The organism is Frankia sp. Mgl5 (genome assembly GCF_023242985.1).
GTDB lineage: Bacteria > Actinomycetota > Actinomycetes > Frankiales > Frankiaceae > Parafrankia > Parafrankia soli.
Map to the genome: position 1 here is coordinate 1 of NZ_JALKFY010000643.1, position 44,649 is coordinate 44,649.

Sequence of the window (44,649 nt, forward strand, 5' to 3'; positions counted from 1 at the left end):
CGCCGATACAGCGCGTTACTCTCCGCCGGACTCGAATGACCCGCGTAGGTCCGCACGATCCACGGCCGGTCACGCTCCGACCTGGCCACATCCGTCATCGCCGCCTCCTAGCGCTCCGTGCGACGCCCAGGAACCGGCAGCCGGACGGACGCCCACCCCCGCGCGCAGGGCCACAGGCACGGGCCGCGCGCACGGACCTCGGGGCACATCCGACGCCGAGCCAGGACGGGGATCAGGGGATCAGGGGATCAGGGGCCGCCGATCCTCGCGAGATCCGGCGACGGCAGCAGCGTAGCCGCCGATGCCGGTCCGGCGCCCCGGTGCGCAGGGCCCGGGCCGGCCGAAAGCTCCTACGGAGAGTTACCCGGAACAGGGCTACCCAGACGCTGGACGTCCAGGCGATGTAAGGGCCCGGCGGCGGGCGCGGGTGGTGGCGGGCCTCAGGCGGAGGAGCAGGCGCTCGGGCCCCAGATGTTCTTCAGCTCGGCGGGGATCAGGTCGCAGGCCGCGGTGCCGCGGCCGACCAGGGTCCACGGGGCGCTGCCGACGCGCTTCCACACGTGTGGGTCCGGGGCGTCGGCCTCGGTGACCCCACGGATCTCGGTCATACCGACGGCCCAGAACTCGTCGCGTTCCTTGTCGACGCCCTCGACAGCGCCGTAGAACATCCCGTTGGGGATCGTGACGTCCGACGCGACCGGGGTGGCGGCACCGGTCTCCTTGCGCACCTCGTAGGCGGCGAGCCACATCAGCGGCTGGCGCAGGGTCGTGGGCTCGTTGCCCTTGAGCGCCAGCGTCCGCGCCCTGCCGGCGACCCGGCTGGTCTCCCAGGGGACCGAGGGCAGCGGGGGGCTGAGGATCGCGTTGTCCGGCTGCTCGACGGCGACCGCGCCCGGCGTGGCGGAGTCGTCGGAGGCCCAGACGAGCCCGATGACCACCCCGAGCACGACCGCGACCACGAAGGAGGCGGCCACGAGGAGCGGCCGCTGCTGCTGGGTCCAGGCCGCGGCCCCCGGCCGGGCCGCCCGACCACCGGCTGGGTCCACCCCCGCGGGCACCTCCACGTCCAGCATGTCTGTGTCTTACCTCCACCATGCCACGACCCGGCCCGATTATCGGGAAAGCATGCCCTATGCCGGCTCGACGCCCGCCAACGGGGACTTGCCGATCACTCAGCGTCCACGGACGATCGTCACCGGTGACGAATCTCACGGGACGAAGCCGCACCCCCGTGGCGCTCTCTCAGGCTGCGGGCACGCTCAGGCCACGGACCCGGTGGGGACTTCAGGCCGCGGGGATGCTCAGGCTGCGGGCGTGGCGGGCGTGGCCGACCGTGCCGTGCCCGCCGGCACCGGGAGGCACGGCAGCGAGCCGGTCGGGCGCGATCTGGACCCGCAGCAGGCGTCCGAGGCGGTCGACCGCGAGCAGGCGTCCGAGGGCCGCGGAGGCGTCCACCAGGACGAGCGTGCGGCCGAGGGCGCGGGCCCGGCGGGCGCCCCCGAGCAGCACCCCGACACCCGCGTGGTCGCCCAGCTCCAGCCCGCCGACATCGACGTGCAGTGGGCCGCGACCGGCGTCGATCGCGTTGTGCAGCAGCATCCGGAGCTCCCCGACGGATCGGACGTCCACCGTCCCCGCCAGTCGGAGGGTCTGGTTCCCGCCCTCGCCGGGACAGTCCGCCTCCACCGCCCGCACCGTCGACGACTCGCCCATCGCGGCCTCCGATTCCCCATGCACCGGCAGGCCGAGACTGTCGCGTCGGGCCCGCCGTTGGGCACCTGCACCTGCGCTCGGCTTGCCGCACACAGCCGGACGAGTCCCACGGACGGCCGATCGCAGTGGGGGGCTACTCGGAACCCGCCCATGGCGATGATCTCACCAATCTCTCCCATATGTTCCATTTGACTGGTGTGACGATCCAGCTCAGGCCCAAAGACCCATCCGAACGTCGGTGTCGGTGCGACGATGGGCCTGGCGGGAAACGAACCTGGGACCAGGGCACCGAAGGCCCACGGGCGCCCCGCGACAGACCAGGCGGACCCAAGGGGCGATCATGGAGACCACCGCTCTCGGCTTCCTCTATGGACCCACCCTGGTCCTGATCGCCGTCGGTGTGCTGGTCGCCGTCTGCCGGCTGACCTCGACGCCGGACACGCACACCGATCACGACGCCGACCACGACCCGGGCGCGGATGGCGGCGCCGATGGCGGTACCGGTCATCCGGGCGGCGACCGGCGCGCGGATGACTTCGGCCTGCTGGTCGCCGTCGCCACCGTGCCGAGCGAGCGGGCCGAGCGGCTGCGGGCGACCCTCACCGGCAGCGGCGTGCGCGCCACCCTGGCGCCCGCGCGGCCGGTGCCCGCCCCGGTGAGCCCCCGCGGCGACCTGCTGTACCTGGCCGGGGAGCTCCAGCACGTGCTCGTCTTCGCCGCCGACCTGCCCAGGGCCGTGCGCGCGCTCGCCCAGAGCCGCCGCGAGCCCACCGACGGCGCCTGACCCGCCTGCCGACACCCGTACCGGCCCTGGCCCAGGTCCGCCGGTCGGTTCGGCCGCGGTCAGCTCGGCCGCGGTCAGCTCAGGCCGCGGCCGCCGAGGACGGCTCGCGGCGGATCTCGGCGCCGAGCGCGGTGAGGTTCTCCACGAAGTGCGCGTACCCACGGTCGATGTGGTGGACGTCACGGACCACGGTCGTGCCCTCCGCCACCAGGCCGGCCAGCACCAGCGCCGCGCCGGCGCGGACGTCCGAGGCGAGCACGGAGGCGCCGGTCAGCCGCGGGGTGGGCCGGACGACCACGTGATGGCCGTCGGTGCGCAGGTCGGCGCCGAGCGCGTGCAGCTCCCGGCAGAACACGAACCTGCTGTCGAAGACGTTCTCGGTGATCAGCGAGATTCCCTCGCTGACCGCCTCCAGCGCGATCACCTGCGGCAGGAGGTCGGTCGGGAAGCCCGGGTAGGGCAGCGTCACGACGTCGATCGAGCGCGGCCGCCCGTCCGCGCTCACCCGGAAACCGTCCTCGACGAGCTCGACGGCCGCCCCCGCGCCCGCGAGCTTCTCCAGGACGATCCCGAGGTGCTCGGCCCGGCCGTGCCGGATGGTCACGTCACCACCGGTCATCAGCGCGCCGATCGCCCACGTACCCGCGACGATCCGGTCCGGGACGGTGCGGTGCAGCACCGGCCGCAGCCCCTCCACCCCCTCGATGACGAGCGTGGACGTGCCCGCGCCGTCGATCCGGGCGCCCATGGCGGTGAGCAGCGCGCACAGGTCGGCGATCTCCGGCTCCTGGGCCGCGTTGTCGATCACGGTCGTGCCCTTGGCGAGCACCCCGGCCATCAGCAGGTTCTCGGTGGCCCCGACGCTCGGGAAGTCCAGCCAGATCGAGGCTCCCTGCAGCCGCCCGGAGCAGCGGGCCACCAGTACCCCCGCCTCGACGTCCACCACGGCACCGAGCTTCGTCAGGCCGTTCATGTGGATGTCGAGCGCGCGCGAGCCGATCGCGTCGCCACCGGGCAGCGCCACCCGGGCCTCCCCGCGGCGGGCGACGAGCGGCCCCAGGATGGCCACCGACGCCCGGATCCGGCGGACGAGCTCGGCGTCCGCGGTGGCATCGACCACCTCGGGTATGTCGATGACGATCCGACCCCCGGCCCGGTCACGCTCCGCCTCGGCCCCGAGGCCACGCAGGACGTCGGCCATCACCGAGACGTCAAGGATGTCGGGTACCGCGTCCAACGTGGTGCGGCCGGGCGCGAGCAGGCTCGCCGCCATCAGCTTCAGCACCGAGTTCTTCGCGCCCGGAACGGCGACCTCGCCGACCAGCCTGGTCCCGCCTGTCACGACGAAGCACTCCACGGGCTCCGATGCTAGGTGCTCCGTGGAAGATCTTCAGCGCGGCCTCGGCAAACGGCGCGCCCCGGCCACAACCGGACACCAACGAAGACCTCCGGGGACCAGCGGAGACCACCGACATCCATCCGACGATCTGACCGGATTGCTATGCATCCGGCGCCGAGGCGGAGTCCACGGCAACACCGGGCGAACCGGCGACGCCCAGGGGCAGGTTGAGGTAGATGCCGGTAAGGCGAACCGGCTCCGAGCGCCCCGGTCTCCTCCCGCACCTCGCGGCGAAGCCCGTCCTCGAAGGTCTCACCACGCTCGAGGACTCCGCCCGGAATCTGCCACGCGCCGGTGTCCCGCCGCTGAATGCAGAGCACGCGACCGTCATCTCTGCGTGTCACGGCGGCTACGCTTACGGAATGCATGCGCGGAACCTACCAATTGGGTTACGTCGACTTGGGTTACCTAGACCTAGATCTGGACTTCGGTTTCGGTGCTCGTAGCGCGCCTTGAGTCCCTGCCGCCGGAAACCCACGCCTCGTACGGGACCGAGGCCCGAGCGTTGCTCGGGGATCCGATCGCCACGGATGAGGCGCTCGCCGCGATTCTGGGCGACCCGTCCCAATCTGAACAGGTGCGATTCAACGCGTTCTATTGCGTGCAGGCGCGCGCCTGGCGTCGCAGGGATCACCTGACTCACCGGGCGAACGTGGACCAGTACCAGTCCGCGTTCGGCGATCACCCGATGTTCTACTTCATGCAGGCCGAGTACTACTCCTCGCTCGACGGCGAGCCGGCGAACAGACAGGCGGCTCTCACTTTCGCGCTCGAAGCGGCGCGCCGGCTGTCGTCGATCCCAGGGGTCCTCCATCTGGCGGCCTCGATCATCGCGGATCAGTACGAGGCGGACACCGACCCGGATCCCCAGCTCCTGCTGGAGGGAGAACGGCTGATCCGGCAGGCGATCGCCCTCAGCCACGGCGCCTACCCGCGTTATCACGGCACTCATGCCCGCATAGCCACTCTCCGGGGCGCATACGCCACGGCTCGCGCGAGCATCGCGCGAGCCATCGACGAGGAGGACAGCTCGGGAGCCGAGTACGCGCTGCGAATCGGTGACTACCAGTTGATCCGCGCCCGCATCCAGTACGCGCAACAGGCCGATCTGCTCCGGATCGGACAGAACGAGGCGACCACGGAGCTGCGCGGTATCCGGACCCAGATCCTCGAGATCATGGGCCTGCTCGCAGCGGTGATCGCGTTCATCACGACCGCCGCCAACATCGCGGCCGGGCAACCTCCGGGACCGGCGTCGGGCCTCCTCACCTGCGCCGGAGGCGTGACGCTCCTGGTGTTCTGGGGCTTCCACATCCTGGTCATCGGTGGCGGAGACTCCCGACGGCGCCTACTTCCCCTCCTCCTGGGGGCGATACTCCTCGGCGTCGGCCTGGCACTCGCCGGACACTGACCGACGAAGCAGGGGCGAGATGGGAAGGTGACCGGCGGAGATGCAGGTGATGGTGGCCTCGAGCTGGTCGGCAAAGGCCCACAACGAGGACGCTTGCGGCTTTCGAGCGGACGGCGCCTGGGTGGTCGACGGAGCGACTGCCCTCGAAGCCGGACCGCCGATCGAGGGCCTTCCCGCCGCCGCCTGGCTGAGCTCGGTGACCGATGCCTACCTGCGCAGCGTCGACTGGGACGGCACCGAGCTCGCGGACGTCCTCGCGCGGCTGGTTGGGCACGTGACGGCCCGGGCACGGCTCGCCGGGCTGCCGCACGCGGGCACGTGCCGCTCCACCGGGTTCCCCACCGCCGCGATCTCTGTGGTGCGTCAACGCGATGACCTGCTTGACCTGTGCCTTCTCGGTGACATTCCCGTCGTGCTGGCCCCGGGCGGCGGCCGACCGACCCCGGACGTGTTCGTGGATCCGCAGTTCGCCACGACCGAACGGAAGCTCCTCGAGACCATCCGAGCGGACATCGCCCGCGGCGACGATCCGGCGACAGCCTACGGACGGGCACGCGGGACCCTACTGGAGCGCCGGCGGCGGCGGAACACGCCGCGCGGGTCGTGGATCCTCGGGGACGTCCCGGAGGCCACCCGTCACGCGCACTGCCGCACCCTCCGCCTGACCGGCGGCGCGGATCTGCTGCTGGTCTCGGACGGCTTCGCCCGGCTCATCGAGCCGTTCGCCCTGGTGGACGGGTACGGGGCTCTCGTTGACGCGGTGCGCGGCGGAGTGGCGGAGGATCTGCTGCGCCGGCTCCGGGAAGCCGAGCGGGCGGACCCCGAGTGCCGCCGCCATCCGAGGTTCGGGGTCAGTGACGACGCGAGCGTCGTGCATGCCGTGATCTGAAGGTCTTCACGGGCGTCTGGCGGGCGGCGCCCATACAGTGACGCCATGGCGGTGCACCTGACCCGGATCTACACCCGTACCGGCGACGACGGCACGACGGCACTGGGTGACATGTCGCGGGTGGCGAAGACGTCGCCACGGCTGGCCGCCTACGCCGACGTCGACGAGGCGAACGCGGCGATCGGGGTGGCGCTGGCGCTGGGCGAGCTGGGCCCGGACATCCGCGAGACGCTCGGGCAGGTGCAGAACGACCTGTTCGACGTGGGTGCCGACCTGTGCACCCCGGTGGTCGCCGAGCCGAAGTACCCGCCGTTGCGGATCACTGACAGCTACGTCGACCGCCTTGAGCAGGCCTGCGACCACTACAACGAGAACCTGGCGAAGCTCAGCTCGTTCATCCTGCCCGGTGGCACGCGCGGGGCGGCCCTGCTGCACGTGGCGCGCACGGTGGCGCGCCGGGCCGAGCGGGCCTGCTGGGCGCTGGTCGAGGCGGAGCCGGAGGCGACGAGCCCGTTGCCGGCCCGTTACCTGAACCGCCTGTCCGACCTGCTGTTCATCCTGTCCCGGGCCGCGAACCCGGACGGGGACGTCCTGTGGAAGCCGGGCGCCGGCGGCTGAGCGGAGCCCGGCGACGGCCTGGGGCCAGACGGAGCCTGGGCCGACGGAGCCTGCCTGGGGCCGACGGCCTCTCGGACCGCCGTCTCGGCTTCGGCGCCGACAGGTGTCAGCGCCGAAGCCGGGGTGTTCCGGCGAACCGCGTCAGGCGATCGTCGCGCTTTCGGCGAGGATGCTGACGCCCTCCTTGGTGACGGAGACGAAGCCCCCGTCGACGGCGGCCGAGATCTCCTGGCCGCCGACCTTCACCCGCACGGTCTGGTCGCGCACGAGCACGGCCAGCATGGGGATGTGTCCCGGCAGGACACCGATGTCGCCGTCGACGGTCCGGGCGACGACCATGTCGGCGTCGCCGGACCACACCTCCTGCTCGGGCGAGACGATCGCCACCCGCATCGGCATTACAGGTTCTCCGCGTTCTTCTCGGCGTCCTCGATCCCGCCGCACATGAAGAACGCCTGCTCGGGCAGGTGGTCGAAGTCACCCACGGTGAGCCGGCGGAACGAGTCGATCGTCTCGTCGAGCGGGACGAACTTGCCGGGGATGCCGGTGAACTGCTCGGCGACGAAGAACGGCTGGGACAGGAACCGCTGGATGCGGCGGGCCCGGTTGACGAGGATCTTGTCCTCTTCGGAGAGCTCGTCGATGCCGAGGATGGCGATGATGTCCTGCAGGTCCTTGTAGCGCTGCAGGATCCGCTGCACCTCGCGGGCGGTGTCGTAGTGCTCCTGCCCGATGTAGCGCGCGTCCAGGATCCGGGAGTTCGAGTCCAGCGGGCTCACGGCCGGGTAGATGCCCAGGTCGGAGATCGCCCGGTCGAGCACCGTGTTGGCGTCGAGGTGGGTGAACGTCGTCGCCGGGGCCGGGTCGGTCAGGTCGTCCGCGGGCACGTAGATCGCCTGCAGCGAGGTGATCGAGTGGCCGCGGGTCGAGGTGATCCGCTCCTGCAGGGCGCCCATCTCGTCGGCCAGCGTGGGCTGGTAACCGACGGCGCTGGGCATCCGGCCGAGCAGCGTCGACACCTCGGAACCGGCCTGGGTGAACCGGAAGATGTTGTCGATGAACAGGAGCACGTCCTGCTTCTGGACGTCCCGGAAGTACTCGGCCATGGTGAGCGCGCCGAGGGCGACCCGGAGCCGGGTGCCGGGGGGCTCGTCCATCTGGCCGAACACGAGCGCGGTGTCCTCGATGACGCCGGCCTCGGTCATCTCCAGGAACAGGTCGTTGCCCTCGCGGGTGCGCTCGCCGACGCCGGCGAACACCGACACGCCACCGAACTCCTTGGCGACCCGGCGGATCATCTCCTGGATGATGACGGTCTTGCCGACGCCGGCGCCGCCCATCAGGCCGATCTTGCCGCCTCGCACGTACGGGGCGAGCAGGTCGATGACCTTGATGCCGGTGGTGAACATCTCCGTCTTCGACTCGAGCTGGTCGAAGGCCGGCGCCGAGCGGTGGATCGGCCAGTAGGTCTCGGCGTCGACCTTGTCGACGTCGAGCGGGTTGCCGAGGACGTTGAAGACGTGGCCCTTGGTGGCGTTCCCGACCGGAACGGAGATCGGCGCGCCGGTGTCGCGGACCGGGGCACCCCGCACGAGGCCGTCGGTCTGCTGCATGGAGATGGCGCGCACGGTGTTGTCGCCGATGTGCTGGGCGACCTCGAGGGTGAGGATCGCGGTCTCGCCGTCGATCGTGCGGTCGACGTGCAGCGCGGTGTAGATCTCGGGAAGCTCGTCGGGGGCGAACTCGACGTCGACGACCGGTCCGATGACTCGGGCGACTCGGCCGATCCCCGGAGTCCGGCCCTCCGCCGTGGTCGGCGAGCTGGTGGTGACGGTCATGGCGTCCTCGGTTTCACTGTCGTTGCCCGCCGCCGCGGGCTTCGGCTTGACGTTCGTCGGTGTCGACGCCGGCAACGGTGTCGATGCCGGCTGTGAGCCCAGTGTCCACACCGGTCCGCCCGCCGCCTAGTGCGTCGGCCCGCCGCGGTGCACGCCGGGGCAGGGGTGGCCGGAAGATCACAGGTCTCCTACGCGCCGGACGCCAGGGCGTTCGCGCCACCCACGATCTCGGAGATCTCCTGGGTGATGGCGTCCTGGCGGGCCCGGTTGGCCGCGCGGGTGTAGGTCTTGATCAGGTCCTCGGCATTGTCCGTCGCCGACTTCATCGCGCGCTGGCGGGCCGCCGACTCGGAGGCCGCCGACTCCAGCAGCGCCGCGTAGAGCCGGCTCTCGACGTACCGCGGGAGCAGCGCGTCGAGGACGGCCTCGGCCGACGGCTCGAACTCGTAGTTCGGCAGCGGCCCGCCGGCCGGCGGCTCGTCGTGCTCGCGCAGGACCATCGGGAGCAGGCGGTGCGCCACCGCGTTCTGGGTCATGGCGCTGACGTACTCGGTGAAGACGAGATGGATCTCGTCGACACCGCCCTCCTCGGTGGGCGTGGTGAAGGCGGTGATGAGGGCGTCCGCCACCGCCTTCGCGTCGCTGTAGCTCGGCTGCTCGGAGAAGCCGGTGTAGTCGCCGGCCAGCGGCCGACCGCGGAAGCGGTAGTACGTCCCCGCCTTGCGGCCGACCGCGTAGAGCAGCGGCTCCTTGCCCTCCTCGCGCAGCAGCTCGACCAGCTCCCCGGCGCGCTTGAGCGCGTTGGAGCTGTAGCCGCCGGCGAGGCCGCGGTCGCTGGTGATCACGACCACGGCCGCACGGGTCGGCTCCGGGCGCTCGGTGGTGAGCGGATGAGCGATCGTCGTCTGCGACGCCACGGCACTGATCACTCGCGTGATCTCCTCCGCGTACGGCCGGGACGCGGCGACCCGCGCCCTGGCCTTGGCGATCCGCGAGGCGGCGATGAGCTCCATCGCCTTGGTGATCTTCTTGGTGGACTGGACCGTCTTGATCCGCCGCCGATATTCGCGAAGCTGGCCCGCCATGGGTTCAGTGACCCGCGGTCTCGTCGGACGGCTTGCGGTGGTGGACGGCGATCTCCTCGCGCTCCACCGCGGACGGGTCGAGCGCCTCGGGGGTCGCCTCGTTCACCAGCTGCTTGCCGCTCGACAGCGTGAACTGCTCCTTGAACTCGGCGATGGCCGACTCCAGGGAGGAGACGAGGTCGTCACCGAGCTTCCCGGTGTTCACGATGGTGTCGTAGATGGCGCCGTGGGTCCGCCCGACGAAGTCGAGGAACTCGGCCTCGAAGCGGCGGATGTCCTCCACCGGCACGTCGTCCAGCTTGCCGGTGGTGCCGGCCCAGATCGACACGACCTGGCGCTCGACGGAGAACGGCTTGTTCTGGGGCTGCTTGAGCAGCTCCACCAGCCGGGCACCGCGGGCGAGCTGGTCGCGGGAGGCCTTGTCCAGGTCGGAACCGAAGGCCGAGAAGGCCTCCAGCTCGCGGTACTGGGCCAGGTCGAGGCGCAGGCGGCCGGCGACGGACTTCATCGCCTTGACCTGCGCGCTGCCGCCCACTCGGGAGACCGAGGTACCGACGTTGATCGCCGGGCGGACGCCCTGGTTGAACAGGTCCGACTCCAGGAAGATCTGGCCGTCGGTGATCGAGATGACGTTCGTCGGGATGTAGGCCGAGATGTCGTTGGCCTTGGTCTCGATGATCGGCAGCCCGGTCAGCGACCCGCCCCCGAGCTCGTCCGAGAGCTTCGCGCAGCGCTCCAGCAGACGGGAGTGCAAGTAGAAGACGTCGCCCGGGTAGGCCTCACGGCCCGGCGGGCGGCGCAGCAGCAGCGAGATCGCGCGGTACGCCTCCGCCTGCTTGGACAGGTCGTCGAAGACCACCAGCGAGTGCTGGCCGTTGTACATCCAGTACTGCCCGATCGCCGAGCCGGTGTACGGGGCGATGTACTTGAAGCCCGCCGGCTGGTCGGCCGGAGCCGCGACGATCGTGGTGTAGGCCAGCGCGCCGGCCTCCTCGAGGGTGTTCACCACCTCGCGGATGGTCGTCTTCTTCTGGCCGATGGCCACGTAGACGCACTTGACCTGCTTGCTCGGGTCACCGCTCGCCCAGTTGTCACGCTGGTTGATGATCGCGTCGATCGCGACGGTGGTCTTCCCGGTCTGCCGGTCACCGATGATCAGCTGACGCTGACCACGGCCGATGGCGGTCATCGCGTCGATGGCCTTGATGCCGGTCTGCAGCGGCTCCTTGACGGGCTGGCGCTGCACCACCGACGGGGCCTGCAGCTCGAGCGCCCGGGTGCCGGCCGCGGCGATGTCGCCGAGGCCGTCGATCGGGCGACCGAGCGGGTCGACGACCCGGCCGAGGAAGCCGTCGCCCACCGGGACGGCGAGGATCTCGCCGGTCCGGCGGACCTCCTGGCCCTCCTCGATGTGCTCGGCGTCGCCGAGGATGACGCAGCCGATCTCGCCGACCTCGAGGTTGAGGGCCAGTCCCAGCACGCCGCCGGAGAACTCCAGCAGCTCGTTGGTCATGGTGTGCGGAAGGCCCTCGACCCGCGCGATCCCGTCACCGGTCACGACGACACGGCCGACCTCCTCCCGGTCACCGGAGGTGGCCTGGAAGGAGTCGACGTACTCCCGGAGGGCGTCGCGGATCTCCTCCGGCCGGATGGACAGCTCAGTCATCGCGTTGGTCCTTCATGGCTGGCGTGGATCTGGTCATCGGTCGTCACTGCCGGTCCGGCGGTCGGTCCCGGCTTCAGCTCGCCCATCGCGCTCCGCGGCCTAACGGGTCAGCCCGCGGCGGGCTGCCGCGAGGCGGCGCAGGACGGTGCCGTCCACGACCTCGTCACCGACCCGCACGGCGACACCACCGAGGACAGCGGGGTCGAGATCGATCTGGAGCTGGATCTGCCGGCCGAAGAAGCGGCTGATCGCCGCCTTCAGCCGCGCGATCTGGTCGGCGTCGAGCACGGTCGCGGTACGGACGACGGCGACCACCCGCCCACGGCGGGCGGCCGCGATCCGGCTGAGCTGCTCCAGGCGCCGCTCGATGTCGCCCTGTTCGCGGTCGGCCACCGCCTGCTCGGCCAGCCGGAGGGTCACCGGGTGGGCGCGGCCGGACAGCAGCCGCGTCACCAGTCCCACCTTCACGGACGTCGGCGCCGCCGGGTCAGTGAGAGCGAGCGAGAGCTGCGGGTTCTGGCCGAGGATCCGGCCGAACCGGAACAGCTCGTCCTCGACCTCGTCGAGGGCGTCGGCCGCCTCCGCCTCCGCCAGCGTCGCCTCGACGGCGAGCTCCTCGAGCGCGTACCTGAGGTCGACGGGACGCGACCAGCGACCGGCGACGGCCGCCGAGACGACGGTGAGCGCCCCCTGGCTGATCTGCCCGCCGAGCAGACGGGCCGCGAGGCCCGTCCGCGACTGGGGCGGCGCGCCCGGGTCGGTGAGGGCGCGCCGAACCGTCGGCTCGCCCCCGACGAGCGTGGCGACCGCGCTGAGATCGCCGGCGATCCGACGGACCTCGGGCGCGACCGAACCGGCGGTTGCGCCGATCGGCACCGCCGTCACCTGGTCGAGGACCGACCTGGCGGCGGCGAGCGACTGCCGGCTGGCTCCCTCCACCGTCAGACTCCCGGCCCGGCCGGGACGGCGTCAGGCTGCGGAGCCTCGTCGAGACCCGCGATGAAGTCGTCGACGAGCTGCCGCTGGCGGGTGTCGTTCTCCAGCTCGCGGCCGACGATCCGGGTCGCGAGCTCGAGCGCGATCTCACCGATCTCACGGCGCACGGAGGCCACGACCTGGGCACGTTCCGCGACCAGCGCCGCGTCCGCCCGCTCGCGGATCTCGGCGACCTCCTGCTGCACCTGCGTGCGCAGCTCCTCGACGATCTGCCGTCCCTGTGCCTGTGCGTCCTCGCGGATGCGAGCCGCCTCCGAGCGTGCTTCGGCGAGCTGGGAACGGTACTGCTCGAGCAGGGCCTGTGCCTCGCGCTCCGCCCGTTCGGCGCGGTTGAGACCACCTTCGATACGTTCGGCCCGCTCGGCATAGGTCTTACGGATCTGTGGGTAGATCTTCCAGAAGAAGAATCCGACGAGAAGACCGAAGGCCAGCAGGCCGACGATCAGCTCGGCGAGCGGTGGCACAAGGACGCTGTCCTCGTGTTCCGCGCCTTCTTCGGCGGCGGCTAGAACTAGATTCTGCAGCACAGGGCGCCCCGGATCAGGTGAAGACGAACGGCACGACGAAGCCGATGAGGGCGAGCGCCTCGACGACGGCGAAGCCGATCAGCATGTAACGGAAGGCCACCTGCTCGGCCTCGGGCTGGCGGGCGATGGCCTGGATACCCAGACCGAAGATGATGCCGACGCCGATGCCAGGGCCGAGGGTCGCGATGCCGTAGGCCACCGTGCCGATGTTGCCGCTGATCGCGTCATCAGCGGCGAGCAACGTGGCCGCGGAAAGAGACATCGTAGGGATCCGTCCTTCTGTGGTCGGTGCACCGGGGCTCTCCCACGGTGCGCGTGGGTCGATTCAGGTTCAGGCCCGCGCCACCGCGCCAGCGGCGGTGACCGGCGCACTTGTTTCGTGGCCGTGGATCGGGGAGTGGTCCGCCGCGTGGTCTCCGCCGCCGTGCGAGGAGATCGCGCCGCCGATGTAGGCGGCCGTGAGGACCGTGAAGATGTAGGCCTGCAGCACGTCGATCATCAGCTCGAACAGCGTGAGAGCGATCGCCATCAGGCCGGAGACCAGCCCGAACACGAACTGGGGCTTCGGCAGCAGGTAGTCGGCGCCCAACGCGAAGACCAGCAGCAGCATGTGGCCGGCGAACATGTTGGCGAACAGCCGGATGGCGAGGGTGGCGGGGCGGGCGATCATCGTCGAGACGAACTCGATCGGAGCCAGGATGACCTTCACGAACAGCGGCGCGGTCGGCGCCGGCACCAGCATGTCCTTGAAGTAGGTACCGGCCCCGTGTTCGCGGATACCGACGATGTTGAAGATGAACCAGCTCACCGCGGCCAGGATCATCGGCAGCGCGATCCGCGACGTCGTCGGGAACTGCGCGACCGGAATGACCGCCATGACGTTGGAGAGCAGGATGAAGCAGAAGAGAATTGTCAGGTACGGGGAGAACGTCCTGCCTCGCTCGCCGATGACGTTCTGAGCGATCTGGAGATCGACGAAGTCGTAGATCGACTCGCAGAAGTTCTGGAGCCCGCGCGGCACCAGCGTCGCCTTGCGGAACCCCAGCCAGAGGAAGCCGCCAACGAACAGCGCGACGAACAGAGTCAGCGCGGACCACTTGTTGAAGTAGAAGTCGATCGGGCCCAGGTCGAACTCGAACCAGCTCTTCGGCTTGAAGACATCGGGAGTCGGCCCGTGGAAGCCGTCATCGGCCGCCAAGAGCACCGATCCGCTCGGCACTTCCGATACCTCCAAGATCATTTATGCTGACAAAGTTCGCGATCCCCCCGGGGTCGGATCGACCTCACCCTATACGGGATGGGCCGCCGCTCCGGGCAATCGAAGACGCGCGGATGACCGTTGGACGCAACCCGCTCACAGCCCCGGCGGCAAGGGACACGCTGTCCCGGACCCGGCGCGGTCGACGCGGGGACGTCCTGTGTCGAAGGCATCTTCACGACGCTCTTCGACAGGGCAGATGCTATCTGCCCGGGCGCTGGAGAGCACTGGTTGCAGGACTAAGATCTCCGACAGACAGTCGAACGTTCATCTTCCGTTGGGTTTTTGGACATGTTGTCACACTACGTCATCGACACACTGCCCTGAGCACCGTCAGCGGCGGGCTCCGAACCGGTAGATGACCAGATAGAGCGACGCGATGATGCCGACGATGAGCCCGATCGGGAAGAACAGGGCGTCGAAGCCGGCGAGCCGATCGATCCCCAGACCGACCAACCCCCAGAAGCCGCCGCCGGCGATGAGCGTGCCGATGACGCCCCAGGCTTCGCCCGGCGGTGGATTCGGTGACGCGGCCGAGCCCGAGCTTAGTCTTTCTTCCCTTTCACCATTGTCCTTTTTGCCCGAATCTTCACGATCGGGCCCGTTGGTGCCGTTCGCCATCACGTTGTTCCTAATCCTGGATCACCGCTGATCCGCTGATCCCCGGCCGCCCCGAGGCTCGTCCTCACCGGTCCGGCGGCCTGTCCTCGCCGGTCCCCCGGCTGGTCCGCACCGGCCGCCGGCCGATCCGCACCCGGCCCCCGGCTGGGCGCACGGCCACCGGTCATCGCGGTGGCGGCCGCCACGGTCTACGGCTGTTCGCCGGACGCCCGCGGCGGGCGCGCGGCCGCGGATGACGGATTCCCCCGGACGGGGCCACCGGGGCGAGCGACCCGCGACGGATCGAGCGGAGCGACGCGGGACGGATCGAAGGTCGCCGGATCGTAGAACGGCACGCGCAGCCTGGTGGCGGCCCAGACCTCGGCGCCCACCCAGCACAGTGTCGCAGCCATGATCGACCAGGCGAAGCTGGGCAGGTCGATCGCCGTCGCGTCGCGCAGCGCCACCAGGACGACCCCCAGAGTGGCGACCTTCGCCGCGTAGATCCCGAGCGCGGCCGGCAGCAGCATCGTGGTGGCGCCGCGCCGGGCGACCGCGACCAGGGCGAGCTTGCCGAGCGCGAAGAACGCCGCCACCAGGCCGACCGCGAGGGCTCCGCCGGCGGTTCCGGCCGCGCCCCGAATGGCGCCGGTCAGCACAAGGACCACAGCCAGCAGCACCGCCATCGTGCACAACCCGGCGCGCAGCGCCGGGCGAGCCGCGGCGATCATGCGCGCCGGGCCGCGCGCTGGCCCGTCAGAAGAAGGGCGAGCAGCGCGAGCAGCCCCACGCCGACTGTGGCGACGAGGATCGGCAGCGGCGAGTCGGAGAAGGAGGCCGCCACTCCCCCGAAGCCGACGAGCGCGGCCCAGAAGTACATCAGCAGAACCGCCCTGACGTGGGAGTTGCCAATCGAAAGAATTCGATGATGCAGGTGCATCTTGTCCGCCGCGAACGGCGAGCGACCCGCCTTCGTCCGCCGGATGACCGCGAGCCCGAAGTCGAGCACCGGGACGGCCAGCACCGCCAGCGGGATGGCCAGCGGAATCAGCGACGGAAGCTGTTGGGAGGGTCCAGCGTAACCCCCGTACGCGACCTGACCGGTCACCGAGATCATCGAGGCGGCCGAGAGCAGCCCGATGAGCATCGAGCCAGAATCCCCCATGAACAGCCGGGCCGGGTTGAAATTGTGCGGAAGGAAGCCGACACACACCCCGGCGGTGACCGCGGCGAGCAGCGCGGCCGGTGAGGCCCGGTAGAAGCCGTTGGTCACCGCGATCTGGTAGGCGAAATAGAACGTGGCACCGGCCGCGATCGCGGCGACCCCGGCGGCCAGCCCGTCCAGGCCGTCGATGAAGTTCATCGCGTTGACCAGGATGAGCGTGGCGAAGATGGACAGCGGGACGGCGGTCTCCGGCCCGAAGCTGAGTGTGGTCTCGCTGTTCCGGTCGATCGCGAAGGACCACTGCACGCCGAGCAGGACCATGACACCGGCGGCCGCGACCTGACCGGCGAGCTTGGTCAGCGAGTCCAGCTCCCAGCGGTCGTCGGCCGCCCCCAGCAGGCAGATCAGCGTGCCGGCGACCAGGACGGCACGAGTCTCCGACCAGTCCCGGGAGACTACGGAGAGGAACGGCAGCTGATCGGCCACCTCGAGGCCCGCGTAGAGCCCGGCCAGCATCGCCAGGCCACCGAGCCGCGGGGTGGGCGTCGCGTGCACGTCCCGGGCCCGGGGCCGGGCGACCGCCCCGACGCGGAAGGCGATCCAGCGGGCGATCGGCGTCGTGAGGAAGGTGACCGCCGCCGCCACCGCGAAGACGAGCAGATACTCGCGCATCCCTACCTGTTCCGCCGTTTCATCCTGCGCTGCCCCGGGCTCTCATCGTGCGCCAGCCGGCGCGGTCGCCCGCGGCCACCCGCAGCCGCGAGCGGGCCGTGGCCCGCGGCCACCCGGCTATCTCGGATAGGCCGGATGACGGTTGACCAGCACGGACACCGCGGCGGAGACGTCGGCCGCCGCGGACGGGTCACGCACCGCACGGGCGATCAGACCGGCGATCTCCTTCATTTCGCCCTCCCGCATGCCCTGCGTCGTCACCGCGGGAGTGCCCACCCGGATGCCGGAGGAGATCGCGGGCGGCTGCGGGTCGTACGGGATGGCGTTCTTGTTGAGCGTGATGCCCGCCGCGTCGCAGCGTGCCTCGGCGTCGCGGCCGGTCACGCCGAGCTCCCGCAGGTCAAGCAGGGTCAGGTGGGTGTCGGTGCCGCCCGCCACCGGCCGGACGCCCTCGGCCGCCAGCCCCTCTGCGAGGGTCTGCGCGTTCGCGATCACCTGGTGGGCGTAGGTGGCGTACTCGGGGGTCGCGGCCTCCTTGAGCGCCACCGCCTTCGCCGCGACGGCGTGCATCAGCGGCCCGCCCTGGCTGAACGGGAACACCGCCTTGTCGATGCGGGCGGCCAGCTCCCCCCGGCAGAGGATCATGCCGCCGCGCGGGCCGCGCAGCACCTTGTGCGTGGTGAAGCTGACGACGTCGGCGTGCGGCACCGGGCTCGGCAGCGCGCCGCCGGCGACCAGCCCGATGAAGTGCGCCGCGTCCACCATCAGCCAGGCGCCGACCTCGTCGGCGATCGAGCGGAACGCGGCGAAGTCGATGCGGCGGGGGTAGGCCGTCGCCCCGCAAATGATCATCTTGGGCCGGTGCTGCAGGGCCAGCTCACGGACCTGGTCGTAGTCGATGAGCTCGGTGTCCTCCCGGACCCCGTAGGCCACGACGTCGAACCACCGCCCGGAGAAGTTGACCCGGCTGCCGTGCGTCAGGTGCCCGCCGTGCGGCAGCGACATCGCCAGGACGGTGTCCCCCGGTGTGAGCAGGGCGGCGTAGACGGCGAAGTTCGCCTGCGTGCCCGAGTGCGGCTGCAGGTTCGCGTGCTCGGCGCCGAACAGCTCCCGGGCCCGCGCGATGCCGATCTCCTCGGCGCGGTCGACCACCTGGCACCCGCCGTAGTAGCGGCGCCCCGGGTAGCCCTCGGCGTACTTGTTCGACAGCGTGGAGCCGAGCGCCGCGAGCACCGCCGGCGAGGTGAAGTTCTCGCTCGCGATGAGCTGGAGGCCGCCGCGCAGCCGCTCCAACTCGTCGACCACGACCGCGGCGATGTCCGGATCGGTGGCCCGCAGCTGGTCGAAGTCCGGGCCCCAGAACGGAGTACTCACGATGACCCACCTCCCGCCGGCTCGATGCCCAGGATATGACCGCCCGCCCCGGGCCCGCGCGTCGCCCGCCGGCTCAGCCGCCGGCTCGCGCGGGGCCCAGCCGGCGGCCAGCCCGGGACGGCGGCCGGCCCGCGCAGGTCAGCGGGCGGCCGGTTCCCGCACGAGGGGCAGCACCGAGCGCAGCGCCGCGAAGTCGACCGCCCCCTCACGGATCACAGTGGGAACCGGCCCCGTGCAGTCCACGATGGTCGACGCGGTGCCCACCGGGGTGGTCCCGCCGTCCAGGTAGACCGCGGCGGCACCGCCGAGCTGCGCCACCGCGTCGACCGCGCTCGTCGCCGGCGGACGTCCGCTGATGTTGGCGCTGGAGACGGCCATCGGCCCCGTGCGCCCGAGCAGCTCGATGGCCACCGGGTGCAGCGGCATGCGGACGGCGACCGTCCCCCGGGCGTCGCCGAGATCCCAGCGCAGGGACGGTGCGTGGTTGACGACCAGCGTCAGCCCACCGGGCCAGAACGCCCGGACGAGATCCCGGATGTGCCCCGTGACCTGCTCGGCCAGGCCGTCGAGGGTCCGCCACGAGCCGACCAGCACGGGCACCGGCATGTTCCGCCCGCGCCCCTTCGCCGCGAGCAGCGCGGTGACGGCGTCCCGGTTGAACGCGTCGGCGCCGATCCCGTAGAGGGTGTCGGTCGGCAGCACGACGAGCTTGCCGCGGCCCACCGCGTCGGTGGCGGCGTCCAGCCCGGCCTTGCGCTGCCCCTCGTCGGAGCAGTCGAAAACCTGCATCACACGTCCTCTCCGGCGCCGCGCGGCGGGCGCGGCCCCGGCGGGTTCCAGCGGGCGGTGACGAACCGGTCCCGCCCGGCGAGATCGGGATGATCCACGATTTCGGACCACGAACCAGCCCACCAGCCCTCGCCGGCGAGCAGCGCGGGCACCGTCTGGCCATGTCCGTCCGCGTGTTCCATGACCAGTAAACCGCCTGGCCGCAAGAGTCCCCCGGCAGCGGCCACGACCGCGCGCGGCCCGTCCAGGCCGTCGGGCCCGCCCCACAGGGCCGCCGGCGGATCGTGCCGGCCGACCTCGGGCTCGACCCTCGGCCGTTCATGATCGGGCAGATACGGCGGGTTGCTGATGACGACGTCGACCCGTCCCGCGAGGTCAGTCAGGACCGTGCCGACCGGCGCGACCGGCCTGCCCGCATCTGTTGGCGACCGCGGGATGCCGATGTCGGCCTGGTGCACCCGCACCGGCAGGCCCGTGCGCTCGACGTTGCGGCGCAGCCAGCCGAGCGCCGCCGGCTCCAGCTCCACCGCGTGCACCTCGGCGTTCGGCACCTCGTCGGCCACCGACAGGGCAATCGCCCCCGAACCCGCACAAAGATCAACACAGATTGGACGTCCAGCCACGACCGCGTCGGGCGATCGCAGGGCCGCGATCGCCCACTCGGCCACCCACTCGGTCTCCGGGCGGGGGATGAACACCCCGGGCCCGACGGCGATGTCCAGGTGGCGGAAGCCGGCGAGGCCGGTCAGGTGCTGCAGCGGGATCCGGCTCGCCCGCCGTTCCACCAGCACGCGCAGCTCGCCGGCCGCGGCCGGTTCGACCCGGGTGACCAGCGCGAGCCGGCCGCGCGACACCCCGAGCACGTGCGCCGCCAGCTGTTCGGCGTCGCCGCGGGGGCTGGCGACGCCGGCCGCGGCCAGCCGGGCCGTCGCGGCGGCGAGCTCGGCGGCGAGCGTGGCGTCCGCGTGGTCGGCCCGCGTCGTGGACGCGGCCGGGCCTGTCACGGCGTGGCCGCCATCCGGGATTCCAGGTCCGCCTCGGTCAGGGCCTCGATCACGGCGTCGAGGTCGCCGTCCAGCACGGCCTCGAGGTTGTGGGCCTTGTAGCCGATGCGGTGGTCACTGATCCGGTTCTCGGGGAAGTTGTAGGTGCGGACCTTCTCCGAGCGGTCGACCGTGCGCACCTGGCTCGCCCGCGCCGCCGCCGCCGCCGTCTCGGCCTTCTCCCGCGCCGCGGCGAGCAGCCGGGCCCGCAGGATGCGCATCGCCGACTCCTTGTTCTGGAGCTGGCTCTTCTCGTTCTGGCAGGAGACGACCACCCCGGTGGGCAGGTGCGTGATGCGCACCGCCGAGTCGGTGGTGTTGACGCTCTGGCCGCCCGGCCCGGACGAGCGGAACACGTCGATCCGCAGGTCGTTCGGGTCGACTTCGATGTCGACGTCGGCCGCCTCGGGCAGCACCAGCACGCCGGCCGCGGAGGTGTGGATGCGCCCCGCCGACTCGGTCACCGGCACCCGCTGTACCCGGTGCACACCGCCCTCGAACCGCAGCCGGCCGAAGACCCCCTGGCCGGGGGCCGCCGTCCCGCGGGACTTGACGGCCACGCTGACGTCCCGGTAGCCGCCGAGGTCGCTGGGGTTCGCGTCCAGGATCTGGGTGCGCCACCCGCGCCGCTCGGCATAGCGCAGGTACATGCGCAGCAGGTCGCCCGCGAACAGCGCGGACTCCTCACCGCCCGCGCCCGCCTTGACCTCGAGGATGGCGTCCCGGCTGTCGTCGGGGTCGACGGGCACCAGGTAGGCCCGCAGGCGGGCGGCGAGATCGGCCTGGCTCGCCTCGAGGGCCACGACCTCGTCGCGGAACGACGGGTCCTGCTCGGCGAACTCGCGGGCGGTCTCCAGGTCACCCTCGACGCGCTCCAGCCGCTGCGCGAGGTCGACGGGGGTGGCGAGCTCGGCGTACCGGCGCGTCAGCTCCCGGGCCCGCGCCGGATCGTTGTGGATGTCCGGATCCGCGAGCCGCTTCTCGATGTCGGCGTGCTCGGCGATCATGCCCGCGAGCGGGGAGGTCATCAGGGGTTCCTTCAGGTCGTCGGGACGCGAACGGCGCCCGCCCGGGGATCCGGGACGGGCGCCGAGGACGACCTACTTCGCGCCGCCGACCTTCTGGCCCGGCTGCCGGCGACCGAAGCGCCGCTCGAACTTCTCGACCCGGCCACCGACGTCGAGGATCTTCTGCTTGCCGGTGTAGAACGGGTGGCACTGCGAGCAGACCTCGGCGCTGATGGCGCCGTTCTCCTTGGTCGACCGCGTGGTGAACGTGCTGCCGCACGTACAGGTCACCGTGGTCTCGTGGTACTGCGGGTGAATATCAGCCTTCATGATCCCTCTTCCGATGTGGCCGCCGGGTCGCCGCCGCGGGAGCGGACGGCGTGAACCGGAGCCGGTTGTCGCCAGTGTGCCAGACCCGGTGACCCGGGCCGGACCAGCCAGCCGCCGACGACAACGCCGCCGCCGGGCCCTGGTGTTCCCGGGCCCGGCCGGGGGCTGCCGCCGGACGGCGGGTCAGTCCTGGGGCGGTGCCGTCTTCGCGATCTGCATCAGGAACTCGTAGTTCGTCCTGGTCTGCTTCAGCCGGTCGAGCAGAAGGTCGAGCGCCTGCTGCGGCTCCCGGGTGTGCAGCACCCGGCGGAGCTTGTGCATGATCGCAAGCTCGTCGGGGGCCAGCAGGATGTCCTCCTTGCGGGTACCGGAGGCGTCGACGTCCACCGCCGGGAAGACCCGCTTGTCGGCGATCTTCCGGTCCAGCTTGAGCTCGGCGTTGCCGGTGCCCTTGAACTCCTCGAAGATCACCGTGTCCATCGTCGAACCGGTCTCGACCAGCGCGGTCGCGATGATCGTCAGGGAGCCGCCGTTCTCGATGTTGCGCGCCGCGCCGAGGAACCGCTTCGGCGGGTAGAGCGCCGTCGAGTCGACACCACCGGACAGGATGCGCCCCGACGCCGGTGCCGCGAGGTTGTAGGCGCGACCCAGCCGGGTGATCGAGTCCAGCAGCACGACCACGTCGTGGCCGAGCTCGACGAGCCGCTTGGCCCGCTCGATGGACAGCTCGGCGACGTTGGTGTGGTCGGCCGGCGGGCGGTCGAAGGTCGAGGCGACGACCTCGCCCTTCACCGACCGCTGCATGTCGGTGACCTCCTCGGGCCGCTCGTCGACGAGGACGACCATGAGGTGGCATTCCGGGTTGTTCGTGGTGATCGCGTTGGCGATCGACTGGAGCACCATCGTCTTGCCGGCCTTCGGCGGGCTCACTATGAGCGCGCGCTGGCCCTTGCCGATCGGCATCACCAGGTCGATGACCCGCGTGGTCATCATGTGCGGCTCGGTCTCCAGCCGCAGGCGGTCCTGCGGGTAGAGCGGGGTGAGCTTGTGGAACTCCGGCCGGCCGCGGGCCTCCTCCGGCTCCATCCCGTTGATCGTGTCCAGCCGGACCAGCGCGTTGTACTTGTCGCGGCGCTGCTCGCCCTCCTGCGGCGCGCGCACCACCCCGGTGATCGCGTCGCCGCGGCGCAGGCCGTTGCGACGGACCTGGGCGAGGCTCACGTAAACGTCCGTCGGGCCGGTCAGGTAGCCGCTCGTGCGGACGAAGGCGTAGTTGTCCAGCACGTCGAGGATGCCGGCCACCGGGACGAGGACGTCGTCCTCGCGCACCGTCGGCTCGGTCTCGGTCGTGCCGCCCTGCCCGCCGCGGCCACGGTTGCGGCCGCGCTCCCGGAACCGGCCGCGGCGCCGGCCGCCGAACTCGTCGTCGTCCTGGACGCCGCCCTGGGGTGCACGGTCGCCCGGCTGGGTGCGCTCGACCGTCCTGGACCGGTCTGAACCGGCGCGGTCGCCCCGGTCGGCACGGTCGCCCCGGTCGGCACGGTCGCCCCGGTCGGCACGGTCGCCCCGGTCGCGGTCGCCGGCCGGCTGTGAGCGGCCCTGGCGGTCACCGGAACGGTCCCGGTCGCCGCCGGAACGGTCCCGGTCGCCCGAGCGGTCCCGGTCACCGGAGCGGTCCCGGTCGCCCGAGCGGTCCCGGTCGCCCGAGCGCTCGCGGCGGTCGTCACGACCGCGCGTGGGGGTCTCGGAGCCGTTCGTCCCGGCGCGGCCGGAGACGGGCGCCGCGGCGGGCGCGGTCACCGCCGGGCCGTCCGTGGCAGCCGCGGCGGCCTGCGGGCGGGCGGTGTCGTCGGACGACTCCGCACCCCCCGGGCCGGTCGGCAGTGTCTGCTGCTCGCCCGCGGGGCTCGTGACGCCACGAGAGGCGCCCCGCCGCCCGCGCACACGGGTCGGGGCCGACGCCGTCTCTGCCGCGGAGCCGGAAACGGAGCCGCCCGTGGTCGCCTCGGCGCCGCTGGAACCGCTCGTCTCCTGGACGGGAGCGACCGAGCCGGCCGCCGCCCGGGGCGCGGAGCCCACCGCGTCCGCGGCGGGAGCCGCCGCGGACGGAGCGCCCTGCGCGGCCGGGGCCACGGAGGCCGGCGCGGACGCGGGCTGGGAGGTCGGCGACGAGGCCGACGGCACCGATCTGGAGGCCACCTCACCGTTCTGGACGTTCTGGATCGCCGCGATCAGCTGGCCCTTGCGGAGCCTGCCGACCCCGGGGATGCCCATCTGGGAAGCCATGGCCTGCAGCTCGGGCAGGAGCATCGCGGACAGACCGGTACCGGAACGCCGGCGCCGGGGGGCGGAGGACGCGTCAGGCCCGTCCGCGGGGACGTCGACCGACGCGGGCCGGACGGCGTGGTTGCCGTTCGACCGAGTCGTGACGACGGTGTCTACGGACGTCGCGCCGGCCGCGGCGGAACTGTCGACGGGCGAGGCAGGCGCCGCAGACTCACGTGCGCTGTCGGGCAGCACGTCGGTGGTGTCGCTCAAGGTTTTCCTTCCTGGAAGGAACCGGCTTCTCGGGCCGGGCGTAGCGTGTGAACTTTCTTCGCCTGCGCACATGCCGGATGAAGGAGATGTAGCGCCATTCGGACGGCGAGCAACGCGCCCATGAAAGGCGCTGACGGCCGACAGCCGCGAGCGAACCCGATTTCCCGCCGACGGGTGCCGGTACGCCAGCCGAGGCAACGGCGACGAGGTCTGAAGCACCGGGATCCCTGACCAGGACCGGCCACCGTGCGAGGCCAACCGCTGCGGTGAGGCTCCACTGCAGCAAGGCCACCACCGCGTACCAGATCAGGCTGGCGGGGCGAGCACGCGCCGCGGCGCAGCGGGTGCAGTCATCAGACTATCCAGACGGAGACACCTCGGCAACAACCTAGAGACCTCTGGACTTCCCGATGACACCACGAGGGACTCCCTGATGACAGCTTGGAGCCCTCCGCGGGGGTCCGCGCGACCCCTGAACCAGCATCCAGGAACGCAGCGGAGTACCATAATCACTCCGAGGAGTCGACCGCCTCGACTCGAACACCCTCGGTGTCGACAGCCAGCGGGACGACCGAGAAGCCCGGGGCGGCAACGCCGATCGCCGCCGCGGCCTGTCCGCCACCGACCCCGAGCGCCACCACGGACGGCCCGGAACCCGACAGCGCGGCCGGTATGCCGGCGGCGCGCAGCCGCCCGACCAGATCCGCGGAGGCGGGCATGGTGGGAAGGCGGTACGGCTGGTGCATCCGGTCCTCGGTCGCGGTCAGCAGCAGCCGCGAGCGTTCCTCGCCGGCGCCGGCCGCCGGTTCCGCGCCGGACAGCGCGAGCGCGAGCAGCGCCGCACGGCCGATGTTCACCGCGGCGTCGGCATGCGGGACCTGCTTCGGGAGAGCGCCCCGGGCCTGCTCGGTCGACTGGCGTCGCGATGGGACGAACACCACGGGCCGTAGCTCGCCGAGCGGTGCCACCCGGAGAGACCGCGGCACATCGCCCTCGTACCAGGCGACGGTGAGACCACCGAGCAGGGCCGCCGCGACGTTGTCCGGATGCCCTTCGATCGCGTTGGCCACCCGCAGCCGCCCGGCCGGACCGAGCGGCCCGCCGGCGAGGGCGTCGGCGGCTGTGACTCCAGCCACAATCGCTGCGGCGGACGAACCGAGACCCCGCCCGTGCGGGATCCGGTTCACGCAGCGCAGCGCGAGCCCGGGTTGCGCCCACTCCAGCTCGTCGAAGGTGGCGCGAATCGCCCGGACCACCAGATGCGCCTCGTCCGCGGGGACAGCGTCCGGGCCGACCGCGTCGATGGAGAGCCCGGACGGCGTCAGCCGCACGGACACCTCGTCGTACAGCCCGAGTGCCAGGCCCAGCGCGTCGAAGCCCGGGCCCAGGTTGGCGCTCGTGGCCGGGACCCGCAGGCGGACCGCGCCCGGCGGGCGGCCTCCACCCGGCCCGGTGGTGCTCACCGTCACGCTCGCCGACGCACTGACGATCGTGCTCACCCGTGTGCTGACGGAGACATTCGCCGACGCGCTGGCCGTACCGCTTCCCGAGGCGCTGCCGGCGGCACCGGCGGCGAGGCCGTCGGCGGTCGTCACGACCGCTGCAGGCCGAGGGCCCTGGCGGCGCCGGCCACGGTCGGCGGGATGGTCTCGGGCTTCGCCGCGCCGCTGATGGCCCAGTCCGGGTCCTTCAGCCCGTTGCCGGTGACGGTGCAGACGACCCGCTGGCCCGGGCTCAGCCGGCCGTCGGCGTACGTGGCGAGCAGCCCGGCGACGCTGGCGGCACTGGACGGCTCGACGAAGACGCCCTCGCGGCGCGCCAGCAGCCGGTAGGCGGCCAGGATCTGCCGGTCGTTGACCGCGTCGATCAGACCGCCGGAGGCGTCCCGCGCGTCGGTCGCGAAATCCCAGGAGGCCGGGTTGCCGATGCGGATGGCCGTGGCGATGGTCTGCGGCGAGGTCACCACCTCGCCCCGCACGATCGGCGCCGCGCCCGCTGCCTGGAACCCGAACATCCGCGGCCGGCCGGACCGGATCCGGGTGTCCTCCTCGACGTAGCCGCGCCAGTAGGCGGTGATGTTACCCGCGTTCCCGACCGGCAGGCAGTGCACGTCGGGCGCGTGGCCGAGCGCCTCGACGATCTCGAAGGCGGCGGTCTTCTGCCCCTCCAGGCGGTGCGGGTTGACCGAGTTCACCAGCGTGACCGGGAACGTGTCGGCCAGCTCGCGGGCGACCCGGAGGCAGTCGTCGAACGACCCCTCCACCTGGAGCAGGCGCGCGCCGTGCACCAGGGCCTGCGCGAGCTTGCCGAGGGCGATCTTGCCGCTGGGAACCAGCACCGCGCAGGTCAGCCCGGCGCGGGCGGCGTACGCCGCGGCCGAGGCCGAGGTATTGCCGGTGGACGCGCAGATGACGGCCTGGGAGCCCTCTCCCACCGCCCGGCTGATCGCGACCGTCATGCCGCGGTCCTTGAACGAGCCGGTGGGGTTGGCACCTTCGACCTTGAGATGAACATCACATCCGGTCAGCTCGGACAGATGGTCCGCGTGCAGCAGCGGGGTGCCGCCCTCCCGCAGGGTGATCACCGGTGTGTCGGCGGTGACGGGCAGCCGGTCCCGGTACTCCTCGATGATCCCCCGCCAGGCCCGCGACGCGCGCTCGGGGGCACTGCTGCCGGCCGGGTCGCTCGAAACCGGCATCGACGACATCGTGGTCATGACTCAACTCCCTCGACCCGTACCACGCCCGACACCGCACGCACCCCGTCGAGAACCCGCAGGTCCTCGACGGTCGTGGACAGCGCCGCATCCGCGGCCGGATGGGTGACCAGGACGAGGCTGGCGTCGTCGCCGCGGCCGTCCTGACGGACGCTTCTGATGGACACATCGTGCCGGGCGAACGCGCCGGCCACCGCGGCGAGTACCCCGGCCTTGTCCGTGACGTCCAACTGCACGTGGTAGCTCGTGATCGTGGGGCCCATCGGCAGGATCGGCAGGGCCGCGTAGGCGGACTCACCCGGCCCCTGCCGGCCCGCGATCCGGTTGCGGGCCACCGCGACCACGTCACCGAGAACGGCCGAGGCGGTCGGCGCGCCGCCGGCACCACGACCGTAGAACATGAGCTGCCCGGCGGCCTCGGCCTCGACGAAGACCGCGTTGAACGCCTCACGCACCCCGGCCAGCGGATGCGAGCGCGGGATCATTGCCGGATGGACCCGCACGCTCACGCCGGGCCGGTCACCGGCACGCTCGGCGATGGCCAGCGCCTTGATCGTGCACCCGAGCTCGCGGGCACTGGCGATGTCGGCGGCGGTGACCGCGCCGATCCCCTCCCGGTAGACGTCATCGATCGTCACCCGGGTGTGGAAGGCGAGCTGGGCGATGATCGCCGCCTTGGCCGCCGCGTCGAACCCGTCGATGTCGGCGGAGGGGTCGGCCTCGGCGTACCCGAGCTCACCGGCCTCGGCCAACGCCTCGGCGAACGAGGCCCCGGTCTCGTCCATGCGGGTCAGGATGTAGTTCGTCGTCCCGTTCACGATGCCGAGGACGCGGCGGATCCGATCCCCGGCGAGGCTCTCGCGCAGCGGGCGCAGCAACGGGATCGCACCCGCCACCGCCGCCTCGTAGTACAGGTCGACGCCGGCGGCCGCCGCGGCGTCGTGCAGCGTGGAGCCGTGGCTGGCCAGCAGGGCCTTGTTCGCGCTGACCACCGACTTGCCCGACCGCAGCGCCGACAGCAGCCAGCTCCGCACCGGCTCGATCCCGCCGACGACCTCGATCACGATGTCGACGTCGTCGCGGGCGACCAGCGCGCCCGCGTCGGTGGTGAGCAGCTCCCGATCCACCGCAGCGGAGCGGATCCGGTCGGGATCGCGGACCGCGATCCCGACGATCTCCAGCGGCGCCCCCACCCGGGCGCCCAGATCCTCGGTGTGCGTGCCCAGCAGCCGCACCACCTCGGTTCCGACGACCCCGCAGCCGAGCATCGCGATCCTCATCGGGCGCCCGAAACCGCGCCCGCCGTCGATCGTCATTCGCCTCTCACATCCGTTCCGGCGCGCTGACGCCCAGCAGCCGAAGGCCGTTCGCCAGGACGGTCCGGGTGGCCTCGGCCAGCAGCAGTCGAGCCGCGGTGATCGCCGTGGGCTCCTCGTCGCCCTGCGGAAGCACGCGACAGGAGTCGTAGAAGCGGTGGTACGTCCCGGCCAACTCCTCCAGGTACCTCGCGATGCGGTGCGGCGCGCGCAGCTCCGCCGCCGACTCGACCACCCGCGGCAGCTCGCCGAGCGCGCCCAGCAGGTCGACCTCGCGTGGGTGGGTCAGCAGCGACACGTCGACCCCGTCGACGTCGAACGCGGGATCCGCGGAGGTCGCCAGGCCCAGGCTGGCCGCGTTCCGGATGAGCGAGCTGATCCGGGCGTGCGCGTACTGGACATAGAACACCGGGTTGTCGTTCGTCTGCCGCGCGATCGCGTCCAGGTCGAGGTCGAGGGCGGAGTCCATCGACGCGCGCACCAGCGAGTAGCGGGCCGCGTCGACCCCCACCGCGTCGACAAGGTCGTGCAGGGTCAGGAAGTTACCTGCCCGCTTGGACATCTTCACCGCCACGCCGCCCCGCGACAGCGTCACCATCTGGCCGATGAGCACGTCGAGGTTGCGGTCGGGGTCGTCGCCGAAACAGGCCGAGATCGCCTTCAGCCGGCCGATGTAGCCGTGGTGGTCGGCTCCGAGCAGGTAGCAGAGCCGGTCGAAGCCACGGCGCCGCTTGTCGCGGTAGTAGGCCGCGTCGGCGCAGAAGTAGGTGGGCTGACCGTCGCTCTTGATCAGCGCACGGTCCTTGTCGTCGCCGAAGTCGGTGGTGCGCAGCCAGACCGCGCCGTCCGCCTCGTAGACGTGGCCCTGGGTGCGCAGCTCGTCGATCGCGGCGGTGAGCTCCCCCGCCTCGTGCAGGCTGCGCTCGGACTTCCACAGGTCGTACTCGACCCCGAAACCCGACAGCGTCGCGCGGATCTCGGCGAGCATCAGCTCCACGCCGTCGTGGGCGCAGACCGCGAGCGCCTTGTCCTGCTCGGCGCCGCCGTCCTGCTCGGCGCCGGAGGCGGCCAGGAGCTGCTCCAGAGCCGGGTTCGCCGCCCGGACCTTCGCGGCGATCTCGGCGACGTAGGCGCCCTGGTAGCCGTCGGCGGGAGCCGGCTGGCCGCGCAGCGCGGCCAGCACCGACGCGCCGAACCGCTCGACCTGCACACCGGCGTCGTTGACGTAGTACTCGGTGCCGACCTCGTAGCCCGCCGCGGCGAACACCCGGGAAAGTGCGTCGCCCACCGCCGCCCAGCGCGCGGACGCCAGTGTCACCGGGCCGGTCGGGTTCGCGCTGACGAACTCGAGGTTCACCCGGACGCCCTGGGACACCGCGGCGCGGCCGTAGGACTCGCCGTCCCGGACGATCCGGCGGGCGATGCCGCCCAGGGCCGCACCGGCCAGCCGGATGTTCAGGAAGCCCGGGCCGGCGACCTCCACCTCCGCCACACCCGCCTCGACCCGCAGGCGGGCGGCGAGCAGCTCGGCCACCTCCCGGGGCCGGCGGCGCGCCGCCTTCGCGAGCTGCAGGGCGACCGGAGACGCGTAGTCTCCGTGCTCGGGCTGCCTCGGTCGCTCGACGGTGACCGAGTCGGGCACGGCCACTTCCAGGTCGCCGTTCGCGACGGCAGCCCGAACGGCCGCGACGATGGTGTCGGCGAGCTCGGCGGGGGTCATGTCGCGATGCTATCGGCGCGCGGCGTCCGACCGGTTCCCCCGCGTACCAACCATCCAGCGGTCATCGGCCCGCCCACCGATGGGACGGCCCAGGTCGCGCGCCCCGAACGACCCGAAAGCCCGGCCGCCGGCGCTCCCGGAATGCCACGAGGGGACACCTGGCACGAACTCCCGCGCGCCGAACACGCCCCGCCCGACGCACCCTCGGCGGACCGGACTCAGACCGGCTGGCCCGCGGCGAGCCTGCTGACCACCCCGATGAGCATGTCCGGGTCGAACGGCTTGGTCAGGTAGTAGTCGACACCCAGCCGGGCACCACGCTTGATGTCCGCCTCCTGGGCGCGCGCGGTCAGCATGATCACCTTGATGTCGGCGGTCGCGGGATCGTCGCGCAGCCGCGCCGCGACGTCCCAGCCGTTCACCCTCGGCATCATGATGTCGAGGGTGATCACATGCGGCGCGATCTCATGGACGCGCTCGAGACAGTCCGCGCCGTCGACCGCGGTGTGCACCTCGAAGCCTTCCAGTTCGAGGTTGACGACCACGAGCTGACGGATCACGGCGTCGTCGTCGACGACGAGCACCCGGGGGGCGGTGAAGTACACGGCCGAAGCTTACGGGCACGGCGTTGGACAGTCTGCCGATCCCACCTGGTACGGTATGCCTGCTTGCCCTGGAGCCCCCGTAGCTCAGGGGATAGAGCACCGCCCTCCGGAGGCGGGTGCGCAGGTTCGAATCCTGCCGGGGGCACACGACTTGGGGTGTGGTGTGCTCAGGCTTTTGGCCTGAGCCTTGGCGTCGTGTCATGTTGGTCGGGGGGCGGCGCCCCCCGGGATCCCCCTTCGGCGGGTGGCTTCTCAGCTTGCGGTGGTTGGCCCCGTTCGGGGTGGCTGGATGGGCTCGGCTGGCTTGCGGTGGTTAGCTCGCTTCGGGTGGCTGGGTGGGTTCGGCCTGGCTTGCGGTGGTTGGCCCCGCTTTGAGTTGGGTGGATGGGCCTGGCTGGCCCTGGCGGGGTGGTCGGCTCGCCTTCCTGTTCGGCCGGGTTGCCGGGGTTTTGTGCCTTCTGGCGGATGGCGGCGTTGTCGGCAGGCTGTTGGGCGGATCGGCTCTTTCAGCTACGACTTCCCTCATCAGGTGCGGATCGCAGCTGATGGCGGAGAGCCGTATGTGTGGTACCTCACTATCTCGCCGGCCTTTCCGGATGGTCGTGTCCGTCCCGATCTCCACCGCGCGCCGCTCGGCCGCGGAGCGCCCTCGAAGCGAGTTGTCTGAGCCACTCCATGCGCCGCTCACGCAACACGCTTCGGAGCGGCCCCCACCCGACTCGCCGCGATCCGGGTCGCGTCAGAGGCCTCCGATTGTCACGTAGGCGGTGGTGACTATCGCTGCCGCTACGAGCGCGGCGGCTACGGTCTGTGCGGGGGTGTGGCCGTCCAGCTCGTCGTGGTCGTCCGCGGTGCCCGCCGCGTGGGCCTCTGCCAGCCGTGCCTTCCTTGTCTGGACGCGCGCCCAGGCGATGACGGGCACCGCCGCCCAGGTGAAGGCGAGCACCGAGCCGTACACGAACGTGACGACGGTGGCGCAGCTCGCCGCGGCCGCGACATGACCGCTGATTTTCCAGAACCGCGTGATGGCGGTGAGGATGAGCGCTTCGGTGATCATCGCGGCGTACACGGTGACGATGTCCTTCGGCGCGTCCGTCGCGCGGAGCAGCACATAGCCGACGGCAACCGACGCGCAGCCGAACAGCATCGGCTGCATCCGTTTGCTGCGCTCCGGCACATGGTGGTCGGACCAGCGGCGCTGGCGGACGCCGAAAAAAACGAAACTCATCGGGACGACCGTGCCGAACAGGACGGCGATGACTCCCGAGAGAACGCCGTGCCCGAGATCTCGCGCGTCGTGCTGGGCGACCACCGCCAGCAGCGCGGTGACGAGCACGGTGGGCGCGGCGACCTCGGTGATGCCGGAGGCGAACCGCGTCGCGGGCGTCCGCTCCCCCGAGTTCACCCGCCTGCCCCGGCCGCCCGTGTCCATCGCCGTGCTTGTGGCCGTATCAGCGGACGGGTCCGGCGCCGTTTCTCCGGTCGTGTTCCGGTTCTTCTTTCCGTTATTTCCTCTGGTCGGGCTGCTTGTCGTTGTCGTCGTCACGGGATACCTGTCTGAGTCGGTACTTTTCGACGCGGGACGGATTGCGGCAAGATCGTCGGGGGCCAGGCGACCGGGGGAAGGACGGCCAGACACGGATGGACGGCTCGAACTGTCGATACCGCCCTACGAACCGGTCGCGCCGGCCGATTCGATGCTAGACGAGTGGCGGCGAGGCACGGGGCAGCTGAGGAGCGCGGGCTGACAGCCCCGGGTCAGAGCGGCGGATCAAGGCCGGCGGGCCCGGACGTCGAATTCGAACAGGGCCTTGTTTGAGTTCCGCTTGCGAATAACCTCCACCTCGACGTCGGCGTAGCCGAGCTCGCGCAGCATCAACGCATACCAGTCCTGAGCAGGGACACCGTGGCCGTAGAACGTCGAGTTCCCCACGATGTAGGAAACCTGCCCGCCGCGTTTCACCAGTGGTGTGACGGCCTGGAAGTGCAGCCACATGTCGTGGTGGTATTTCCGCACATAGGTCGCCAGCAGCGGCCCGTTCCGGTCGCCGTCGGCCGCGATCCGCGCGCAGACGGCCTCCAGCGCGTCGTCGACCGGGGTGGGCGTGGCCGGCGTCCAGGAGCGCAGGTTGGACGTGGCGCTCCCCCAGGTGCCGCCGATCGCGCGCCAGTCCAGCTCACCGGCGTCGCCGGCGCGGTCGAGGTAGCGCAGCCAGTACATGTACGGCCGGAGCTCGCGGATGTAGGACATCCGGTTCACGTAGGGCGGGCTGGTCAGCACGAGATCGGTTTCGCGCAGGTCCGGCACGACGGAGCGCGAGTCGCCCTCGTAGACGGCGGCGGAGCCCGGCAGGTCGACCCGGGCGGATTCGATCAGGGCTGCCGCCTCGGTGCCGAACAGCGCGATGGTGGCCGTGGCCGTGTCCGGGTCGAAGGAGCCGGGCCGGGTCTCGCCGGCGGCGGCCTTGAACGACATGGACTGATGATTGAAGGCCGCGTTGCTGACGGAGATCAGTACCCGGCACAGTGCGATCTGCAGGAGATCACCCGCCGGTCCTGAATATGCGTCGAGCGCCGCCCGGAGTGCGCGCAGCGCGTGCAGCGCCCCGGGGCTCCACCATTTCTCGATCCGGAAGATGTTCGGCTGCCACAACTCGGTGTCACGGCCCATGCGGGCGGCGGCGTCCCCGGCATCGGCGGCCGCGGTGGCCGCGTCCGCAAGGGTCTGCCGCGGGTATTGGCGGACCTTGGCCCGCCCCAACCAGACGAGGAAGGGATTGAGATCGGCGCTCTGGCCGTGATGGCCGAGCTCGGCCGCGGCGAGCGGGGTCGTCCCCGTTCCGGAGAACGGGTCGGTGATGACCGAGCCGGCGGGCAGGTGGGAGATACGCCCCCGTACGAGCCGGACTCCGTAGGCGGGCGTGAGCCGCAGCCAGCCATGCCGCCCTACGCCCCGGTTCGCCCGGAATGTCATGTGCTCGTTGCGCGCGTGGGACGTCCGGTCGGCTGTCGTACTCACGTGGCCTCCAGGAGAGGGCCGGCGGCGTGGGGAGAGCCCCGGCTCGGGGCTCCGCAGTATGCGCGAGGGGGCCCGGGACGCTTGCGCGGGGGCACGAACGGTCTGGGGCCGATCTGGCCTGGTCGCTGTCCTGTGCGCGACACCCAAACGATCACCATGCCGCAATGGCATAGCCCGATTGGGTGATTTCGGTGGTGCCTTGCCACCTCCGGTGCGTAGTTCCCAAAAGCCCTTCAGAAAGCGACGGACCCTGACGAGGGCCGTCGCGGAGAGGTGTGTCTGGATGCGGCACGCGCTGGTCCTCGGCGGCGGAGGCGTGGCCGGCATCGCCTGGGAGATCGGCCTGTTGGTCGGTCTCGCCGAGGCGGGCGTCGACGTCACCGACGCCGATCTCGTCGTCGGCACCTCGGCGGGCTCCGCCGTGGGGACGATGATCAGCAGTGGCGCGGACCTCGACCTGCTGTACTCCCGGCAGATCGCTCCCGCCGACCCGACCGCCGAACCGACGGTGAATTTCGATTACGGCGAGCTCATGTCGACCCTGGCCCAGGTCACCGCGGGCTCGCGTGGCGCACGCGACGCCCGCGCCCGGATCGGCGCCTACGCGCTCGCGGCCGAGGTCGCCTCGGAGGAGGACCGCTGGCAGATCATCGCCGGGCGGCTGCCCGTCCGCGAATGGCCGCGGCAACGCCTGGTGGTGACAGCGGTGGACGCCGAAACGGGTGACTGGGTGGCCTTCGACCGCGACTCGGGCGTCCATCTGGTCGACGCGGTCGCGGCCAGTTCCGCGCTCCCCGGTGTGTTCCCGCCGGTGACCGTGGATCACCGCCGGTACGTGGACGGCGGTATGCGTTCCGTGATCAACGCCGATCTCGCGGAAGGCCACGAACGGGTACTGATCGTTGCGCCCATTCTGGGCATGGGCATACCCACCGAGGTACGGCGGCTCGAACGCGCGGGCAGCCGGGTCCTCGTCGTGGCCGCGGACGAGGCGTCGCGGGCCGCCTTCGGCTCGAACATCCTCGATCCCGCGATCCGCGCCGCGTCCGCGCGGGCGGGGCGGAACCAGGCAGCCGCGGTCGCGGACAGCGTCCGCGAGCTGTGGAAGGACTGATCCGACAAGGTCCGCGTACAGATCCCCGTACAGCAGATCCCCGTACGACAGGTCCGCGCACGACAGGTCCGCGCACCGGCGCCGGCGGGCCGCCGAGCCCGCCGGCGCCGGCACGGACACGAACCCCGCCGACGCCGGCCGCCGCCGGCCTCAGATGTCCGCGGCGGCGGGGACGACCCGCTCGCCCAGGACCCGTAGCGGCTCGACGTCCCAGATGTCGGCGACGCCGCCGATGGCCACCGAGATGCCGAGCTCGGCCAGTTCGCCGAGCTCGTCGAGGATGCGCCCGACGTTCTCGCCCGACTTGCCCGGGTCGAAGCGGTAGTAGCAGGTCTTGACGATCTCGTCGTAGTCGCGGCCCTCGGCGTCGCAGTGCCGGCGCAGGACGTCGAGCTTGTGCGGCAGGTCAGGGCCGGAGAAGAGGTTGCAGGCCTGCCCGTACTTCGCTACCAGGCGCAGCGTCTTCTTCTCCCCACCCCCACCGATCATGATCGGCGGGTGCGGCCGGGTGAGCGCGGCGGGCGAGTTGAGCGGCCGGGCGAGCTGGTAGTGCTTGCCCGTCCAGGGGCTCTCGTCGTCCGACCACATCCGAAGACAGATCTGCAGGGTCTCCTCGAGGCGCTCGAAGCGCTCGGCGACCGGGGGGAACGGGATGCCGAGCCCGACGGACTCCTGCTCGTTCCACGCCGCGCCGATTCCGAGCATCGCCCGGCCCCCGGAGAGCACGTCGAGGGTACTGATGATCTTCGCGAGGATTCCGGGCTCCCGGTAGACGGTGCCGGTTACCAAGGTCAGCAGGGTCGCCCGGCGGGTGTGCGCCGCCAGGAAGCCCAGGGTGGTGTAGGCCTCGAGCATGTCGTTCTCGGGCGGGCCGACCATCTCGATCTGGAAGAAGTGGTCCATCACCGCCAGGTAGTCGAAGCCGGCCTCGTCGACCTCACGGGCGACCTCGGCGAGCGCGCGGCCCAGGTCGGCAGGCCCCTCGGGCCGGGTGAAGTCGGGAATCTGTACACCAAGTCGCACTTCTTTTTCTCCTCCGGGAGCTCACCGCGGGCCGCGTCGCCCGCGACCATGTCCGGTGGACGTCCGCCCCACCCGGCGACGTTCCCGCATCGGCGGGACAGCACAGGCCGGCGGGCACGGCGCGTTCGCGTCGCCACCGTCCCCGGCATCAAACCCCACCCGCCCGCACAGGCATTCCCCAACGGGCCAGCCCGCGCGCCGCCCACCCGGCCACGTTCCGCCCCCCATGCCCGCCTTGCGCCGCCCCCCATGTCCGCCTTGCGCACACCCCACACCCGCGCCCCGCGGCCACGATCCGAGCACACCCCACGGCCGCGGGCCGGAGCCGCCGTCGGGCCTCCACGACCTATGGCCCACAGCGACGGGCGAGGTGGTGCGCACAACGCCCACCCAGGCACCCGGCCACGGACCACCACCCGTCGCGACCTGCCAACACTCATGTATGAGAATTCCTCTCATGTCCGGGCTTGTCATTCGTTGCACCGGTCACAGCCTGTTCCGGCGACGCGACCCGGCGCGGTCCCGGTGGCGGGGTGCCCGGAACCGCCGTAGCCTTTTCTTTCGGGCGGATCGTTCCGACGGCGCGCCTGGGGGTGCCACGGCCCGTGCCCCGGCGCCCCGCGGTGCCAGCGGCCCACCCGCCGCGGGTGCGATCCCCCTACGAGCGGGCCGAGCCCGGCCCGGGTGTGCCGTGCACGCCCGCGCGCCGGCCGCGCCCATCGAGAGCGGTCCGGCCGCCGAGACCGGCCCAGTCATGTCGGTCACAGCGCCGCTTCCGCGATGCCCGCCCGGGCGCGAGCGCGCGCGTCAGTGCGCCGTCAGCCGGGCCAGGGCGCCAAGGTGGGGAGGAGACCTCTCCTGTACTCGACGCCGCCTGGTCCAGCCGCCCGTCACCACCGTGCGCGGCGGGCCGGTTCCCGGCCGGCCGGCCCGGATCCGGCGAGGTGACGCTTGACGATCTCGCCGCCGGCGCCACGCAGGTTCCGCCTGATCCGCCTGGCGCAGATGCTGTTGCTGCTCGCGGCCGTGCTGTTCGTGGCAGTCACGATCACCGGGACGCGGGGAAGTGAACCGGCCGTCGTCACGCTGCGGTCCTTTGTCACGCTCGTCTCGGGGCTGCTGTGCATCCTGCGTGCCGTCCTGCTGCGCGGTGAGCGGCTGCCCTGGGCACTGTTCGGCGCGGGGATCATCAGCTACGGCACGGCCAGCGTCTACTTCAGCCTCGCGGTCAGCGGCCCGGCCGAGGGGGCGGCGGTCGGGGTGTCGGCGGCGGACGTCGGCTGGCTGCTTTTCTATCCGGCCTGCTACGTGGCCGTCATCCTGCTGCTGCGCCAGCGGGTGCTGCGGTTCCACGCGAGCGTGTGGCTCGACGCGTTGGTCGGTGTGCTCGGGGTGGCCGCGCTCAGCAGCGGCATCGGCGCGCGCCTCACCACGGACGGCCTCGCGGACATCTCCTCTGTCGTGGTCGGCCTGGTGTACCCGCTCGCCGACCTGCTCCTCGTCCTGCTGGTGGTGACGGTCTTCGGGCTGCTGCGCTGGCATCCCGGCCGGGTGTGGTGGCTGCTCGGCGGCGGGCTCGTCGGCTTCGCCCTCGCCGACTCGTGCGTGTTCGTGCTGATGGCGGACGGCGACTACGCGCCGGGCGGCCTGCTGGACATCGTCTGGGTGCTCTCCCTGTTGGCCCCGGCGTTCGCCGCCTGGCAGCGCCAGCCCTGGCGGAAGCCCGCGCGGATGTCCGGCTGGAGCGTGATCGCGGTACCGCTGGTGCTGACCGTCCTCGCACTGGCGCTGCTGGTCATCGGCTCCATGATGGATCTTCCGCTGCTCACCGTGGTGCTCGCGGCGGCGACGGTCCTCACCGCGCTGGCCCGGGCGGCGATGACCTTCGTCGAGGTCCAGCAGCTCGCCGAGAGCAAGGTGCTCGCCCGCACCGACGACCTCACCGGCCTGACGAACCGGCGCGGGTTCATCGAGCGCCTGTCCACACTCGAGGGGAACATCGCCGACGGGGACTCGTTCGCGCTGCTCCTGCTCGACCTCGACCGGTTCAAGGAGATCAACGACTCGCTGGGCCACCATGTGGGCGACGCGCTGCTCGTCGAGGTCGGGTCCCGCATCGCGGGGGCGCTGCGGCCCGGCGACCTGCACGCCCGGCTCGGCGGGGACGAGTTCGCCGTCCTGCTGGAGCACGCCGACGCCGACACCGCCCGGCGGGTGGCCGACCGCGTCCTGGTGGCGCTGTCCGGCGCCTTCGAGGTCGGCGGGATGACCCTGCACGTCGGCGCGAGCATCGGTGCGGCGCTCTACCCGGACCACGCCGCCGACGCACAGACCCTGCTGCAGCGGGCCGACGTCGCCATGTACGGCGCGAAGTCCGGCCGGACCGGGGTGGAGTACTACCGCCCCGGCGCCGAGGTGAACACGCTGCTGCGGCTGGACATGATCGAGTCGCTGCGCGCCGCGCTGGGCACCGGTCAGCTCGAGGTTCATTACCAGATCAAGGTCGAGCTCGACTCGGGTAGGTCGCACGGCGTCGAGGCCCTCGTGCGGTGGCGCCATCCCACCCGCGGCCTGCTGACGCCCGAGTCGTTCGTGCCGCTGGCCGAGCAGGCCGGCCTGATGCGGATGCTCACGATCGAGGTGCTCGAGACCTCGCTCGCCCAGTGCCGGCGGTGGCGCGAGGCCGGCCTGGAGGTCGCCGTCGCGGTGAACCTCTCCGCCTCCGACCTGCTCGACCGCGCGTTCCCCGACCAGGTGCGCGGGCTGCTCGCCCAATACGAGCTGCTGCCGTCCGCGCTCGAGCTGGAGATCACCGAGACGACGCTGATGCTGGACCGGGTACGCACCGCGGCGGTGCTCGGCGAGCTGCGCGAGCTCGGCGTGCAGATCGCCGTCGACGACTACGGCACGGGCTACTCCTCGCTGGCGTACCTCCAGGAGCTTCCGGTCGACATGCTGAAAATGGACAAGTCGTTCGTGACGAGGCTCGAGGACGGATCCGGGCTGCGCCGCGCGAAGGCGGAGGCGATCGTCCGGTCGACGGTTGGACTCGCGCACGCGCTGGGCCTGCGGATCGTGGTCGAGGGCGTGGAGAGCGCGAGCACGCTCGACAAGTTGCGGAACTACGGCTGCGACGTCGCCCAGGGCTACTTCCTGGGGCGCCCGCGGCCCGCGGACGAGGTCACGGCGATGCTGTCGTCACCGGTCGTCCGGGCGGCGGTCGACACGGCCGCCGACGAGGCGACGACGGAGGCCACGACGACAGCGCAGGCGGCGGCGGAGGTGGCAGCTGAGGTGGTCGATGTGTCCTCGGCGGAGGCTGCGGGCGAGGCGGTCGCGGTGGCCCAGGCTGAAGCCCTTGCCCAGGCGGAGGCGGTCGCACAGGCGGAGGCTGCCGCCACGGCGGAGGCCGCGGCCAGGATCGCGGCCGAGATCGACGATCACGATGACGGCGGCACCGGCGCGCGAACCCCCGCGGGCCAGTTGTGGGGCTGACCCCGCCGCTACCCGAACCCCCCCGGTCGGGCTGGGATCATCCCCTGATCGAGCCATACCTGGAGCGGGCAGCCGCCTACGGACCGGTGGCGGCGGGCGGGGGGCTCACCCCCCCGGCGCTGATCGGCGCCTACCGCCGCGGGGCCTTCCCCTGGCCGGCGGACGACCTCGCCGAGGCGGCCGAGTTGCGCGGAGCACTGCGCGCGGCGGCCGCGCGCGGCGTCATCCCGCTCATCGGCCACGTGCCTGAACGCACCGCCGGTGCGGCTGGTGCGGCCGCCGCCGCCGGCGCGGCTGGCGCCGCCGGTGACAGCCCGGGTGACGACGTGGACCCGCCCTGGTGGTGCCCGGACCCGCGGACCGTCCTCGCGCCGGGCGAGATGCGGATCCGGCGCTCACTCGTCATCCGGATGCGCAACAGCACCTGGACCAGCACGCTCAACGAGTGCTTCGTGGACGTCGTCCGGGCCTGCCGCCGCGACGGGCCGCACCAGTGGATCACCGAGCAGCTGATCGAGGGCTACGCCAGGCTCCACGCCCTCGGCTGGGCACACAGCGTCGAGATCTGGGACGGCGACGCGCTCGTCGGCGGGATGTACGGCGTCCAGGTCGGACGGGTCTTCATGGGCGAGTCCATGTTCCACCGGGCCTCGGACGCCTCGAAGGTCGCGCTGGTCGACTTCCTCGACCGTTTCGGCCGGGCCGGCGGCGCGCTGCTGGACGTCCAGCTGACGACGGCGCACCTGACGACACTCGGGGCCCGGGAGGTGCCGCGCGCGGAGTTCCTCGCGACGCTGCGGGCCGTCCGGGACGACGAGGCGCGGATGGTCTGCGACCGGCTGCCCGTCTCCCGCCTGGCGCCGCCGCGCAAGCCGGGCCCCGCCGAGACCCGCCCCCCGAGACGCCCACCGGCGCCGCCCGGGGAGCCCGCCGACCCGGGCCGGGCCGCGCGGTGACGGCCGGGCCCGGAGGCCGGGGCTCTGGCAGGGCGCTAAAACACTAGATCTTGCGCAGGAGCATGGCGAGGTTCCAGGTGACGACCTCACGAGCGCCGGGGACGCGCAGGATGACCTTCGCCCAGTCCGGCAGGTAGCGCGGCATCGCGTCGACGACGACCACGTCGGAGCGCTGGTTGGCCCAGGCGAGGGTGCCGGCGACGGACACCGGGAACAGCGTCTGGCCGAACCGGTTCTTCGGCGGGCGGCCCTGCCGCTTCTCGAAGCGGTCGGCGGCGCGGTCACCACCGAGGTAGTGCCACGGCGCCGTCTCGTGCCCGCCCCACGGCGAGAGCCAGTTCGTGTAGCTGAGGAAGATCAGCCCGCCGGGGCGGGTCACCCGCACCAGCTCCGAGCACATCCGCCACGGGTCGGGTACGTGCTCAAGCACGTTCGAGCTGTAGCAGAGGTCGATCGAGTCGCTCCGGAACGGCAGCTCGAGCGCGCTCCCACGGATCCGGCCGGGCACATCGAGACCACCGGCCTCCATCTCGGAGACGTCGGGCTCGACCCAGTAGTACCTGGCGCCCGCGTCGAGGAACGCGGACCGGAAGTAACCGGGGCCGCCGCCGACATCCAGCACCAGCTGGCCGGACAGCGTCGTGTACCGGCGGAGCTGGCGGACGGAGTCGGCCGCGATGAGCGAGTAGAAACCGGCCGGGTCGACCGGCTCCTTGCGGTGCGCGCGGAACAGCGTGACCGACCGGGAGAGACCGAAGCCGGAGTACGGCAGGTCGCGCACGGCGGGCCGGTCCCCCGACGCCCGCCTGCTGGACGTTGGCGTGCTCGAAGCCGGCGCGCTCGACGTCGGGGGGCTCGAGGCGGACGCGGTCTCGGACATGCCGGGGACGATAACACTGTGCCCCCACAGGGTTGTCCGCCCGTGGCGGCGCCCGGCACAGCCGGCCCCCGATCAGAGCAGCCGGCCCGCCGGCCTCGCCCGCTCGGCCGGCGCAGAGCGGGGGAATCTCCGCCATCGGTGGAAAAAGCCCCTTCTCCGAGCTAATGTGCATACATAGATCTTCGCCGTGCGCCACGATCTTCGCAATACGATTTACGGCGCACCGGGCGGCACTCCGTCGTTTCTTTCGTTTCCCGTGACCCGGAGAGAATGTTTCCGGCGATCCTGAAAGGCCGGTGACGGCGATGGCGCCGATGCCCGCATGCCCGACCTGCGACCGGAAGTAGGAAGCCGGTGTCGCAGACCTCGGAATCCCTGCCCTCGTCCAGCGAACCGGCCCGCAGGCCAATGATCGATGTCCCGGCACCACCCACCACAGTCCGGACGGCATCGGTAACAAAACCGCTCTCCCCACAACAGATCTCCCCGCACCTGGCCGACCCCGCGGCGCCGGCCGCCCGCGAGGCGCCGCCCGGGCCCGCACCCGCACCCGGAGCCGGAACCCCCAGTCACGCCGGGACTCCCCCGGCCGGGCGCCCGCAGGCCCACGTCGGCGCAGGCATCCGCCACGTCCTGGCCCGGCCCTACGGCGTCATGGCGGAGATGGACCACATGCGCCGCCAGTCGCCGTTCTACGACTCGCGGGTGGACGAGATCGACGGCCGGCGCATTCGCATCGGCGACCGTTGGCTGATCGATTTCGCGTCCTGCAACTATCTCGGATTCGATCTCGACCGCGAGATCATCGAATCCGTTCCGGAGTATCTGGATCTCTGGGGAACCCACCCGAGCTGGTCACGCATCATCGCTAATCCACGACTGTTCGTGGAGATCGAGGAGACGCTGGCGGACCTTCTCGGCGCGCCGGACACGCTGTTACTCCCGACCATCAGCCATATCCACCTGTCGGTGCTGCCCGCACTCGTCGGCCAGGGCACCCTGTTCGTCGAGCTGCATGCGCACAGCTCGGTGCATGACGGCGCCACGATGGCGCTGGGCCGCGGCGCCACCGTCCGGCGCTTCCGGGAGGACCGGCTCGATCGGCTGGAACGCCGGCTGCGGGCATGTACCGCCTATCCCCGGGTCGTGGCGATCGACGGGGTGAACAGCATGACGGGCAACGGCCCGCCGCTGGCAGAGCTGCTCGAGCTGGTCCGGGCGTACGAGGCCGTCCTGTACGTCGACGACGCCCACGGCTTCGGGGTCATCGGCGAGCGCGCGCCGGACGAACCCACCCCGTACGGCCTGCGCGGCAACGGGATCGTGCGGCACCTGGGGCAGAGCTACGACGACCTGATCCTGGTCGGCGGGTTCTCGAAGTCCTACTCCTCGCTGCTCGCGTTCGCGACGTGCCCGACCGAGCTCAAGGACTTCCTGAAGACGATGGCCAACCCGTACATCTTCTCCGGCCCGCCCCCGGTCGCCTCGCTGGCGACCGCGCAGGTCGGGCTGCGGGTGAACGCCGAGCGGGGCGAGCGGGCGCGGGTGGCCCTGTACGGCCTCACCGCCCGCCTGTTGGCGGGGATCCGCGCGCTCGGGCTGACCACGCTGAACACCTCCGGCTACCCGATCATCGAGATCCCGCTGATCGACCCGGCGCGGGCCGACGCGCTCGGCGCTTTCCTCTACGAGCGCGGGATCTACGTGACGGTGGCGCCGTTCCCGCTGGTGCCCCGGGAGCAGGTCGGGGTGCGGATCCAGGTGACCGCGGCCAACACCGACGCCGAGATCGACACCCTCCTGGACGTCCTCGACGCGGCGGCGCGGCGCTTCCCCCTCGCCCGGATCGGCTGACCGCCCGGGCGCGGCTGGCTCGACGGATACGCCCCGGGCCAGCCGCCGCGCCGTCAGATCAGGCGGAGCTGGCGGCCGGCTGACCGGCGGCGTGCGGCGGCGGCTGTGCCCTGCGCGGCCCGCGTGCGCTTGTCGAGATGACGTCCGTCGATGGCGGAGAGGAACGCCGACGGGCCGGTGTCGGCCAGGTCGCCGCCGCGCCGGCGCCGGGCGGCATGGGTGAGGACGAGCTGGCGGCGGGCCCGGGTCATCCCGACGAAGAGCAGCCGCCGTTCCTCCGCCTCGGCGTCGGCCGACGGGCTCGACCCACCCCAGCGCAGCGGTAGCAGGCCGTCCTCGCAGCCGACGATGATGACGAGGCCGAACTCCAGCCCCTTGGACGCGTGCAGCGTGAGCAGGGAGATGCGGTCCGCCCGTGGGTCGAGCCCGTCCACCTCCGTCGCCAGGGTCACCGAGGTGAGGAACGCGCCGAGATCGTCCCCGGCGACCGCGGCCGCCGGGGCGAGCAGCTCCGCGGCGCGCCGGATCTCCGCCTCACTCGGCAGCCGTCCCGCCGGGACCCCGCCGGGCTGAGCGACACCGGGCGCGAGGGCGGCAGCGGTGCCGAGCTCGGTGCCGGCGGCCGCGGCGAGGTCGGCGAGCCGCGCGGCCGCGTCCCGTAGCAGCGCGGTGACCGTACGGGGCGCGGTGTCACGGCGATCGCGCAGCAGGGCGAGCACCGCGGCGACGGCCGGGACGTCCGCGAGCGGGGTGTGGGCATGCTGGCGGAACGGGAACCCGCGGCGCACCAGCGCGTCCATCACCGGCTCGGCCTGGCGCGCCGTCCGGTAGAGCACCGCGATGTCGGCGAACGACAGCCGGCCCCGCTCCGAGCCGTCCACGCCCGAGTCGAGGGAGTGGAACGAGGTGCCGCCGAGGGCCTCCTCGATCAGGTCGGCCACGGCGATGGCCTCCTCGGCCTCGCTCGCGCACTGCCGGACGACGACGGGGCCGTCCTCGTCCAGGCCGGTCACCGCGCGCAGCTCGCGGCCGGGCACGAAGGTGGTGGGCGCGATGGCGTCCAGCGCGGCACCGACGATGGTGGGCGTCGAGCGGTAGTTGCGGGTGAGCGAGACCCGCCGGGCGCCGGGACGGTCCTGCTCGAAGCGCAGGAAGAAGCCGACCTCGGCGCCGCGGAAGCTGTAGATCGCCTGGTCGGGGTCGCCGATCGCGCACAGGTCGGCCGCGGGCGGGCAGAGCTCGCGCAGCAGGCCGTACTGCACCTCGTCGATGTCCTGGAACTCGTCGACCCAGACGTGCCGCCAGCGCCGCTGGTACTCGGCCGCCAGGTCCGGGTTCGACCGCAGCAGCCCCAACGGCAGCGTGAGCAGGTCGTCGAGGTCGACCATGTTGCGATCACGCAGTGCGGCGTCGTAGCGGGCGAGCACCCCGGCGAGCGCGTGGTCCCGGTAGGTGCGCCCCAGGGCGCGCTGCCGCTTGAGCTCGGCCAGCTCCGCCGAGGCGCGGCGCCGCGCCTCGGGACCGTCGGCCCCGTGCATCGCCTCGTCGATCAGCTCCCCGCGGATGGCGTCGTCGGCCACCTGCACCCGTGGCGCCCGCGCGAGCGCCACATGCTGCTCCCGGATGATCAGCAGGCCGAGACCGTGGAACGTCGTCGCCAGCGCGCCGGCGCCGGGCCTCCCCGTGTCTCCTGGTGCCTCGTCCACGGGCGCACCGCTCGCGGACGCCGCCTCTGTGGGCGTGCCGTCCGCGGGTGTGTTCTCGGCGCGCGTCCCGGCCGGGCCTGGCGCGAGCAGGACGTCGAGCCGTTCTCGCAGCTCGCCGGCAGCGCGGCGGGTGAACGTGACCGCCAGGCACTGCTCGGCGGGCACGCCGAGCTCACGGACCCGGTGCGCGATGGCGTGCACGAGCGTGCGGGTCTTCCCGGTGCCGGGGCCGGCGAGGACCAGCATCGGCCCGCCGACGTGCTCGGCCGCGCGTCGCTGGTCGGGATCAAGCCCGTCGAGCACCGACGGCGGGCCGCTGCGCTCCACCGCGTCATCGCCCGGGAACAGGTCACCGGCTTCGGTGACCTTGGCGACGTCGGTAGCTCCGGCAGCTCCAGCGGCCTCGGGGACCTCGGCTGCTTCGGCGGCGCCGGGTGCGAGCGCGGTGCCGCCCCGGCCGGGGGCGCCGCCCCCGCGGGGGGCCGCCGGCGGCGCCCGGGGGGGGGCGGGGGGTGCGGGGGGGCACCGCGGGGCCCCGGGGGG

38 protein-coding genes, 1 tRNA gene and 1 pseudogene are annotated in these 44,649 nt (G+C 72.0%); 9 read left to right on the plus strand and 31 right to left on the minus strand.

Annotated features, from left to right (window positions below):
- Positions 1-440 precede the first annotated feature (440 nt).
- Together MXD62_RS20500 and MXD62_RS20505 are read right to left on the minus strand one after the other, a co-directional pair.
- Positions 441-1,073 (minus strand): hypothetical protein, encoded by a 633-nt coding sequence (locus MXD62_RS20500; RefSeq protein WP_248831132.1) that lies wholly within the window; start codon positions 1,071-1,073, stop codon positions 441-443.
- 211 nt (positions 1,074-1,284) lie between these two features.
- Positions 1,285-1,713 carry an STAS domain-containing protein gene (locus tag MXD62_RS20505; RefSeq protein ID WP_248831133.1) on the minus strand — a complete coding sequence of 143 codons (429 nt, stop codon included), beginning with the start codon at positions 1,711-1,713 and terminating at the stop codon, positions 1,285-1,287.
- A gap of 340 nt (positions 1,714-2,053) precedes the next feature.
- On the opposite strand from MXD62_RS20505, the gene MXD62_RS20510 reads away from it, so the two are divergent.
- On the plus strand, positions 2,054-2,497 hold the full coding sequence (locus MXD62_RS20510) for a hypothetical protein (RefSeq protein WP_248831134.1): 444 nt from the start codon (positions 2,054-2,056) through the stop codon (positions 2,495-2,497).
- A 79-nt stretch (positions 2,498-2,576) separates the two neighbouring features.
- Here MXD62_RS20510 and murA read toward each other — a convergent pair whose 3' ends face one another.
- Both murA and MXD62_RS40760 read right to left on the minus strand, forming a co-directional pair.
- The gene (gene murA, locus MXD62_RS20515) at positions 2,577-3,839 is read right to left on the minus strand and encodes a UDP-N-acetylglucosamine 1-carboxyvinyltransferase (RefSeq protein ID WP_248831135.1); all 1,263 of its coding nucleotides are present in this window, start codon (positions 3,837-3,839) and stop codon (positions 2,577-2,579) included.
- A gap of 208 nt (positions 3,840-4,047) precedes the next feature.
- A pseudogene (locus MXD62_RS40760) lies at positions 4,048-4,264 on the minus strand (NUDIX hydrolase); the annotation flags it as partial.
- A 68-nt stretch (positions 4,265-4,332) separates the two neighbouring features.
- Between MXD62_RS40760 and MXD62_RS20525 the strand changes: the two are divergent.
- The 3 genes from MXD62_RS20525 to MXD62_RS20535 all read left to right on the plus strand — a co-directional run bounded on the left by MXD62_RS20525 (position 4,333) and on the right by MXD62_RS20535 (position 6,814).
- The gene (locus MXD62_RS20525; protein WP_248831137.1) at positions 4,333-5,307 is read left to right on the plus strand and encodes a hypothetical protein; all 975 of its coding nucleotides are present in this window, start codon (positions 4,333-4,335) and stop codon (positions 5,305-5,307) included.
- Between the two features lie 121 nt (positions 5,308-5,428).
- Positions 5,429-6,196: a hypothetical protein gene (locus tag MXD62_RS20530; RefSeq protein ID WP_248831138.1), complete on the plus strand. Its 768-nt coding sequence runs from the start codon at positions 5,429-5,431 to the stop codon at positions 6,194-6,196.
- 45 nt (positions 6,197-6,241) lie between these two features.
- Positions 6,242-6,814: a cob(I)yrinic acid a,c-diamide adenosyltransferase gene (locus tag MXD62_RS20535; protein ID WP_248831139.1), complete on the plus strand. Its 573-nt coding sequence runs from the start codon at positions 6,242-6,244 to the stop codon at positions 6,812-6,814.
- A gap of 141 nt (positions 6,815-6,955) precedes the next feature.
- Here MXD62_RS20535 and MXD62_RS20540 read toward each other — a convergent pair whose 3' ends face one another.
- The 22 genes from MXD62_RS20540 to MXD62_RS20645 all read right to left on the minus strand — a co-directional run bounded on the left by MXD62_RS20540 (position 6,956) and on the right by MXD62_RS20645 (position 30,059).
- Complete coding sequence (locus tag MXD62_RS20540) at positions 6,956-7,213, minus strand: F0F1 ATP synthase subunit epsilon (protein ID WP_018502335.1); 258 nt, start codon at positions 7,211-7,213, stop codon at positions 6,956-6,958.
- Positions 7,213-8,652 (minus strand): F0F1 ATP synthase subunit beta, encoded by a 1,440-nt coding sequence (gene atpD / locus MXD62_RS20545; protein WP_248831140.1) that lies wholly within the window; start codon positions 8,650-8,652, stop codon positions 7,213-7,215. The genes MXD62_RS20540 and atpD overlap by 1 nt, the downstream gene beginning before the upstream one ends.
- Positions 8,653-8,840: 188 nt before the next feature.
- Positions 8,841-9,737, minus strand: a complete 897-nt coding sequence (locus MXD62_RS20550; RefSeq protein WP_020458661.1) for a F0F1 ATP synthase subunit gamma — start codon at positions 9,735-9,737, stop codon at positions 8,841-8,843.
- Between the two features lie 4 nt (positions 9,738-9,741).
- The gene (gene atpA, locus MXD62_RS20555) at positions 9,742-11,403 is read right to left on the minus strand and encodes a F0F1 ATP synthase subunit alpha (protein WP_248831141.1); all 1,662 of its coding nucleotides are present in this window, start codon (positions 11,401-11,403) and stop codon (positions 9,742-9,744) included.
- Positions 11,404-11,502: 99 nt separating this feature from the next.
- The gene (locus MXD62_RS20560; RefSeq protein WP_248831142.1) at positions 11,503-12,342 is read right to left on the minus strand and encodes a F0F1 ATP synthase subunit delta; all 840 of its coding nucleotides are present in this window, start codon (positions 12,340-12,342) and stop codon (positions 11,503-11,505) included.
- Positions 12,343-12,344: 2 nt separating this feature from the next.
- Complete coding sequence (locus MXD62_RS20565; RefSeq protein ID WP_020458658.1) at positions 12,345-12,926, minus strand: F0F1 ATP synthase subunit B; 582 nt, start codon at positions 12,924-12,926, stop codon at positions 12,345-12,347.
- Positions 12,927-12,939: 13 nt separating this feature from the next.
- Entirely contained in the window at positions 12,940-13,188 is a 249-nt protein-coding gene (locus MXD62_RS20570; RefSeq protein ID WP_020458657.1) for an ATP synthase subunit C, read from the minus strand.
- A gap of 69 nt (positions 13,189-13,257) precedes the next feature.
- Positions 13,258-14,145: a F0F1 ATP synthase subunit A gene (gene atpB / locus MXD62_RS20575; protein ID WP_071059408.1), complete on the minus strand. Its 888-nt coding sequence runs from the start codon at positions 14,143-14,145 to the stop codon at positions 13,258-13,260.
- A gap of 372 nt (positions 14,146-14,517) precedes the next feature.
- The gene (locus MXD62_RS20580) at positions 14,518-14,805 is read right to left on the minus strand and encodes a hypothetical protein (protein WP_248831143.1); all 288 of its coding nucleotides are present in this window, start codon (positions 14,803-14,805) and stop codon (positions 14,518-14,520) included.
- Between the two features lie 188 nt (positions 14,806-14,993).
- Positions 14,994-15,515 (minus strand): hypothetical protein, encoded by a 522-nt coding sequence (locus MXD62_RS20585; protein ID WP_248831144.1) that lies wholly within the window; start codon positions 15,513-15,515, stop codon positions 14,994-14,996.
- The gene (locus MXD62_RS20590; protein ID WP_248831145.1) at positions 15,512-16,621 is read right to left on the minus strand and encodes an MraY family glycosyltransferase; all 1,110 of its coding nucleotides are present in this window, start codon (positions 16,619-16,621) and stop codon (positions 15,512-15,514) included. The genes MXD62_RS20585 and MXD62_RS20590 overlap by 4 nt, the downstream gene beginning before the upstream one ends.
- A gap of 117 nt (positions 16,622-16,738) precedes the next feature.
- Positions 16,739-17,995, minus strand: a complete 1,257-nt coding sequence (gene glyA, locus MXD62_RS20595; protein WP_308301292.1) for a serine hydroxymethyltransferase — start codon at positions 17,993-17,995, stop codon at positions 16,739-16,741.
- Between the two features lie 138 nt (positions 17,996-18,133).
- A complete protein-coding gene (locus tag MXD62_RS20600) occupies positions 18,134-18,784 on the minus strand; it encodes an L-threonylcarbamoyladenylate synthase (protein ID WP_248831146.1) in 651 nt (216 codons plus the stop codon).
- Entirely contained in the window at positions 18,784-19,788 is a 1,005-nt protein-coding gene (gene prmC / locus MXD62_RS20605) for a peptide chain release factor N(5)-glutamine methyltransferase (RefSeq protein ID WP_248831147.1), read from the minus strand. Before prmC ends, MXD62_RS20600 begins: the two co-directional genes overlap by 1 nt.
- Complete coding sequence (prfA, locus tag MXD62_RS20610; protein WP_020458648.1) at positions 19,785-20,855, minus strand: peptide chain release factor 1; 1,071 nt, start codon at positions 20,853-20,855, stop codon at positions 19,785-19,787. Before prfA ends, prmC begins: the two co-directional genes overlap by 4 nt.
- A 72-nt stretch (positions 20,856-20,927) precedes the next feature.
- Entirely contained in the window at positions 20,928-21,164 is a 237-nt protein-coding gene (gene rpmE, locus MXD62_RS20615) for a 50S ribosomal protein L31 (RefSeq protein WP_018502318.1), read from the minus strand.
- 183 nt (positions 21,165-21,347) lie between these two features.
- Entirely contained in the window at positions 21,348-23,702 is a 2,355-nt protein-coding gene (rho, locus tag MXD62_RS20620) for a transcription termination factor Rho (protein WP_368862425.1), read from the minus strand.
- Positions 23,703-24,211: 509 nt separating this feature from the next.
- Entirely contained in the window at positions 24,212-25,165 is a 954-nt protein-coding gene (gene thrB / locus MXD62_RS20625) for a homoserine kinase (protein WP_248831158.1), read from the minus strand.
- A gap of 128 nt (positions 25,166-25,293) precedes the next feature.
- Entirely contained in the window at positions 25,294-26,418 is a 1,125-nt protein-coding gene (thrC, locus tag MXD62_RS20630) for a threonine synthase (RefSeq protein ID WP_020458645.1), read from the minus strand.
- Positions 26,415-27,734: a homoserine dehydrogenase gene (locus tag MXD62_RS20635; RefSeq protein ID WP_020458644.1), complete on the minus strand. Its 1,320-nt coding sequence runs from the start codon at positions 27,732-27,734 to the stop codon at positions 26,415-26,417. The genes thrC and MXD62_RS20635 overlap by 4 nt, the downstream gene beginning before the upstream one ends.
- A gap of 7 nt (positions 27,735-27,741) precedes the next feature.
- Complete coding sequence (argS, locus tag MXD62_RS20640; protein ID WP_248831148.1) at positions 27,742-29,454, minus strand: arginine--tRNA ligase; 1,713 nt, start codon at positions 29,452-29,454, stop codon at positions 27,742-27,744.
- 218 nt (positions 29,455-29,672) lie between these two features.
- Positions 29,673-30,059 carry a response regulator transcription factor gene (locus MXD62_RS20645; RefSeq protein ID WP_248831149.1) on the minus strand — a complete coding sequence of 129 codons (387 nt, stop codon included), beginning with the start codon at positions 30,057-30,059 and terminating at the stop codon, positions 29,673-29,675.
- Positions 30,060-30,132: 73 nt separating this feature from the next.
- Here MXD62_RS20645 and MXD62_RS20650 point away from each other — a divergent pair.
- Positions 30,133-30,204: transfer RNA gene (locus tag MXD62_RS20650), tRNA-Arg, on the plus strand.
- Positions 30,205-30,798: 594 nt separating this feature from the next.
- Here MXD62_RS20650 and MXD62_RS20655 read toward each other — a convergent pair.
- Together MXD62_RS20655 and MXD62_RS20660 are read right to left on the minus strand one after the other, a co-directional pair.
- On the minus strand, positions 30,799-31,491 hold the full coding sequence (locus MXD62_RS20655) for a hypothetical protein (protein WP_248831150.1): 693 nt from the start codon (positions 31,489-31,491) through the stop codon (positions 30,799-30,801).
- 339 nt (positions 31,492-31,830) lie between these two features.
- Positions 31,831-33,033, minus strand: a complete 1,203-nt coding sequence (locus MXD62_RS20660; RefSeq protein WP_368862426.1) for a DNA methyltransferase — start codon at positions 33,031-33,033, stop codon at positions 31,831-31,833.
- Between the two features lie 328 nt (positions 33,034-33,361).
- Here MXD62_RS20660 and MXD62_RS20665 point away from each other — a divergent pair, with 328 nt between their 5' ends.
- Positions 33,362-34,192 carry a patatin-like phospholipase family protein gene (locus MXD62_RS20665; protein WP_071059397.1) on the plus strand — a complete coding sequence of 277 codons (831 nt, stop codon included), beginning with the start codon at positions 33,362-33,364 and terminating at the stop codon, positions 34,190-34,192.
- Positions 34,193-34,342: 150 nt separating this feature from the next.
- On the opposite strand, the gene MXD62_RS20670 is transcribed toward MXD62_RS20665, so the two are convergent.
- On the minus strand, positions 34,343-35,215 hold the full coding sequence (locus MXD62_RS20670; RefSeq protein ID WP_020458637.1) for an LLM class F420-dependent oxidoreductase: 873 nt from the start codon (positions 35,213-35,215) through the stop codon (positions 34,343-34,345).
- A gap of 1,005 nt (positions 35,216-36,220) precedes the next feature.
- Here MXD62_RS20670 and MXD62_RS20675 point away from each other — a divergent pair.
- Positions 36,221-38,710, plus strand: a complete 2,490-nt coding sequence (locus MXD62_RS20675) for an EAL domain-containing protein (protein WP_308301294.1) — start codon at positions 36,221-36,223, stop codon at positions 38,708-38,710.
- The gene (aat, locus tag MXD62_RS20680; protein ID WP_248831153.1) at positions 38,701-39,666 is read left to right on the plus strand and encodes a leucyl/phenylalanyl-tRNA--protein transferase; all 966 of its coding nucleotides are present in this window, start codon (positions 38,701-38,703) and stop codon (positions 39,664-39,666) included. Before MXD62_RS20675 ends, aat begins: the two co-directional genes overlap by 10 nt.
- Positions 39,667-39,709: 43 nt before the next feature.
- Here aat and MXD62_RS20685 read toward each other — a convergent pair whose 3' ends face one another.
- On the minus strand, positions 39,710-40,447 hold the full coding sequence (locus MXD62_RS20685; RefSeq protein ID WP_248831154.1) for a class I SAM-dependent methyltransferase: 738 nt from the start codon (positions 40,445-40,447) through the stop codon (positions 39,710-39,712).
- A 507-nt stretch (positions 40,448-40,954) separates the two neighbouring features.
- Between MXD62_RS20685 and MXD62_RS20690 the strand changes: the two genes are divergently transcribed.
- On the plus strand, positions 40,955-42,400 hold the full coding sequence (locus MXD62_RS20690) for a pyridoxal phosphate-dependent aminotransferase family protein (protein WP_248831159.1): 1,446 nt from the start codon (positions 40,955-40,957) through the stop codon (positions 42,398-42,400).
- A 53-nt stretch (positions 42,401-42,453) separates the two neighbouring features.
- Here MXD62_RS20690 and MXD62_RS20695 read toward each other — a convergent pair.
- The coding region (locus MXD62_RS20695; RefSeq protein WP_248831155.1) for an ATP-dependent helicase at positions 42,454-44,649 on the minus strand (2,196 nt) is incomplete at its 5' end.

What these genes read in the sequence shown, in the direction of transcription:
- prfA (WP_020458648.1), bottom strand. Translation starts at nt 20,855, where the DNA reads ATGACCTCCCCGCTCGCGGGCATGATCGCCGAGCACGCCGACATCGAG.
- atpA (WP_248831141.1), bottom strand. Translation starts at nt 11,403, where the DNA reads ATGACTGAGCTGTCCATCCGGCCGGAGGAGATCCGCGACGCCCTCCGG.
- MXD62_RS20510 (WP_248831134.1), top strand. Translation starts at nt 2,054, where the DNA reads ATGGAGACCACCGCTCTCGGCTTCCTCTATGGACCCACCCTGGTCCTG.
- MXD62_RS20570 (WP_020458657.1), bottom strand. Translation starts at nt 13,188, where the DNA reads ATGTCTCTTTCCGCGGCCACGTTGCTCGCCGCTGATGACGCGATCAGC.
- thrC (WP_020458645.1), bottom strand. Translation starts at nt 26,418, where the DNA reads ATGACCACGATGTCGTCGATGCCGGTTTCGAGCGACCCGGCCGGCAGC.
- atpD (WP_248831140.1), bottom strand. Translation starts at nt 8,652, where the DNA reads ATGACCGTCACCACCAGCTCGCCGACCACGGCGGAGGGCCGGACTCCG.
- MXD62_RS20665 (WP_071059397.1), top strand. Translation starts at nt 33,362, where the DNA reads ATGCGGCACGCGCTGGTCCTCGGCGGCGGAGGCGTGGCCGGCATCGCC.
- MXD62_RS20500 (WP_248831132.1), bottom strand. Translation starts at nt 1,073, where the DNA reads ATGCTGGACGTGGAGGTGCCCGCGGGGGTGGACCCAGCCGGTGGTCGG.
- rpmE (WP_018502318.1), bottom strand. Translation starts at nt 21,164, where the DNA reads ATGAAGGCTGATATTCACCCGCAGTACCACGAGACCACGGTGACCTGT.
- argS (WP_248831148.1), bottom strand. Translation starts at nt 29,454, where the DNA reads ATGACCCCCGCCGAGCTCGCCGACACCATCGTCGCGGCCGTTCGGGCT.
- MXD62_RS20675 (WP_308301294.1), top strand. Translation starts at nt 36,221, where the DNA reads ATGCTGTTGCTGCTCGCGGCCGTGCTGTTCGTGGCAGTCACGATCACC.
- MXD62_RS20600 (WP_248831146.1), bottom strand. Translation starts at nt 18,784, where the DNA reads ATGCAGGTTTTCGACTGCTCCGACGAGGGGCAGCGCAAGGCCGGGCTG.
- MXD62_RS20660 (WP_368862426.1), bottom strand. Translation starts at nt 33,033, where the DNA reads ATGACATTCCGGGCGAACCGGGGCGTAGGGCGGCATGGCTGGCTGCGG.
- MXD62_RS20655 (WP_248831150.1), bottom strand. Translation starts at nt 31,491, where the DNA reads ATGGACACGGGCGGCCGGGGCAGGCGGGTGAACTCGGGGGAGCGGACG.
- MXD62_RS20535 (WP_248831139.1), top strand. Translation starts at nt 6,242, where the DNA reads ATGGCGGTGCACCTGACCCGGATCTACACCCGTACCGGCGACGACGGC.
- MXD62_RS20580 (WP_248831143.1), bottom strand. Translation starts at nt 14,805, where the DNA reads ATGGCGAACGGCACCAACGGGCCCGATCGTGAAGATTCGGGCAAAAAG.
- MXD62_RS20585 (WP_248831144.1), bottom strand. Translation starts at nt 15,515, where the DNA reads ATGATCGCCGCGGCTCGCCCGGCGCTGCGCGCCGGGTTGTGCACGATG.
- MXD62_RS20550 (WP_020458661.1), bottom strand. Translation starts at nt 9,737, where the DNA reads ATGGCGGGCCAGCTTCGCGAATATCGGCGGCGGATCAAGACGGTCCAG.
- MXD62_RS20635 (WP_020458644.1), bottom strand. Translation starts at nt 27,734, where the DNA reads ATGACGATCGACGGCGGGCGCGGTTTCGGGCGCCCGATGAGGATCGCG.
- MXD62_RS20590 (WP_248831145.1), bottom strand. Translation starts at nt 16,621, where the DNA reads ATGCGCGAGTATCTGCTCGTCTTCGCGGTGGCGGCGGCGGTCACCTTC.
- MXD62_RS20690 (WP_248831159.1), top strand. Translation starts at nt 40,955, where the DNA reads ATGATCGATGTCCCGGCACCACCCACCACAGTCCGGACGGCATCGGTA.
- MXD62_RS20540 (WP_018502335.1), bottom strand. Translation starts at nt 7,213, where the DNA reads ATGCCGATGCGGGTGGCGATCGTCTCGCCCGAGCAGGAGGTGTGGTCC.
- MXD62_RS20505 (WP_248831133.1), bottom strand. Translation starts at nt 1,713, where the DNA reads ATGGGCGAGTCGTCGACGGTGCGGGCGGTGGAGGCGGACTGTCCCGGC.